17 protein-coding genes are annotated in these 42,044 nt (G+C 70.3%); 8 read left to right on the top strand and 9 right to left on the bottom strand.

Annotated features, from left to right (window positions below):
• The 3 genes from HR086_RS11530 to HR086_RS11520 form a co-directional block, all read right to left on the bottom strand.
• On the bottom strand, positions 1-8,904 hold an 8,904-nt coding region (locus HR086_RS11530), incomplete at its 3' end, for a non-ribosomal peptide synthetase (protein WP_174465622.1).
• Positions 8,901-20,300 carry a non-ribosomal peptide synthetase/type I polyketide synthase gene (locus HR086_RS11525; protein ID WP_174465621.1) on the bottom strand — a complete coding sequence of 3,800 codons (11,400 nt, stop codon included), beginning with the start codon at positions 20,298-20,300 and terminating at the stop codon, positions 8,901-8,903. The genes HR086_RS11530 and HR086_RS11525, both read right to left, overlap by 4 nt.
• 4 nt (positions 20,301-20,304) lie before the next feature.
• Positions 20,305-25,638: a non-ribosomal peptide synthetase gene (locus HR086_RS11520; protein ID WP_174465620.1), complete on the bottom strand. Its 5,334-nt coding sequence runs from the start codon at positions 25,636-25,638 to the stop codon at positions 20,305-20,307.
• Positions 25,639-25,893: 255 nt separating this feature from the next.
• Here HR086_RS11520 and HR086_RS11515 point away from each other — a divergent pair, with 255 nt between their 5' ends.
• Positions 25,894-26,874: an aldo/keto reductase gene (locus HR086_RS11515; protein WP_141646072.1), complete on the top strand. Its 981-nt coding sequence runs from the start codon at positions 25,894-25,896 to the stop codon at positions 26,872-26,874.
• A 30-nt stretch (positions 26,875-26,904) separates the two neighbouring features.
• Here the strand turns inward: HR086_RS11515 and HR086_RS11510 are convergent, their stop codons facing one another.
• The 5 genes from HR086_RS11510 to HR086_RS11490 all read right to left on the bottom strand — a co-directional run bounded on the left by HR086_RS11510 (position 26,905) and on the right by HR086_RS11490 (position 32,312).
• Positions 26,905-27,711 carry a hypothetical protein gene (locus HR086_RS11510; RefSeq protein WP_174456591.1) on the bottom strand — a complete coding sequence of 269 codons (807 nt, stop codon included), beginning with the start codon at positions 27,709-27,711 and terminating at the stop codon, positions 26,905-26,907.
• A gap of 125 nt (positions 27,712-27,836) precedes the next feature.
• Positions 27,837-29,039: a DUF4130 domain-containing protein gene (locus tag HR086_RS11505; RefSeq protein ID WP_217441762.1), complete on the bottom strand. Its 1,203-nt coding sequence runs from the start codon at positions 29,037-29,039 to the stop codon at positions 27,837-27,839.
• 36 nt (positions 29,040-29,075) lie between these two features.
• Positions 29,076-30,041, bottom strand: coding sequence for an FHA domain-containing protein (locus HR086_RS11500; RefSeq protein ID WP_141646070.1), 966 nt, complete (start codon positions 30,039-30,041; stop codon positions 29,076-29,078).
• Entirely contained in the window at positions 30,029-31,369 is a 1,341-nt protein-coding gene (locus HR086_RS11495) for a S1C family serine protease (RefSeq protein ID WP_174456592.1), read from the bottom strand. Before HR086_RS11495 ends, HR086_RS11500 begins: the two co-directional genes overlap by 13 nt.
• A 226-nt stretch (positions 31,370-31,595) precedes the next feature.
• Positions 31,596-32,312, bottom strand: coding sequence for a hypothetical protein (locus HR086_RS11490; RefSeq protein WP_254626288.1), 717 nt, complete (start codon positions 32,310-32,312; stop codon positions 31,596-31,598).
• A gap of 115 nt (positions 32,313-32,427) precedes the next feature.
• Here HR086_RS11490 and HR086_RS11485 point away from each other — a divergent pair, with 115 nt between their 5' ends.
• From HR086_RS11485 to HR086_RS11455, 7 genes are all read left to right on the top strand, one after another.
• The gene (locus HR086_RS11485) at positions 32,428-32,910 is read left to right on the top strand and encodes a hypothetical protein (protein WP_141646068.1); all 483 of its coding nucleotides are present in this window, start codon (positions 32,428-32,430) and stop codon (positions 32,908-32,910) included.
• Positions 32,911-33,051: 141 nt separating this feature from the next.
• Positions 33,052-34,149, top strand: a complete 1,098-nt coding sequence (locus HR086_RS11480) for a 6-phosphofructokinase (RefSeq protein ID WP_174465619.1) — start codon at positions 33,052-33,054, stop codon at positions 34,147-34,149.
• 29 nt (positions 34,150-34,178) lie between these two features.
• On the top strand, positions 34,179-36,254 hold the full coding sequence (locus tag HR086_RS11475) for a serine/threonine-protein kinase (protein ID WP_174465618.1): 2,076 nt from the start codon (positions 34,179-34,181) through the stop codon (positions 36,252-36,254).
• A complete protein-coding gene (locus HR086_RS11470; RefSeq protein ID WP_174456595.1) occupies positions 36,251-37,270 on the top strand; it encodes a hypothetical protein in 1,020 nt (339 codons plus the stop codon). The genes HR086_RS11475 and HR086_RS11470 overlap by 4 nt, the downstream gene beginning before the upstream one ends.
• A 28-nt stretch (positions 37,271-37,298) precedes the next feature.
• Positions 37,299-39,191 (top strand): sigma 54-interacting transcriptional regulator, encoded by a 1,893-nt coding sequence (locus HR086_RS11465; protein WP_174463650.1) that lies wholly within the window; start codon positions 37,299-37,301, stop codon positions 39,189-39,191.
• Between the two features lie 19 nt (positions 39,192-39,210).
• Complete coding sequence (locus tag HR086_RS11460; protein WP_141647954.1) at positions 39,211-39,801, top strand: hypothetical protein; 591 nt, start codon at positions 39,211-39,213, stop codon at positions 39,799-39,801.
• Positions 39,798-41,426: a carboxypeptidase-like regulatory domain-containing protein gene (locus tag HR086_RS11455; RefSeq protein ID WP_174465617.1), complete on the top strand. Its 1,629-nt coding sequence runs from the start codon at positions 39,798-39,800 to the stop codon at positions 41,424-41,426. The genes HR086_RS11460 and HR086_RS11455 overlap by 4 nt, the downstream gene beginning before the upstream one ends.
• 1 nt (position 41,427) lies before the next feature.
• Here the strand turns inward: HR086_RS11455 and HR086_RS11450 are convergent, their stop codons facing one another.
• Positions 41,428-41,943, bottom strand: a complete 516-nt coding sequence (locus HR086_RS11450) for a hypothetical protein (protein WP_174456598.1) — start codon at positions 41,941-41,943, stop codon at positions 41,428-41,430.
• Positions 41,944-42,044 lie beyond the last annotated feature (101 nt).

The raw sequence follows: 42,044 nt of genomic DNA, 5'->3' as shown, positions 1-42,044 counted from the left end.
CTTCAGCACCAACCCCTCCCCCAGCTTCACCTCCACCCCAGGCGTGTTCTGCAACGTCAACGACACCTGGAAGAGCGGACTGCGGCTCATGTCCCTCCGCGGCACCAACTCCTCCACCAACTTCTCGAACGGCACGTCCTGGTGCGCGTACGCACCCAACGTCACCTCCCTCGCCCTCCCCACCAATTCCCGGAAGCTCTCCTCCTCGCGGACTCGCCCCCTCAGCACCAACGTGTTCGCGAAGTACCCAATCAGCCCTTCCGTCTCCGCGTGCGTACGTCCCGCTATCGGAAACCCCACCACCACTTCTTCCTGCCCCGCGTACCTCGCCAGCACCACCTGGTACGCCGCCAGCAACACCATGAAGGGCGTCGCTCCCTCCCTCCGGCTCGCCTCCTCCACCTTCCTCCACAGCTCCTTCGGCCACCGCCTCTCCAACATGGCCCCTCGGAAGCTCTGCACCGCCGGCCTCGGCTTGTCCGTCACCAACTCCAACGCCTTCGGCGCTCCCTCCAATTGCCTCCGCCAGTACTCCACCTGCTGCTCCAGCACCTCTCCCTGCAACCACCCTCGCTGCCACTCCGCGTAGTCCGCGTACTGCACCGGCAACTCGCCCAGCGGTGACGGCTTGCCTGCCGCGTACGCCTCGTAGAGCGCCGCCACCTCCCTCACCAACACCTCCGTCGACCACCCGTCCGACACGATGTGGTGCAGCACCACCACCAACACATGTGCTTCCGCTGACAGCCTCACCAGCGTCACTCGCAACAGCGGCCCCACCGTCAGGTCGAACGGAAGCAACACGGCCTGCTCCACGTGACGACGTGCTTCGGCCTCGCGGCGCTCCTCGGGAAGCCCTTCCAGATCGACGTCGTGCAACACCACCGGTGACTCCGGCGCGACGATCTGCACGGCGACGCCGTTCACACTTCGAAATGTGGTGCGCAGCGCTTCGTGACGCCGAACGAGTTCCTGGAACGTTCGAGCCAGCGCATCCCGGTTCAACGGCCCCGTCATCCGCACCGCGCCAGGCACGTTGTACGAAGCGCTCAACGGCTCGAGCTGGTCCAGGAACCACAGGCGCTGCTGCGCGAAGGACAGCCTCGGCGGCCGACTCTTGCCTTCCCTTGGCACCAACGGCGGCGACACCTGTGCAGCCCCCGTTCGAATCAGTCGATCCACCCGACTCGCGAGCTCCGCCACGGTCGGAGCCTCGAACAGCTCGCGCAGCGGCAGCTCGATACCAAACGCACTCCGCACCCGGGAGATGGCCCTCGTGGCCAGCAGCGAGTGGCCTCCCAGCTCGAAAAAGTGGCCGTACAGCCCCACCCTGTCGAGCCCGAGCACCTCCGCGAAGAGCCCCGCCAGCAAGTCCTCCGTCGCGGTGCGCGGCGCCACATAGGCACTCACGCCCTCGCGCCCCGCATCCACCACGGGCAGCGCCTTGCGGTTCACCTTGCCACTCGGCGTCAGCGGCAGCGCGTCCAGCGTCACGAACGTGGACGGCACCATGTACTCGGGCAGATGTGCCCCGACATGCGCGCGCAGAGCCTCCCGCTTCGCCCCCTCCGGCTCCGAGAGGACGACGTACCCCACCAACCTCCGGTCCCCAGGAACATCCTCACGCACCACCACGGCCGCATCGCGAACACCCGGCGCGGCACGGAGCGCTGCTTCCACCTCGCCCAGCTCGATGCGGAAGCCTCGCAGCTTCACCTGACCATCCAGGCGGCCCACGAACTCCACCGTCCCCTCCGCCGTCCATCGGGCCAGGTCTCCCGTGCGGTACAACCGGGCTCCAGCCACCTCGCTGAACGGATGCGGAACGAACTTCTCCGCCGTCAGCTCCGGCCGACCCACATACCCGTGCGCCAGATGCGCGCCACCGATGAAAAGCTCGCCCGAAATCCCCACGGGACAGGGCTGTCCCCATGCATCCAACACATAGAGCTGACAGTGCGGCAGCGGCGCGCCGATGGACGGAAGACGCGGCCACGATGAAGGCGCCCCCCGCAACCGGTGCGCGGAGACGACATGCGTCTCCGATGGCCCGTATTGATTCTCCAGCACGCACCCGGGGAGACGCTCGAAGAACGCGACCAGCGAGGGCGTCACCTGGAGCTGCTCACCCGCGGTCACCACTTCGCGCAGCGCTCTGGGCACCGTCGGGCTCTGGACCGCGACTTCCGCCAGGGCTTGAAGCGCCACGAAGGGCAGGAAGAGGCGCTCCACCGCGTGCCGGTCCAGGAACGTCAGAAGTGCTGACAAATCCTGACGCACGTCCTCCGAGGGCAGCACCAACGTGCCACCGGCCCACCAGGTGGAGAACATCTCCTGGAAGGACACATCGAAGCTGAGCGCCGCGAACTGCAGCGTCGTCGCCGTGGGATTCACGGACCGCTCGAGCTGCCACGTCAGCAGATGTGACAGCGCACGATGCGACAGCGCCACGCCCTTGGGCCGCCCCGTGCTGCCCGACGTGTAGATGACGTAACACGCCAACTCCGGAGGAGCCTCTCGAGCAGGAGCCCGGGTCGGCTGACGCGCCAGCGCCTCGGACTCCAGGTCCATGAACACGCGACGCGCGCGCGAGTCCACCGGCAACACCGTGCCCAGCCGGGAGTGACTCAGCACCACGACGGCGCCCGAGTCCTCCAGCATGAACGCCAGTCGCTCCACCGGATAGCGCGGATCCAACGGCACATAGGTGGCCCCCGCCTTGAGCGTGCCCAGCACGGCGACGGCCAGGTCCAGGCTCTTGTCCAGACACAGGCCCACCTTGCTCCCGACGGAAACTCCCAATTCCGCCAAGTGATGCGCGAGCTGATTCGCCCGAGCCTCCAGCTCCGCATAGGTCAGCGCCCGCGTCCCATCGGTGACGGCGATGGCCTCGGGAACCCGAGCCACCTGGGCTTCCACCGGACGGAACACCGCCACGGGCACATGTGCATCACGCGCCAGGGGATTCCACTCGGTGAGGACCTGTCGTCGCTCCTCCACGTCGAGCAACGCCAACTCCGACAACGGCCGCTCCACCTTCTCACGCAGCTCGCGCAACACGTGACGCAGGTGCGCCAGCATCCGCCGCACCCCCGTCGCGCCGAAGCGCCTTGCGTCATAGGTCAGCCGAAGCACCAGCTCGTGTCCCGGCAGCGCCATCAACGTCAGCGGGTGGTGGTCCACCTCCATCGACGTGGGGTTGCGCACCACCAGCTCATCCGACGGCGTGGAGAGCCCCGCCTCCATCGGATAGTTCTCGTAGATGACGAGGCTCTCGAACAGCGGCTCGCTCGAAGGCACCTCGCTCCAGCGGCGCACCTCCACCAGCGGAGAGGACTCGTACTGACGCGCCTCCTGCAACCACGACTGCAGTTCCTTCAGCCACGGCCCCACGGGCCGTGAGGCGGGCATCCGCACGCGCACGGGGATGGCATTGATGAACATGCCCACCATGCTCTCGATGCCAGCAAGCTCGGGCGGCCGTCCGGAGACCGTCAGACCGAAGACCACGTCATCGCCGCCGCTGTAGCGCCCCAGCAGCACCGCCCAGGCGCCCTGCAGCAACGTGCCCGGTGTGAGCCCCTGCTGCCGGGCGAAGGCGACGAACGCCGACGTCTCCTCCGCTCCCAGCCGCACCTCCTCGTCCCCCCGCTCCCCCTGTCTCCGAGGCACACCTCCCACATTCAACCGCGTGGGCTCCGCGAAGCCCACGAGCGCCTTGCGCCAGAAGTCCCTCGCGGCGCCCTGGTCCTGCCCCTCCAGCCACGCGATGAAGTCCCGGTAGGGCCGCACATCCCCCCGCGGCGGCGTCACTCCACGCCGAAGCGCCTCGTACCGGGTGAACACGTCCCGCGTCACCAACTGCGTGGACCAGCCATCCAGCAACAGGTGCGTGACGCTGAACACCACGCGCCAGACGCGCTCGTCCGTGCGAAACAGCGCCAGCCGGAACAGCGGCGCGACGGAGAGTTCAAACCCGCGCCGACGGTCCGCCACGAAGAAGGCCGACACCCGGGCCTCCAGTTCCTCCCGAGGCACCGTGCGCCAGTCCTCCACGGAGACGGTGGGCTCCACGTCGCGCATCACCGCCTGCAGCGGCGCGTCCAATCCCTCCCAGAAGAACGCCGTGCGCAGGATGGTGAAGCGCTGTGCCGCCTGCCGCCACGCCTCCGTCAGCGCCGTCACATCGAGGACGCCATCCAGCTCGAAGGCGATCTGGTTGAAGTAGGGCTGGGTCTCGTCCTCCTGGAGGTGGTGGAACAAGATGCCCTGCTGCAACGGCGACAAGGGATACAGGTCCTCCACGTCGCGAAGCCGCTGTCCCTGGGAGGCCAGCCGGTCCGCGAGCCCCTCCAGCGCACCCTGCCCCAGCTTCGCCAGGGGGAAGTCCAGAGGTGACAGTCCACGCGGGTCCTCGGACGTCCCATGCGCGATGAGTTCCCGCAGGGCCGCTCGCAGCGCGTGAGCCAGCCTCTCCACGGTTTCGGTCCGATGAATCCCCGAGCCATGGGTGAACATCAGCCGCATCCGGCCGCCGCTGACGGCGCAGTCCACGTCGAGCAGGTGCGCGCGCAGCCCTTCTGGCGCGTGCGTGGGCCCCGCCGAGCCCTCCGACAAGCGCAGCGGCGCCGTGGCGGGCAGCACATTGTCGAACTGCCCCAGATAGTTGAACCCCACCTCCGGCACGGGCAAGGCGCTCAGTCGCTCGCGCAGCGCCCGGTCCGGCGACAGGTAGCGCAGCACACCGAACCCCACGCCCTTCGACGGAGTGCGCCGCACGGCCTCCTTCGCCGCTCGCACCCACGCCCCGGGCCCATCCCCCATCGACTCCACCAGCACCGGGTACAGGCTGGTGAACCAGCCCACCGTGCGCGAGAGGTCCACCTCTCCGAAGAGGTTCTCGCGCCCGTGCCCCTCCATCTCCACCCGCACGCACGATGCCCCCGTCCAGCGACGCAGCACGTGCGCGAGCGCGGCCAGCAACAGCTCATCCGGCTTCGCGCGGAACGCCTTCGCCACGTCCTGGAGCAACACCTGCGTCTCCCCGGGCTCCAGCGTCACCTCCACCAGACGCGAAGCACCCTCCGTGTTGGCGACACCTCCCTCCACCTCACGGGGAAGCGAGCCCACCCGCTCCCAGGGGAGCCCGAGCCAGAAGGTCGCCTCCTCCCGCGCGGACGGCGTGCGCGCATGCTCCACCAGGCGCGAGGCCCAGGACTGGTAGGACAGCGTCTTGGCGGGAAGTCGCACGGGCTCGTCCGCGCGAAGCCGCTGGTAGGCCGACAGTAGATCCTCCAGCAGCACCCGCCACGAGACGGCATCCACGGCCAGGTGGTGGATGACGAGCAACAACTCCTGCGGCACCTCCGGCCCCAGGTCGAAGAGCACCGCTCGCGCGACGTCTCCCGTGGAGGGCTTCAAGCGCTCCTGGACCCGCGCCGAGTACGCCTCCACCTCTGCACTCCGAGCCCCCGGCGCGCACCGCGAGAGGTCCACCGTCTCCAGCGGCAGGGTTCCTTCCAGCCCCATCAGCTCTTGATGCCAGCCGCCCTGCCCGTCCCTCGTGAAGCGCAGGCGCAGGGCGTCGTGGTGCTCGCGCACGAGTTGGAGGGCTCGGTCCAGATGCGCGGCCACCATCCGCTCGCGCAGCGTGAAGCGCAGGGCTTGATTGAAGTGGTGCGCCCCCGACAGCTCGCGCGCGAGGAACCAGCGCTGGATGGGCGTCAACTCCACCGGACCCGTCACGGGCCCCTGGGCGATGACTTCCCTGGGTGCCTCGGACACCACCGCGGCCAGCCGCGCCACCGTCGGATGGTCGAAGAGCTGCTTCGCGCTCAGGTGCAACCCCGCCTGCGCGGCGCGAGAGATGACCTGGATGCCGAGGATGGAGTCACCCCCCAGCTCGAAGAAGTCCTCGTGCACGCTGACCTGGGGACGCCCCAGCACCTGGGCCCAGATGCTCGCGAGGGCTTCCTCCTTCGCGTCACGTGGTGCGATCTCGGCGGTCCGCTCCACCACCGTGAGCTCCGGTGCCGGCAGGGCTCGCCGCTCCACCTTCCCGTTGTCCGACAGCGGGAACGCCTCCAGCACGACGAAGGCCGCGGGCACCATGTACTCGGGCAGCCGCTCCTCCAGGAACTCGCGCAGCGCGGAGGACTCCGGTCGCTGTGCGCCGGAGGGCACCACATACGCCACGAGCCTCGCGCCGGAGGGCACGTCCTCGCGCACCACCGCCACCGCGTCGCCCACCGAGGGGTGTGTCCGCAGCACGGACTCGACCTCGCCCAGCTCGATGCGATAGCCGCGCACCTTCACCTGGAAGTCCGCGCGGCCCAGGTACTCCAGGCGTCCATCCGCGCGCCAGCGCACGCGGTCTCCCGTGCGATACAGCCGCGCCCCCGGCTCCGTACCGAAGGCATCCGGAATGAAGCGCTCCGCCGTCAACTCCGGCCGCCGCCAGTAGCCTCTCGCCACGCCGGCGCCACCGATGAACAGCTCTCCCACCACGCCCACCGGCACCGGGCCCAGGCTCGCATCCAGGACATAAAGGCGCGTGTTCGCGATGGGCCGACCGATGGCCACCGGACCACTCACCGGGTCCGCCGCGCTCACCGTGTACACGCAGCAGCCCACCACCGTCTCCGTGGGGCCGTACTCGTTGATGAGGCGCGTGTCGGGCGCGTGCTCGCGCCAGAAGGCGATGCCCTCGGCCGTCAGCGCCTCACCGCCAATGACGAAGGCCCGCGTGCGTCCCGCGGCTTCCTCGGGACGAAGCTGCGCGGCCAGCATGCGCAGATGGGTGGGCGTCAGCTTCACCAGACTGAAGTGGTTGCCCGCGCGCAGGGCTTCACCCAGTCCCTCGATGCCCACGTCTTCCGGCACCAGCACCACCGGCCGCCCCGCGACCAGCGGCGCCACCAGGCTCGTCACCGTCAAATCAAACGACAGCGGCGAGTGCACCGGCGAGCCGCTGCCCTCCGCGAGCCCATAGGCCCGCTGCGCCCAGGTCAGGTAGTTCACCACGCCCCGGTGCTCGACCATCACCCCCTTGGGTCGCCCCGTGCTTCCAGACGTGTAGATGAGGTACGCGAGGTCTCCGGCTCCGGCCAGTGGCTCTGGCGGCGTCACGGGCTCGCGACCCGCGGTGCGCGCCCAGTCCGTGTCCAGGCAGAGGAGGAACTGCGAGGTCGCCGGCAGCGCGTCCGCGAGCACCTCCTCGGTGAGCACCACCGGCACACCGGTGTCTTCCAGGAGGAAGGACACCCGTGTCGACGGCCAGGCCGGGTCGATGGGCACATACGCGCCCCCGGCCTTCAGGACGGCCCACAGCGCCACGACCATGTCTGGAGAGCGACGGAAGCACAGGCCCACCAGCGTTCCTCGCCGGACGCCCAGGCCGCGCAGGTGGTGCGCGAGCTGATTCGCCCGCGCGTCCAGCTCGCGGTAGCTCCAGCGCACATCTCCCATCGACACGGCCAGCGCGTCCGGGGTGCGCGACACCGCCTCCTCGAAGAGGCCATGCACGGTGGCCTGCTCCGGGAAGTCCGCGCGGGTGTCGTTCCAGGTCACCAGGAGTTGGTGCCGCTCCGCGCCGGACAACAGGGACAGCTCCCCCAGTCGCCCCTCCGGCCGCGCCGCGATGGCCTCCAGCACGAGGACCATCCGCTCCAGTCGCGCATCCGCGAACGCCTGCGTGAAGCGGGTCTGGTCGTAGCGAAGGAGCAGCGGAAGTTTCGCGCCCGAGGTGGAGATCAACGTGAGGCCGAAGTGGTCCGCCTCCCTGGCCCGTACGTCGCGCACCTCCAGCGCCCGAGCGGAGGACGTGAGCGCGGCATCCAGCGGGTAGTTCTCGAAGACGACCAGCGTGTCGAAGAGCGAGGTGCCCGCGGGGACGTTGCTCCAGCGCTGCACCTTCACCAGGGGCGCATGCTCGTGCTGGCGCGCCTCCACCTGCGTGTCCTGGATGCGACGCAGCCACGTCGACCAGGTCAGGTCCTGGGACCAGCGCACTCGCACGGGCTGGGTGTTGATGAACAACCCGACCATGTCCTCCACGCCCGCGAGGTCCGGAGGACGACCGGAGACCGTGGTGCCGAAGATAACGTCCTCGGCGCCCGAGAGCTGTCCCAGCACCAGCGCCCACGCGCCCTGCACCAGGGTGCTCAGCGTAAGCCCGTGTCGACGCGCGAAGGTGTTGAGCGCCGCGGTGGTGGACTCCGACAGATGGCGGGTGCGCGTGATTCGCCCCGTGCCCTCCCCCGCCCCCTCGCCCGTCGGCGTGGGTTCATCGACCCCGGCCAGTTCGCGGCGCCAGAAGTCCTCCGAGTCCTTCAGGTCGTGCTCGGCCAGCCACCCCAGGTAGTCGCTGAACGGACGAGGCGAGACGAGCCTCGGAGACCGCCCCGCGAGCGAGCCTTCGTACAGCGTGAAGAAGTCCCGCACCACCAGCGGCACGGACCAGCCATCCAGCACCAAGTGAGAGTGACTGAAGACGAAGCGGTACGCATCGGCGGCGCTTCGCAGCAGCGTCAGTCGAATCAACGGCGCGCGCGACAGGTCGAACCCCTCACGCCGGTCCTGCTCCAGGAAGGTCGACAGTCGGGCCTCGAAGGCGTCCGCCGACAGGTCGCGCCAGTCCTCGACGCGCACGGGCAACTCCACCTCTCGCAGCACCACCTGCACCGGCTCGTCCACGTCGTCCCAGACGAGCGCCGTGCGCAGCGCGGGATGCGCCGCCACCGCGCCCCGCCAGGCCTGGATGAAGGCGTCCACGTCCAGCTGTCCCCGCAATTCACAGACGAGCTGGTTGAAGTAGAGCCCCTCTCCTGGCTCCGCGATGGCGTGGAAGAGCATGCCGCCCTGCAGAGGCGACAGCGGGTACAGGTCCTCGATGTTGTCGCTCATCGCGTCTTCTTTCCGAACCGCGCCGCCAGTTTGTCGAGCTGCGACTGCTTCACCTTCGCGAGCGGGAAGTCCGACGGAGAATGTCCCCCCGCGTCGGGCGCTCGCGAGGCGGCCACCAGCGCCAACAGTCTCGCCACGAAGTCCTCCGCCACACCCACCACCGTCTCTCGCCGGTGCACCGCCTCGCTGAAGGTCCACGTCACCTCCAGCCGGCCCTCGCGCACCACGCTCGTCACATCCAGCAGGTACGGCCGCCGCGAGCTGTCCGCGCGCTGCCTCAGCCCGTCGCTCTCCGGGGCCAGTCCGAAGGGGCCTCCCGTACCGACGATGCCATCCACCTGTCCCAGATGGTTGAAGCCAAGCTCCGCGACAGGGAGCGCCGCCAACGAAGCGTCCTTCGCCACGTAGCGCAGCAGCCCCCAGCCCATGCCTTGCGACGGGACCGCGCGCAGCGACTCCTTCACGACGCGCAAGGCCTCGCCGGGCCCCTGCACGTCGCGGAGGTCCAGGAGCGCCGGGAAGACACGCGTGAACCACCCCACCGTGCGGGAGACATCCGCGCCCGGCAGCACCTCTTCACGGCCGTGCCCTTCCACGTCCACCAGCGCGACGCTCCGTCCCGTCCAGGCCGTCAGGGCCTGCGCCAACGCGGTGAGCAAGGGGTCCTGCGGCTGCGTGTGCCAGGCCTTCGGCACGTCGTGCAGCAGCGCCTTCGTCTGCTCCGCATCCAGCGACACCTGTACCCGGCGAGCCGTGGCCTCGGTGTTGATGCCCGCAGGGAAATCCCTCGGCAGCCGCGCGGCTTCGGACCAGGGCCGCTCCAGCCACCACGCGCGCTCCGCGAGCAGCTTCTCCGAACGTGCCAGTGCCTCCAGGCCCCGAGCCCACACCTGGAAGGAGGTCGTCTTCGGTGGCAGTCGCACCGCGCCGCCCTCGGCGAGCTCCGCGTAGGCCGTCGCCAGGTCTTCCAGGAGGATTCGCCAGGACACCGCGTCCACCGCCAGGTGGTGGACCGCCAGCATCAGCAGCGCCGGACGTCCGGGACCTCGCTCCAGCAACACACCCCGGACGAGCGACGCCTCCAGGCGCAGGGACTGTTGAAGCTCCAGGGCGCACCGCTCCAGCGCGAGCCCCATCGCCTCCGGCGGCACGGTCGACAGGTCCACGCGCGCCACCTCCACCGACACGCCCGGCGCCACGGACGTCTGATGCCAGCCGTCCTCCTTCCTGGCGAAACGCAACCGCAGGGCGTCATGGTGCTCGACGACCCGCGCCAGCGCGCGCTCCAGCAGCGGCGCGTCGAGCGCGGCCCGCGCCTCGAACATCAGCGACATGTTCCAGTGGTGCGGCTCCTCCAGCCCCAGCTCGAAGAACCAGTGCTGGATGGGCGTGAGCGCCACCGGGCCCACCACGGGTCCCTGCTCGGCCTGCACCGCGAGCCGTGTTCCCGCCACCGTCGCGAGCCTCGCCACGGTGGGGTTCTGGAAGAGCTGCTTCGGAGACAGCTCCAGACCCGCCGCCCGCGCACGGGTGACAATCTGCAAGCCGAGGATGGAGTCGCCGCCCAGCTCGAAGAAGTCGTCGTGGATGCCCACACGCTCCACGTTGAGGACCTGCCGCCACAGCTCCGCGAGGCGCGCCTCCACCTCCGTACGGGGCACCGCGTCCTCCGCGCTCGAGGCCTTCGACGGCTGGGCCTCCGGTGTCGGCAACGCGCGCGCGTCCACCTTGCCGTGACGCGTACGAGGCAGCGCGGCAAGCGTGACGAAGGCGGACGGCACCATGTAGGGCGGCAGGCGGGAGAGCAGCCACGACTTCAGCGCGCCCGAGGTCAGCGCCTCGACCTCTCCGGGACTCCGCGCCACGACATAGGCGACGAGCCGACGGGGCCCACTCCCCTCCGCCCTCGCCACCACCGTCGCCTCCCGCACCTCGGGATTCGCGAGCAGCGCGGCCTCCACTTCACCCGGCTCGATGCGGAAGCCTCGCACCTTCACCTGCGCATCCGCGCGGCCCAGGAACTCCAAGCTCCCATCGCGGCGCCAGCGGGCCATGTCTCCCGTCCGGTACATGCGCGCGCCCGGTCGCGTGTCGAAGGGGTCCAACACGAAGCGCTCGGCGGTGAGCCCGGGCTGGCCCAGGTACCCTCGCGCCACGCCGGAGCCACCCACGTGGAGCTCGCCCGGTGCGCCAGGCAGCGCCAGCCCACCTCGGGCATCCAGCAGGTACACCTGGGCACCCGGCACGGCCCGACCAATGGGCACATGTCCCTGCTCGTCCCGCCGGACACGATGCACCGTGCTCCAGATGGTCGCCTCCGTCGGACCGTACTCGTTGAACAACGGCACCGACGGCAGGGCCTCGTGATGCGCGCGCGCCAGTTCGAGCGTGCAGGCCTCTCCGCCCACGCTCACCGCGCGCAGGCCCACCAATCCTCCCGCTGGCGCCGCCGCGAGCACCTCCGCGTAGAGAGCCGGCACGGAGATAAGGTGCGTCACGCGATCCCTGGCCACCAGCTCCGCCAGCTTCCTCGGGTCCTCGCGGTCCTCCACGTCCGGGTAGCGCAGCGTGCCACCCTCGAAGAGCGACCAGAGCAACCCCGCCAGCGAGGCATCGAAGGTGAACGGCGCCAGGGACAACACGACTCCGGGGGCGCCATAAACCTGCTGTCGTGCCCGCGTCGCCGAGACGAGCTGGCGGTGCTCCAGCACCACCCCCCTCGGCTTCCCGGTGGAGCCCGAGGTGTAGACGATGCACGCGGCCTGGTGCGGCTGGGGCTCCGAGGGCAGCGGGCTTGCACCCGTCGGGAGGGACTCCAGGGTCACCACCGCCATGCCCTCTCGCGAAGGCACACGCGCCAGCCACGCTCCGGACGTCACCACCGCATGCGCCTGGGTATCCTCGATGATTCCGGACAGCCGCTCGGAGGGATGCTCCAGGTCGAGCACCACCACGGCCGCGCCCGCACGCAGGATGCCGAGGAGGCCCGCAACCACGTCGGCCGGTTGCGCGAGCGCGAGCGCGACGATGTTCCCCGAGCCCGCGCCCACCGCCTTCAGCGCACCAGCGAGGCGCGCGGACAGCGCATCGAGTTCGCGGTAGGTGAGTCGGCGGGTGCCGTCGTCCACCGCCACGACGTCGGGGTCGGAGGAGGCGCGCGCCGCAAAGCACGCGGTCACCGTCTCGCCCGCCGTCGACTCGCGCGAGGGCGCAGTGGCCCATTCGGTCAGGAGCTGGTGACGCTCATCCTCGGACAGCACGGAGAGCTGGGACAGGCGTCGCTCCGGATGCGCGGCCAGTTGCTCCAGCAGTCGCAGCAGGTGCCCCGAGAGTCGGTGGATGGTGTCCGCGTCGAAGAGGTCGGTGTTGTAGTCGATGCCTCCGGACAGCCCCTCCTTCGACTCCACCAACTCCAGCATGAGGTCCAGCTTCGTGGCCCCCGTGTGGACGGCCTGGCTGCTCAAGCGCAGACCGGCCATGGTCAGCTCGATGGGCGGCGTGTTGTGCAGCACGAGCATCGTCTGGAAGATGGGCGTGTGACTCAGGTCGCGAGCCACATGGAGCGCGTCCACCAGCTTCTCGAACGGCACTTCCTGGTGGGCGAAGGCCCCCAGCGAGGCGCGGCGCACGCGGCCCAGCAGCTCCGTGAAGGTGGGGTCTCCGGACAGGTCCGCGCGCAGCACGATGGAGTTGATGAAGCAGCCGATGAGCGGCTCGATTTCGGGTCGGTTGCGTCCAGCGACGGGAGTGCCCACCGCGAAGTCATGCTGCCCGGTGTACGCGTGGAGGAGCGTCTGCCACGCGGTCATCAACACCATGAACGGCGTGGCGCCTTCTCGCCGACCCAGTGACACCAGCGCGTCCGTGAGAGACCGGGAGAGGGAGAGGGGCAGTCTTGCGCCCGGATAGGTCTGCACCGGAGGCCGGGGACGGTCCGTGGGCAACCGGAGCACGGGGACGTCCGCCAGCACGTCGCTCCACCAGGCCTGCTCGGCCGCCAGCTCCGGGCCTCGCATCCATTCGAGCTGCCAGGCCGCGTAGTCCGCGTACTGCACCGTGATGGGTGGGAGTGGAGACGGCTGGCCCGCGAGGAAGGCGGCATAGAGGCTCGCCAGCTCAGGGAACATCACGCCCAGGGACCAGCCATCCGAGACGATGTGGTGCATGACGATCAGCAGCACATCCTCGTTCTCGCGGACGCGCAGGAGTGAAGCCCGCAGCAGCGGCCCCGTCTCCAGGTCGAAGGGCTTGCGCGCCTCGTCCCGCGCCCAGCCGTCCACTCCCCGGGCGTCCCCTGCATCCATCGTGAAGACCCGCAGGGGCACTTCGAGCGCCGCGGAGATGTGCTGCACTCCGCCCGCGTCGGACATCGAGAACGTCGTCCGGAGGACCTCGTGGCGACGCACCACCTCGTTGATCGCGCGCTCCAGCGCGGCCACGTCGAGCGTGCCGGTCAGCGCGAGCATCACCGCGTTGTTGTTGGCCACATTCCCCGGCTCCAACCGGTCCATGTACCAGAGCCGTTGCTGCGAGAACGAGAGCGGCAGCGGGCGCTCGCGGGAGACGTGTGGAATGGGCGGAGGGCCCTCGCGCCGAGCGGCGCCGTTCGACTGCGCCACGACGCGGGGCGGGGTCGGACGACGTGACGACACGGGCAGCGGAGGCAGCAACTCCAACGAGCCATCCAGGTGGCGGCGCGCCCTGCGCCCCATCGCGAGGCGAGGCCCCGCGCCGCCGTCCGGAAGCAGCCGGAGCGCGGCGGACGCCGGAGCATTCCAGAGGCCGCGTGGCGCCTGATCGCCCAGCACCGCCAGCTCGCCCACCACACCCGTGGGCACGGAGCGGCCTCGCGCATCCACCACGTCCCAGGACAGGGGCTCCTTCGACGAAGGTGAAGCAGACCCGGACCGCGTCCACGCCCCCAGGCCGAGCAGCGGGTCCCGGCGCGACACCTCGACCGGCAGCGCACGCGACAGCGCGTCCGCGACCTCTCCCTTCGCCTCCTCCAGCAAGACGCGCCGCACGGGACGCAGGACCTCGGCGGCGGAGGGCAGCTCCGACAGGGCCTTGGCGAGCGTCGCCGTGAGGTGCAGGTGCGTGGCGCCCGTCTGGCGCACCAGGGACAACAACGCCTCGGCGGCGCTCGGCCCTTCGTGGAGCGTCACGGTGGGCACGGGCGACGCGGACAGCGGCGCATGTCGCCGCCGCAGCACATCCAACTGCTGGAGCGAGTCGAGCGTCGCCTCCACCTCCACGCCGAAGTCCACGAGGCAGGCCACTTCATCCACATCCAGGCGCTTCACGCGCTCCACCACCGGCCCGCACGTGTCCGGGGTTCCGAAGAGGCCCCCATCCTCCACGTAGCGCGTCAGCCCGTGCTCCAGCAGGGCATCCATGTCCCCCGGAGTCAGCGAGCGGAAGTCTCCCTTGAGGCCCAGGCTGGCCACGAAGGCCTGAAGGATGTCCACGGAGCTGCGGAAGTATTCGAGCAGCGGCTTGCGCACGCGGCGGCGGACCTCGGCCTCGTCCTCGCCCAGGAATGCGTGGAGCATGAGGCTCACGTGTCCCCGCCCTGGATGACCGTGTTGCCGCCAGGCCTCGCGATAGAGGGCCACCTTCGACGACAGGTCCTCCAGGTTCTGCCCCATCAAGTTCGTGAGGACGTACGCCCCCATTTCACCCGCCATGCGGAACGTGTCCGGGCTCCCCGCCGCCGTGAGCCAGAACGGAAGCTCCTTCTGGACGGGACGCGGACGGAGGAACACCTCCACCTCGTCACCCGCGCCGTTGCGCCGGAGCACCGAGCCGCCACGCCACAGCGTGCGCACCTCCTCGATGCCCTTGAACATGACCTCCTTGCGCCGCGCGTACCGGTCCGGCGCGAAGACGAAGTCATTCGCATGCCAGCCCGATGCGAACGACACACCCACGCGGCCGTTGGACAGGTTGTCCAGCACCGACCACTCCTCCGCGACGAGGATGGGGTCATGCAGCGGGAGCACCACGCTGCCCGCGCGAATCCCCAGCCGCTCCGTCACCGTGGCCACGCCCGCGCCGACGACAGCGGGGCGGGGGTAGAGCCCTCCGAAGGAATGAAAGTGCCGCTCGGGGGTCCACACCGCCGAGAAGCCCTGCGCGTCGGCGTACTTCGCCGCCTCCATCAGCAAGCGGTACTTGCGTCCCCCCAGCGAGTCCTCGTCGTTGGCGAAGAACGACAGGCTGAAGTCGGGCCCAGGCCGTGTGCCCGCTCCGCTCGAAGTGGCCAGCACGAGGCGGGCACGCTCCGACGGCAGCACCACGCGCAGGCCTCGCGTCAGCGCCCACAGCAACTCCAGTCCCGTCCCCGGCGCCCCCGCCTCTTCCGCCGACAGCCAGGTCCCCTCCTTCACCTCGGCATTCGAGTCGAGGCGCCGGAACAGCGCATCCACCGTGCGCACCGTGTGCATGGCACGCAGTCGCGCTCCCGTCGGTCCAACCAGCGACTCCAGGCAGACCAGGGTCTCAGCCGAGGACTCCATTGAGCCTCGCGAGGCGGAGGCATCCAACGTAAGGCCTCCCTCCACCGCCAGCGTGGAGAGCGCGCGGACGGAGATGACCCGAGCCGGGTCCAACGGCACGCTCGTGTGCAACCGCTCGTGCGTCAGCAACAAGGGCGGTGGGCCACCAGCAGGCGCGAGGGCCGCGAGTTCCCTGAGCTGGGGGGTGGAGAGGAGCACGTAGCCGCCGCCCGCCTCCAGGACCGCCCAGAGCGCCACCACGCGCTCCACGGACGGTTCAAGACAGAGCGCGACCAGCACCTCGGGGCCCACGCCCTTCGCACGCAGCTCGGACGCAAGCCGGCGCGACTCCGCGCGCAGTGCGCGCCACGTGAAGTCACCTTGGCCCTCCGTCGACACAGCCACCGCATCCGGAGCCCGCGTGGCACGAGACTCCAGCAACGCGGAGACCGTGCTCGGCGGCGCCGACAAGTCAGCGGCAGAGACGCGCGCGAGCGCCTCCTGGCCCTCGGCCTCCAGACGCAGTCCGGACAGCGGTTGCCCCGGGTCCGCGAGCGCGGAGGTGAGCAATACCGTCCAGTGCGACAGCAGCCGGTCGATGGTCTCGGGCGCGAACCGCTCCACCGCGTAGTCGAGCGTGCCCGCGAAACCGCCAGCATCCTCACCCATCGACACGGACAACGGCGACAGCACCGCGCCGAACCGCGGCGGCCCCTCCTCGACTTCCACCAACTGCATCCGCAGATCCGGAGCATCCAGGACCGCATCGAACCGGGGATGCAGGACGAAGAGCGCATCGAACACGCGCTCGCGGCCCGGGTTCCGCGTGGGCTCCACCTCCCGGATGAGATGCTCGTAGGGGACGTCCGGCTGCGCGTACGCGTCCAGCGTGACATCGCGCACGCGCCCGAGCAGCTCGCGGAACGTCGGGTCACCCGACAGGTCCGTGCGCAGGGGCACCGCATGCGCGACGTAGCCAATCAACGGCTCGAGCTCCGGACGATTCCGATTGCCAATGGGCGTGCCCACGATGATGTCGTCGCGGCCCGCCCATCGCGCCAGCAGCGCCTGCCAGGACGCGAGCAACACCATGAAGGCCGTGACGCCCTCTCGCCGCGCCAGGGCGTGGATGCCGCTCGTCAACGACGCCGAGAAGCCGACGCCGCGTCGGACTCCGCTGAGCGCGGGCCCCACGCCAGGCGGCAGGTCCACGGGCAGGTCCAGCGGCCCGGGCATGCCCGCCAACCGCTCACGCCACGTCGCCGCCTGCGCGGTGGAGGCCCCCGACTCCAGGAACTTCCGCTGCCAGGCCGCATAGTCGATGTACTGAATCGCCAGCTCCGGAAGCGGCGACGACTCCCCCCGCTTGAAGGCGCCGTACAGCGCGCCCAGCTCCGAGCTGAACACCACCAGGGACCACGTGTCGCAAACCACGTGATGGACCGAGATGACGAGCAGGTGCTCCCGCGCCGAGAGCTTCAACAGTCGCGCGCGAACCACCGGCCCGTGGGCGACGTCGAACGGCTGGGACATCTCCGCGAAGACCCGCCGTCGCCACTCCGCTTCGCGCGCCTCCTCCGCCATCTCATCGAGGGAGTCGATGACCAGGGGAACGCGCGCCTCCGAAGAGACTCGCTGCACCATCCGACCGTCCACGAGCGGATACGACGTGCGCAGGGCTTCGTGACGCCGGACCACCTCCTCCAGGCTTCGCCGCAGCACCGACACGTCGAGCACGCCCGTCAGGCGCAGGGCCACGGACATGTTCAGCGCGGGATTGCCTGGGAGCGCCTGCTCCAGCGCGCAGACCCGCTCCTGCACCACCGACAAAGGCAGCACCCCATCCCGAGGAACCCGCACGAGCGGCGGCAGGACACCGTCCTTCGCGGACAGTCCCTCGGTCCCCAGTCGCGTCTGGATTCGCGCGGCCAGGCCCGCCACGGTGGGCGCCTCGAACAAATCACTGAGCGGAAGCTGGACGGGGAAGGCTTCACGCAGCCGCGTGAGCATCTGTGCCGCCATCAGCGAGTTTCCACCCAGCTCCAGGAAGTCGTCGTGGATGCCAAAGTCCGAGCGCCCCAACCGCTCGCGCCAGATGCCGAGCACGCCCCGCTCCACATCTGTTCGCGGTCCCGCCTTGTCCGCGGGGACGTCCATCACCTCGGGTGACTCCGCGCCGCTGGTGTCGAGTGCGGGCGCAACGGTGGCGGCAGTCGTCGTCGCGAGCACCTTGGGCGCATCCAGCGCGAAGCGCCGACGCTGGAACGGATACGTGGGCAGCGACACCCTGTGGCGTTGCTCGTTCGCGTAGACCCGCTTCCAGTCGGGCTCGAGCCCGGACTCCCACAGCGCGCCCAGGGCCGCCATGAGCACGCCGTACTCCCCCACCTTCGAGTCGGCCCGAGGCAGCGAGGCCACCACTCGCCCTCCGTGTCCGCGCAGTCCCAGTCGCGCCAGCGCCGTGAGCGCCTGGTCCGGTCCCACCTCCAGGAAGAGCGTGAAGCCGCCCTCCTTCAGCGTCTCCAGTCCCTCCCCGAAGCGCACCGGGGCCCGCATCTGACGCGCCCAGTACGCGGGGTCCGTCGCCTCCTCCGGACGAATCCACGTGCCCGTGACGCTGGAGACATACGGCACCCGGGGCGCGGAGAGCCGCAGGCCCGCCACCACGCGCGACAGCTCCTCTCGCAGCGGCTCCACGGCCTCCGAATGGAAGGCGTGCCCGGCGGCCAGGCGCAGCACGCCGACGCCTCGAGCCACCAACTCCCGCTCCAGGGCCTCGACCTCCGCCGTCGGTCCCGATACCACACACCGCTCGGGCCCGTTCACCGCCGCCAGGGCGAGGGCTCCCGTCAGCAACGGACGCACCACCTCTTCGGCGCAGCCCACCGCCGTCATACTTCCCGGGGGCAGCTTCGACATCAGCCGACCGCGCGCCGCAACCAGAGTCAGCGCGTCCTCCAACGGCAGGACGCCCGCGAGGCAGGCCGCCGTGTACTCGCCGAAGCTGTGTCCCAGCAGCGCTCCCGGCTGGATGCCCCACGACTCCCAGAGCTTCGCCAGCGCGTACTCCACGCAGAACAGCGCGGGCAGCGCATGGCGCGGGTCTCCCAGCGCCTCGCGTGCCGCGGCCTCCGCGCCCGGGCCCGGAAGCAGCACGTCTCGCAGCACCTGCTCCAGCGAGGGCCCCAGCACTCGCAGACAGGTGTCCACCGTTTCGCGGAAGAGCGGCTCCGCGCCGTACAGCTCGCGCCCCATCCCCAGCGACTGCGCGCCCTGCCCCGGAAACAGGAAGGCCACGCGCCGCTCGCGCGCCGCCGCCACATCCTCCAGCACGCGCCCGTTGCTGGGAGTCCGCAGTCGCGCGAGCAGCTCCGCCCGGTCCCCAGCCACCACCGCGAGCCGATGCTCGAAGCCACCGCGCCCCACGTTGCGCGTGAAGGCCACGTCCGCGAGCGACATGTTCCCAGGGGCCGTCTCCAGCCACTCCGCCAGCTCACGCACCGACGCGGAGAGCGCCTGTGCGGTGCGCGCGGACAGGGTGATGAGCTGCGCGGGCCGAGCGCTCGGGCCCGAGGCTTCCTTCTTCGGCGCCTCCTCCAGCACCGCATGCGCGTTGGTGCCGCCAATGCCGAACGAACTCACGCCCGCGCGCCGGGGCACGTCTCCGCGCGGCCAGGCGCGCTTCTCCGCGACGACGGAGAACGGGCTGCTCGCGAAGTCGATGGCCGGGTTGGGCGACGTGAAGTGGAGCGTGGGAGGCATCACCTCCTCGGAGAGCACCAGGGCCGTCTTGATGAGCCCCACGAGTCCGGCCGCCGTATCGAGGTGGCCGATGTTCGTCTTCACGGAGCCCAGCGCGCAGAAGCCCTTGCGGTCCGTGTCCCGCCGGAAGGCGCGGGTCAGCGCCGCGACCTCGATGGGGTCTCCCAGCGCGGTGCCAGTGCCGTGCGCCTCGACGTAGCCGATGTCGTCCGCCGTCAGTCCCGCATAGGCGAGCGCCTCACCGATGACATCCGCCTGCCCTTCCACGCTGGGCGCCGTGTAACCCACCTTCAGGCCACCATCGTTGTTCAGCGCGGAGCCTCGGATGACCGCATGGATGTGGTCTCCATCCCGCAGCGCATCCGCCAGCGGCTTGAGCACCACCGCCGCGACGCCATTGCCCGGCACCGTGCCGGCCGCGCGCGCGTCGAAGGCACGACAGTGTCCGTCGGGGGAGAGAATCATCCCCTCCTGGAAGAGATACCCCGTGCGCTGCGGCAAGGAGATACGCACCGCGCCCGCCAGCGCGATGTCGGACTGGCGCAGCAGCAGGCTTTGACAGGCCATGTGGACCGCGACCAGGCCCGTGGAACATGCCGTGTAGACGGCGAGGCTCTCGCCACGCAGCTTCAGCTTGAAGGAGGCCTTGGTGGCCAGGTTCTCGCCGGACGTGCCCATCACCTCGTACAGCGAGGCCGGGTCCAGTTGCCCCTGTCCCAACATGCCCAACGTGTGCAGCGACGGGGCCGCGCCCGCGTACAGGGAGATCTTCCCCGAGTAGCGAGTCGGGTCATAGGCCGCATCCTCGAGCGCGGCCCAGGCGCACTCCAGGAACACCCGCTGCTGCGGGTCCATCCACAACGCCTCGCGTGGGGGCACGTCGAAGAAGTCGGCGTCGAAGGTGTCCGCCCCCTCCATCACTCCGGCCACGGGCACGAAGTCCGGGTGTCTCCGCAGCGCTTCGGGCACCAGCGGCGAAGTCTCCAGCGCCTCCGGCGACAGGCGGGAGACCGACTCCACGCCGTCGAGCAGATTGCGCCAGAAGTCCCTCACATTCGCCGCGCCGGGGAACCGCCCGGACATGCCGATGATCGCGATGTCGTTGCCACTTCCGCCCGTCAGGTCCTGGTCCGCCATGTTCTCAGGTATTCCTTCCGCCGCGACGCTGGAGGGCCTGACGACGGGCCTCCGCACGCTCCTGATGCTTTACCGTCTGCGTCCCAGGCTCCGACTCGGAGGACAGCCTCCGCGCCAGCGCATGGACGGTGGGATGCTCGAAGAAATGGGTGACGGGAACATCCCGCCCGAGCACCTCGCGCAGCCGCGCGCACGCGCGCACCGCCGACAGCGAGCTGCCGCCCAGGTCATCGAAGAAGTGGGCGTGGACGCTCACCGTCGGATACCCAAGCGTCTCAGCCCATGCCTGGACCAACGTCTGCTCCAAGGGTGTGCGCGGAGCACCTTCCGAGGGCGCCGCTCGCGTCGGAGCCGGCAGGGCCCGCGTGTCCACCTTGCCGCTGGACAACAACGGCAGTGCCTCCAGGGTGACGAGGTCCGCGGGAATCAGGTGTTCGGGCAGGCGCGCGCGAAGGCTCGCTCGAACCTCTCCCGGCGTCGGCATCCCGCCTTCCGGGGGCACCACGTATGCGACCAGCCGAGGCTCTCCTCCCGCCGGCGGGCGCCACACACGGACATGGGCCTGCCGCATTCCCGCCAGCTCGCGCAGGGCCACCTCCACCTCGCCCGGCTCGATGCGGAACCCGCGCAGCTTCACCTGTGCATCCACCCGGCCCAGCAAGTCGATGTGGCCAGAGGGACGCCAGCGCGCCAGGTCCCCGGTGCGATACAGGCGCGCCCCGGGCCGTGGACCATACGGGTCCGGGACGAAGCGCTCCGCCGTCAGGTCCGGGCGCCCTTCGTAGCCGCGTGCGACGGCCGGTCCTCCCAGGAACAGCTCCCCCGTCACCCCAGGAGGAACGGGCCGCAGGGCCTCGTCGAGCACGTAGGCATCGACATGCGGCAAGGGCGGGCCGATGTCCGGCGCCCCGGTTCCGACCACGCACGTGGACCACGCCGAGCAGACAGTGACTTCGGTAGGCCCATAGGCGTTCAGCATCACCCGCCCCGGAGCGAAGCGGGTCACCAGGTCTTCCGGACAGTGCTCGCCCGCGGAGACGAGCGTCTTCAGGTCGGGAAGCGGTGTCTCCGGCAGCAACGTGCAGGCGGAGGGAGGGAGCGTCACGAGGGTGATGCGTTCTTCTCGCAGCACCCGGTGCAACGCCTCACCCGCGAGCACTTCGCCAGGAGGAGGCAGGACCAGCGTCGCACCCGTCATCAGGCCCTGGATGTATTCCCAGACGGAGACGTCGAAGGCCGGTGAGGCGAACTGGAGTACTCGTGCTCCGGGGGCCAACGCGAAGCCCTGTCGAATCGTCTCGACCAACTGCAGGGCGCTCCAGTGAGAGATCATCACGCCCTTCGGACGGCCGGTGCTTCCGGAGGTGTAGATGATGTACGCCGTGCAGTCCGACGAGGGCAGCGGTCGTGCTTCGAACGGCGACTCCCCGTCACGTGTGTCCCGGGCTCCGTGCTCCTCCCAGAGCAGCGTCATCACGGCTTCGGGCAGGGTCAGCCGCCGTGCGAGCCGCTCGTGGACGAGCAACCAGCGCGCCCCGGCGTCGCTCAACATCCACGCGACTCGCTCCGACGGGTAGCCCGCGTCGAACGGCACCACCGTTCCACCGGCCTTCAACACCGCGAGGAACGCGATGAGCGCCTCGGGGCCCCCGCGCTCCATCTGAACACCGACACGGCACTCCGGACCGACGCCCTGACAGCGCAGCCTCGCGGCGACACGGTCCGACCAGTCATTCACCTCGCGATAGGTCCACCGCGACGTGCCCGCGACCAGGGCCACGGCCTCCGGTGTCTTCGCCACCCAGGACTCGAAGGCCTCATGCAGTCCAATCACCGGAGTGGTTTCGGACATCGCGCGCCTTCGGCCGGTGGCCAGCGCCGCGCCCCGCTCCTCCTCATCCAGCACCGGCAGGTCGAGCACCGGCACGTCGGGAGTCCGCGACGCCGCGTCCAACAGCGCGCCCAGATGACGGGCCATGCGCTCCACGACTTCGGCATCGAAGAGGTCCGTGCAGTACTCCAGGCTGGCCGCGAAGCCACCTCGCGACTCCGCCATCGACAACGTCAGGTCGAAGGCCGAGGCCTGATTGCGCAGCGGTACGGACTCCAGCTCCAGCGCACCCAACCGGACCCGCGCCCCCTCGCCTCCGAGCGCGAAGGGCGCGAGGGCTTCACGGCCCGGACGCCCGGAGTGCAGCACGAACATCGTCTGGAAGACGGGCGCGCGCGACGCATCCCTCCGAGGCTGGAGCCGCTCGACAAGCCGTGCGAAGGGCAGCTCCTGCCGCTCCAGCGCGGACAGCACCGTGCCGCGCACCTCCGCCAGCAGCGCGGAGAACGACAGCCCTTTCGTCACGGTGGCGCGCAGGGCCACGGGGTTGACGAAGTAGCCCACCTGTCGAGCCAGATCCGCGCGTGCCCGGCCGGCCGTCGGCGTCCCCACCAGGAGGTCTTCATGTCCCGTGTAGCGGCGCAGGAAGGCGAGGTAGCCGGACAGGAGCACCATGAAGGGCGTGGCACCGCGCGCGCTCGCCAGCGACACCAGGCGAGAGGCGGTCTCCGCCTCCACTCGGAAAGTCACAGCCGCGCCTCGGAAGGACTGGAGCCGAGGCCGTGGACGCGAAGTGGGCAACTCCAACACCGGCAGCTCTCCGCTCAGTTGCTCACGCCACCACGCCTGGAGCCCGTCGCCTCGTGAACCGGAATACAGCGCCTCCTGCGCGCGGAGGATGGGCGCGACGCGAGCCGGAGGTGGCGGCAGCGTCGGAGCCACGCCTTGGAGACCGGACGTGTAGAGGAGGCCCAGTTCCTCGGCCATCACCTCCAACGACCAGAAGTCGGTGATGAGGTGGTGGAACACGAGCAGCAGCACCGGTCCACCCGCGACGTCGGTGAAGACGCGCATGCGCATCATGGGCCCGCGCTCCAGGTCGAAGGGACGGTGGGTCTCCACCTCCAACCGCTCGCGCAAGGCCCCCTCCGTCCACCCTCCGGCTGACTCGCGCTCCAGCACGGGCGCGGCGGCGGGACGCAGCACGGGCTCGCCGCGCTCCTCGGGGAAGGCGCACGCGAGGGCAGGATGGCGGGAGATGAGCACCGAGAACGCGCGCTCCAGAACCCCGAGGTCCACGTCCGGAGCGAGGCGCATCGCGCGCGCGATGTGGTACGCGGTGCTTCCTGGCGCCATGCGCTGGAGGAACCAGAGCGCGCGCTGACCGTCCGAGACATGCGGCGTCGCGTCCTCCGACACGGCGGGAGTGGACGACTCCGCCACCGAGTTCCTCGAGCGCTCTACCCACGCCGTCACGTCACGCAGACTCGGCCCTTGCAGCAACAACGTCGGGGGCAGCGACACGCGCCACGTCTGTTGCACCGCGTGCGTCACATCCAGCCCGCGCAGCGAGTCCAGGCCGTACTGCGTGAGCGGCGCATCGGCATCCAGCGAGCTCGCGGCGACACCCAGCCGGTGCGCCACCTCGCTCGCGAGCCACGAGAACACGTCTCCCGAAGTCAGCGCCTCGGACGCGCTCGCCACCTCGTCCCGCGCGAGCACGTCCGCGCGGCTCTCCCGCCACTCCTTCACGACCTCCAGGCCGTCGGTGAGGAACGCCTGCTTCGTCACGCGCCGCTGCACCTTGCCGCTGGACGTCTTGGGCAGGCTGCCCGACGTGATGAGCACCACCGCGTGCGCGGCCACGCCGTGCTCCTCGACGAGCGTGGCGCGGATGCGCGCGAGCGCCTCGTCGATGATGCCCCCTTCGGCCGCCTTCCCGGAGACCTCCTGGACGATGACGAGCCGCTCCTCCCCTTCCGCCTCCACCGAGAACGCGACGCCACATCCCGGGCGCAGGGCCGGGTGGCCGCGCTCCACCGTCAGCTCCAGGTCCTGCGGGTAGAGGTTGCGCCCGCGCAGGATGAGCACGTCCTTCAAGCGGCCCGTGACGAAGACCTCGCCGCCCTCGACGATGCCCAGGTCTCCCGTGCGCAGGAAGGGCCCCTCGCCCGTCCCCGCGAGGCGGCCTCGGAAGTCACGCTCCGTCTCCTCGGGGCGCTGCCAGTAACCCTCCGCGATGCTGGGCCCGCGCACCCACAGCTCGCCCACCTGGCCCGGGGCCTTCGGCTCGCGCGTCTGGGGGTCCACCACGCGCAGCTCCTGCGCGCCCAGCACCTCGCCGCTGCCGACGAGGACTGCTCCGGCGTCGGAGTGCTCCGGTGCTCGCGCCTCGCCCCGCTCCAGGCCCTCGCGCGAGAAGCTCTTCACCACCAACTCCATCGGACGCTCCGCGACGCGCTGGCGGCCCGTGACGATGAGCGTCCCCTCCGCCAGGCCGTAACAGGGATAGAGCGCATGGCGGCGAAAGCCCGCGGGCGCGAAGGCCTCCGCGAAACGGTCCATCGTCTCCGCGCGCACCGGCTCCGCGCCACAGAACGCCACCTCCCAGCGACTGAGGTCCAGCGCGGCCCGCTCCTCCGGCGTGCTCTTGCGCACGCACAAGTCGAACGCGAAGTTGGGCCCTCCACTCACCGTGCCGCCGTGGCGCGAGATGATCTCCAGCCACCGCATGGGCCGCTGGAGGAAGAACAAGGGCGCCATCAGCGACGCATGCATGTCCCGGAACAGCGGATGGACGATGCCGCCAATCAGCCCCATGTCGTGGTACGGCGGGAGCCACGAGACGAACCTCGGATCCGGCTTCGCGTCGAACCCTCGGGAGATGAGCTCGCAGTTGTGCATCAACTGGCGGTGCGCCAGCACCACGCCGCGTGGCGAGCCGGTGGAGCCCGACGTGTACTGGAGGAACGCCACCGTGTCTTCGCGCACGCCCACATCGCGCCACGACGCGGCCTCACCGAGAGGCACCGTGTCCGTCGACAACCAGCGCAGTGCCCGCAGGTCATCCAGTCCTTCGGTGAGCGGCCCCACCAGCTCCGAGATTCCGGACGTGGTGAGCGCCACACGCGCGCCGCAGTCCGCCACCAGCGCCTGGAGCCGGGGCAGCGTGCGACCCAGTCGCATCACATCCGGCGGATATGCGGGCACCGCCACCACGCCCGCATACAGACACGCGAGGAAGCCCACCACGTACTCGCGCCCTGGCGAGTACATGAGCAGCGCCCGGTCTCCTGGCGCCATCTCCTGCTGGAGCCGCGCCGCCACCGCGCGCACCTGCGCATCCAGTTCAGCATAGGTGACGGTGTGCTCCCCCTCTTCGTCGACAAACGTGAAGATGGAGTCGGTGGGCTGAGACACCGCCCGGGCACGGCACACGTCGACGAGGGTAGCGTTCTCGGGACGAACGAACGCGGAGGCGGGGGCAGCGCGAGTCGGCAAGTGCATGTCGAGTGTCCCGGGGGGATTTTCAGGAGGACGGAAGCCGTTTCAGCCCGGCACACACGCGTCCCGTGAACCCGGGGGCGTTGACCTTGCTGCACCGACCGACGCCCCCTGGATTCCCCCTACTTTTAATGGATTCTCGGCATCCAGAAAAGTCGTGTCATCACGAATGACCCAGCACATCGGTGTTGACCGGTTGCATATTCACGAACGTTCGTGGCGATGTGCCGCGTCGACACCCGACGAGAGGAGCTCCCCATGAAGTACACGCAACTGGGCCGCACCGGCCTGCGCGTCTCACGCCTGTGCCTGGGCTGCATGAGCTACGGCACCCCCTCATGGCGCCCGTGGGTCCTCAACGAGGAAGCCTCGCAGCCGTTCTTCCGCCGCGCGGTGGAGATGGGCATCAACTTCTTCGACACCGCGGACATGTACTCACTGGGTGTCAGCGAAGAAGTGACGGGCCGTGCGCTGCGACGCTACGCGCGCATGGAGGAGGTGGTGGTCGCCACCAAGGTGTACTTCCCCATGGGCGATGGCCCCAACATGCGCGGCCTGTCCCGCAAGCACATCGTTCAGGCGTGCGAGGCCAGCCTGAAGCGGCTGGGCATGGAGACCATCGACCTCTACCAGATCCACCGGATGGACCCGCACACGCCGGTGGAGGAGACGCTGTCCGCGTTGGATCAGCTCGTCCGCCAGGGCAAGGTGCGCTACCTGGGCGCGTCGTCCACGTATGCGTGGCAGTTCGCGCGGGCCCTGGGCGTGGCGGACGTGAACAGTTGGTCCCGCTTCGTGTCCATGCAGGACCACTACAACCTCGTCTATCGCGAGGAGGAGCGGGAGATGCTGCCGCTGTGCGAGGCGGAGGGCATTGGCGTGCTCCCCTGGTCTCCGCTCGCGCGCGGGTTGCTCGCGGGGACGCGCAAGTCGCTGGGAGACCGGGACGCCACGCCGCGCGCGAAGACGGATGCGTACGCGCCGGTGCTGTATGACCAGGCGGGAGACTGGGACGTGGTGGAGGCCACGCGGCGGGTGGCCGAGGCGCGCAACGTGCCTCCGGCCCAGGTGGCCATGGCGTGGCTGCTGTCGCGTCCCGTGGTGACGGCGCCCATCATCGGCGCCACGAAGCTGGAGCACCTGGAGGACGCCATGCGCTCGGTGGACCTCAAGCTCCAGCCCGAGGAGCTCCAGGCCCTGGAGGCGCCCTACCAGCCCCACGCGCTGCGCGGCATGTGAGCCGCGCGGCGGTACGGTACCGGGTCGACGTCAGAGGTCGACCTGGGTGGGAGCGGGCTTCGGCGCACGCGCGGGCGCGACCGGAGGGACATCCAGGAAGGCGGCTCGCGGGCCAGAGCCGCCATAGGCCAGCGCTTCGATGCGGTTGGTGCGGGGAGCCAGCGGGTCTCTCGGCAGACACTCGGCCTCGGTCTCCAGGAGCTTCAGCTCCGGGCGGGACTCCATGAGCCGCTCGATGCGCGGGGGCACGTAGTCGACGGCGTCCTCGAACGCATACCGGGAGAGGATGCGCGTCGCCGTCACGGGCTCGCAGCGAATCTCGGGACGCGACGTCAGGGAGGTCGTGGTCATCAACACGGCCGCGCCCCGAGCGGAGCTGGGACCGGACCGGGTGGCCTCCGTCACCGTGGTGGACACCCAATGCTCCCGGCACTGCGTCATCGTGTACGGGATGGGGCGGCGGATGACCCGCAGCGGCGCGTATTCCCCCGCGGCCATGGCGGTGCGGACCAGGGCCTTCCATGGCGGCACGGGGCCCTCGGGCATCAGGTGCGTGCGGCACTCCAGCTCCGTGCCCCCGTCGTCCGCCATGAACACCACCTGGACGTTGCTGACGTAACGCGCGCCCGACGTCTCCGCGCGCTCCAGGAACCGAAGCACCAGCGTGCTGCCGTCCTGCGCGTGTCCGAAGGGCATGGAGATGGCCCAGGGCGCGAAGCCAGACTGCTGCGCGAGCGCCGGCGTGGCGACGATGACGGGGGGGCCCTGGCGGACCAGGGGCGAGCGGGCGCACGCGGCGGAAAGGAGCAGCAACAGGGTCAGTGAGGAGCGGCGCATCGAAGGTCCCCTTGTCGTGGGCTTTGCGTCCTCCGAGATTACGCCCCTCGCGGCGACCCGCCCCAGCCGGCAAACCACGGAGCAACCATCCCCGTGGGGAACGATATGGCGGCCGCGTCCAGACGTTACCCGCGCCGACCGGCGTGGCGCAGCCACTGCGCCGCCGAGCGAAGGTCCGCCTCGAAGTGGATGCGCAGCTCCGCGCGCTCGCGAGGGTCCGCCCGGCGCAACACGTCCGCGGGCGCGAAGGTGGCCATGGCGCCGCGTGCCCAGGGCGTCTGGACGAATTGTCCCCGGTTGAGGTTGAGGCGAAACCCCGGCCCCAGCACCGCCTGGCCCGCCGTGCTGCCCAGCGCGAGCATCAACAACGGGCGCACCGAGGCCACCTCCGACGCCAGCGCTTCCCGGAAGGCCTGCGCCTCCCGCCAGCCCGCGGCCTCCGCGTCCCCATCCGGCGGAGGTCCCCGCGAGACATGGAGGTCCGTGGGCTTCAGCCCCGCCCGGGAGAGCACCACCTCCAACAACCGCCCCGCCGGCCCCACGAAGCACGGCACGTCACCGTCCTCCCGCGTGTCGGGCACGTCCCCCACCATCATCACCGGAGTCCCCTCTGACGGTGTCCGCGACCTGCGCGCGGCCGTGCTCCGCGCCGGGGCTTGCGGCGGCGCTTCCCACGCCAGTCCCGCGCCGTAGCTCAGGCGCGCCAGGTCCCAGTGGGCGCTGGCGTCCGGGGTGAAGAGGCTCCAGCGCAGCGTGGGAAAGCGCCCCACGAGAAAGGGCGCCGCCAGCCTGACGACGAGGTGCTCCGGCCGGTACCATGCGACATACCGCTCCGCGCCGTCGGACGCTCCCCGCCGGAAGCGGACGCGAATCACGAGGTTGCGCACGTCCCGCCGCACCGCGCGCTCCATCCGCCGCAGCCGCTGGACGTCCCGGTCCACCTCCCGCTCCAGCAGCCACCGCTCCCCGTGGGTCAGCCGCCAGAGCACGCGGTACAGCAGCGCCCAGCGCTCCGGCTCCCGGTGACACACCACCTTCTCCGCCAGCCCCAGGAAGTCCCGGGGCACCACCGGCAGCGCGCCGGTGCCCATGCCGCTCAAGAGCGCATCCACCCGTCCATTCCACGGGCCCGGCGCTTCCTCGAAAGACACCCGCTCCGGGGGCAGACACCGCGCCAACAGCCCCCGCGCCACTTCCCGAAACGATGCCAGCTCCGGCGCCACGCTCACCCGCACCTGGACCTCCTGGTCGCTCAGCGACACACGCCGCGAGCCACCCGTGGAGGGTGCTCGCGCGCGAGGAAGGCTTCTACCTTCCAGGTCTGACATCACCATCCCACCCGTGACGTCGTCGGGCCCTCGCGGCTATTCCTCCTTCGCGAGCGCGTCCACCTGCTGCTGGAGCCCCTCCATCTCCTCGAAGAAGGACTCCACGGGCTGGGCGCGGGTCATGCGGAAGGCCGGCGGCAGCAGCGTGCGCGGGAAGTCCAGCGACGTGCTGAAGGGCTCGTTGCCCAGAAGGTCGTTCGCGCGGGACAGGGCGCCGAAGGAGAGCGTCACCACGACGAGCACTCGAACCAATCTCGCGGGCTCCCACCGTGCCACGTAGCGCAGGTGCCAGAAGAGGCCCCAGCCCATGAGCGAGAGGAACGTCGCGTGGTGCAGCCAGGACAGGCCCGAACCCAGCCCCAGGCTGAAGCCCAGCGCCGACACGAGCGGTGGCAGCGCCACGGCCCCCAGCAGCACCAGGCTGCCGATGGTGGCATGCGTGCGGTAGTGGAACCGGCGGCGGGAGATGCGACTGGCGACGGCCCATCCCCCCGCCCACAGCAACGTCAGCGTGAGCGGCGTCACCACGGCCACCGTCAGCTCGCCCCAATCCGTGCGGCCGTAGTTGCCCAGGTGCGTCTCGAGCGAGCTGACGAAGATCAGGGCCAGCATCGCGATGGGGAACGCGCGGGCGTGCTCGAACACGCGCTCCCGGGGGGCGACGGCCGAGGTGATGACGGTGCCGGGCACGGCGTGGTCCCTGCGCCGGAAGCGCAGCACCGTGTCACCCACGGCCACGCGCGTATCGGGCGCCAGCTCCAGTTCGGCGAGCGGTGCCCAGGGCTCCACGCGCCAGGTGCCGTTGTGGCTGCCCACATCCCGCACCACGAGCGCGCCGTCCTCGCGCCGCTCGATGCGCAGGTGTTCGGGGGAGACCTTGGGGTCATCGAGGATGACGTCGTTCGAGTACGCCCGGCCAATCGTCGCGGGGAAGCGCTCCAGGCGGTGGCGCTCGTGGACGGAATCCCCTTCCAGCACCTCCAGGAAGATCATTTCGTCCACGACAGCCCCTCCAGGTAGCGGCGCGCCAGCTTGCGCGCGTTGTCCGCCGTGAAGCCGCCCAGCGTGAGGCTGGTGTCGACGCCGCTGGTGCTGGCGTTGAGCGCGGCGGCGCGCAGCACCAGGTCATAGAGGCCCGGGAAGCGCTTGTAGGCGCGCAGGCACAGCGCGGCGCGGACGGGCAGGCCCTCCACGTCCACGAACTCCGTGGTGCAGCGGAAGTTGGTGACGTCCTCGCGCGAGGCCTCCACCGTGTCCGGGTCCTGCGCGTACAGCGCGCTGTAGAGCGAGGAGAAGCGCAGCGCGCCCAGCTTCTGGCTGGAGGCCTGCTGGTGCAGGAAGGCCACCACGCCCGTGCGGTGATGCGAGGACAGGTAGATGTCCTCCTCCGAGGAGCACTGGTAGTTCGTCACCGTGTAGGGCACCTCCGGGTCATGTGGCGTGTCGCCCCAGCACTTGAGGAAGGGAATCCACCGGCCGGGGACCTGGTAGCTGCCCAGCTTCTGCTTCGGCACCGGGGCCGCCATCAGCTGCTCGGTGAGGCGCTGCTGGTTGTCGACGAGCTGCGCGCGCACCGTGTCCACGAGCGTGCGGGCCTCGTCCGGCTTCGCCTCCAGCGCGCGCGCAAGCAGCGCGCTCGCGTGCTTCACCGGCACCAGGAAGCCGAGCTGGTTTCCCATGGTGGCGACGTTGACGCCCACCACGCGCCCCTGTCCGGTGAGCGTGGGCCCGCCGCTCATGCCCGGATTGATGGCGCCGCTGAAGTGGATGCGCTCATAGAGCGAGTCCTGGATGAAGCCGTTGTAGGTGCCCTCGACGATGGTGGTTCCCAGGTCATGGGGATTGCCCATGGCGAACAGGCGCGTGCCCTGCTGCGGCTCGCGGTCCTCCAGCGCGAAGAAGTCCTTCACGACGTCATCCATCCGGATGACGGCCAGGTCATGGACGACGTCCACGTCCACCAGGCGCGCCGGCACGGGCTCGCCGCCGCTGCGCAGGACGAGCTCCGCGGTGTAGTCCTCCGGGTGGAGCACCACGTCGGAGACCACGTGATAGTTGGTGATGGCGTGCCCGCTGGCGGAGACGAAGAAGGCCGAGCCGATGGACGAGCGCGTGCCCGAGCGCCGCTCGATGATGCGCACCTGGGCGACGCGGTTCTGGATGCGCTGGAACAGCTCGTGGGTGGCCGGAGGCAGCACGGCCGGAGGGGACTCGGGCGCGGGAGCAGGCGCGGAGTCGGGTTCGCTTCGAGCGGGGGCCTGCACGCCCGGTTCCGAGGGAGCGACCGACGGCGCCTGCCCAAGCACGGCGACGAGAAGGAGGACGAACATGGATGCCGCGCACGCTATCCCAGCACCGAGCGCCTGGGCACCGAGTCGCGCACGGCCCGGAGCGTGAGGCCCGCGTGCGCTCGCCGACCCACCTGCCCTGTTGGCGGCGTGGCTGCCAGCGGATAGGTTCCGCCCCGCCGAAGGTGGCTCGCGGGGGTCCGCGAGGTTTAGGGAATCCGGTGCCCGTCCCCGATTGCCGACCTCGCGACAGGCGCTCGGGGCGTCGTCACGCCTCGGAAGTACCCTGCCCCGCCCGCATCCGGCGCCACGCCGCGTACGACGCCACCAGCGCCCCGGCCAGTGCTCCCGCGAGCGCCCCCAGCACCCGGCGCGGCACCACGCCCGGCGCGGTCGTCGCCTCCAACCGGAACGTATCCAGCGACGCGCGCACCCCCGGCGCCAGCGACTCCCAGCGCACCGCCGGCGCGCTCACCACCACCACCGCGTGCCGGCCCTCGGACGCGAGCCCCGCCACCAGCACCGTGCGAACCTGTCCCGCCTCGCGCAGCGTGCCCAGCACCTCCACTCGCGGAACGATTCCACCCACCCGGTCCACGCGCTCCGGAGACAGCGTCACCCCCAGCTCCCGCTGGAAGTGCTGCATCACCGCCGACGCGAAGTCATCCCGCTCCGAAGGAGTGGCGGAGAAACTCCGCTCCACCACCGAGACCAGCATCGTCGCCGCCTCGGGCCCCTCCCCATCCGCCAGCGCCGCCGACAGGCTCCGCGTCGCCTCCGCGTCGAGCGACACCGCTCCCGCCACCGAGCCCACGTAAGGCTCCCACCGCACCATGTGGAAGCGCTCCGGCGGCCGCAGCACGTAGCCGTCTCGACGCAGCTCGGAGCCGAGCGCGCCCGACAGCAGCAACCAGCCTCCAGCCGCCCACGCGAGATTCACGCCGCGAGCATAGGCCCCCCGCGTCACATCCGCAGGCCAGGTCATGGGCCCCGAGAAACGACGAACCCACGGATACCCCGTGCCCCCGGGCGCGGCGAAGTCACCGCTCACATGCCTTCGTTGTGACATCCCCGGGCGGCGCGGGTAACCTCGCGCCCAGATGACTCCTGCAGCCCGGGTGGAGATGGAGGCACGCGCCGACCGAGCCCTGCGCCGTGGCGAGCTCGTCGAGGCGGTCGACCTCTACGAGACGCTCACCCATGCCTTCCCGGATGACGCCTCGCTCGCCGACAAGCTCGCCAACGTGCGCGAGTCCCTGCTCCCCCTGGAACTCCAGAAGCTGGAGGCCGCCCGCCCGCCCGAGGAGCCGGAGCTGCCGGTCGGTCCCTCCTCACCCGCGCAAGAGGGTGAGCGCCTGTTCGCCCTCGGGGACTACGTGGGGGCCGCCGCCGCCTATCGCCGCGCCCTCCAGGAGCGTCCGGACAACGAACTCTTCAAGGAACGGCTGCTCGAGGTCTTCCAGATGGCCCGGGAGATGCCCCTACAGTCACCGACAGACAAGGCCCTTCCCAAGGCCCCTCAGCCCCGTCTTCAAGCCCTCCTCGACAGGGTCGCTTCTCGTCGCCGCCTCAAGCGGGACTGATGGAAGCTCGCGTTTCCACTCGGAAATCCGACCTGCCGAATGATTCGCGCGTTGCACCCCGGCTCCGGGGCCTCCTATCATCAGGTCCGACGTCGCTGTCATGGTGGGCCACCCTCCCTCTGACACCCGCGTCCGACCCCTATGGCCCGTTCCCTGAGACTCGGAGTCCTCACCGGTGGCGGAGACTGCCCCGGGCTCAACGCGCTCATCCGTGGCCTCGTCAAGCGGGGCACGCATGAGTTCGGCCATGAGTTCGTGGGCATCGAGAACGGTTACATGGGGCTGGTGGAGCCAGACCTCACGCGTCCCCTCACCGAGGAGGACACGCGGGGAATCCTGCCCAAGGGCGGCACCATCCTCGGCACGTCCAACCGCGCGAACCCCTTCCTCTATGCCTTCCGCGAAGGTGGCCACTGGGTGGAGCGCGACGTGTCCGACGCGGTGCTGCGGCGCTGCGAGGCGCTGAAGCTCGACGGAGTCATCGCCGTGGGCGGTGACGGCACGCTGTCGATTGGCCACCGACTGAGCGAGAAGGGCCTCAAGGTGGTCGGCTGTCCGAAGACCATCGACAATGACTTGAGCGGGACGGACCAGACGTTCGGCTTCGACACCGCGCGCCTCATCGTCACGGAGGCGCTGGACCGGCTGCACTCCACCGCCGAGTCCCACGACCGGGTGATGCTGGTGGAGATCATGGGTCGCCACGCGGGCTTCCTCACGCTGGAGAGCGGGCTCGCGGGCGGGGCCGACGTCATCCTCATCCCGGAGATTCCGTACCGGGTGGAGGCCATCGTGGAGAAGCTGCGCCGCCGCGCCACCCGCCGCCGCAGCTTCTCCATCATCGCCATCTCCGAGGGCGCGTTCCCCGTGGGCGGCACGCTGGCCGTGCTGGACCGGGCCGAAGACGTCCCCGGGCGAGGCGTGGTGCGACTGGGCGGCTCCGGCAAGGTGTGCGCGGATCTGCTGGCGCAGCACATCGAGGCGGAGATTCGGGTGAATGTGCTGGGGCATCTCCAGCGAGGAGGAAGTCCGAGCGCGGCGGACCGCGTGCTGGCGACGCGCTATGGTTGTGGGGTGTTGGACCTGGTGCGCGACGGACAGTGGGACCACATGGTGGCCCTGCGCGCCGGGCAGCTCGTCGCTGTACCTCTGAGCGAGTCGCGAAAGGAGCGCCGGGTGGACCCATCCGGCGAACTGGTGCGCTTCGCCAAGAGCATGGGCATCAGCTTCGGGGACTGAGGGAGGGGCAGGCACAACCGCCGCATGTCATGACGCTCGTCGGCCGCCATATCGGTCGTTATCGCATCCTCGAGCAACTCGGCTCGGGGGGCATGAGCGTCGTGTACAAAGGGCTCGACACGGCCCTGGACCGTGAAGTCGCGGTGAAGGTGCTGCACCCGCACCTGGCCGGCAAGGACGAGTCGCGCAGGCGGCTGGCCCGCGAGGCCCGCGCCGTGGCGAAGCTGCACCACCCCAACATCCTGGAGGTGTTCGACTTCTCCGCCGCGGACGCGCAGGACGCGTTCATCGTCACCGAGTACATCCGTGGCCGGACGCTCAAGACGGTCCTGGACGAAGGTCCGCTGGATCCGCCGGAGCTGGCGGCGATGATCATCCACGAGCTGGCGGCGGCGCTCGCGCATGCGCACGAGGCCGGCGTCATCCACCGCGACCTCAAGCCCGAGAACGTCATGGTGCGCGAGGACGGCATCCTCAAGCTCATGGACTTCGGCATCGCCCGGCTGATCGACATCGAGGAGCGGATGACGGTGACGGGCTCGCTCGTGGGCTCGCCCGCGCACATGTCCCCGGAGATCATCGAGGGCCTGGAGGCGGGCCCCGAGGCGGACGTCTTCAGCGTGGGCATCATGTTCTACGCGGCCATGACGGGGCGGCTGCCCTTCTCCGCGCCCAACACCACGGCCACGCTCAAGCGCATCCTCGACGGTGACTACGAGGATCCGCGCCGCCGCCTCCCCGCCCTGTCGGACGAGCTGGCGGACATCTGCGCGCGCTGTCTCCAGAGAGATCCTCAGCAGCGCTATCCGGACGCCAGCAAACTGCGTGACGCGCTGGCGGACTACCTCGCGGGCCTGGGCTTCTCCCGGGTGGGCGAGGAGCTGGTGTCGTTCTTCGCCGATCCACCGTCGTACCGGAAGCTGGCGCGGCAGCGCATTGTCGCCAGGCTGCTGGAGCGAGGGGAGCGGCTGCTCTCGGAGAAGCGCACGTCGAGGGCGCTCGGCAGCCTCAATCACGTGCTGGCGCTGGACGCGCAGAACGCTCGGGCGCTCGGGTTGCTCAAGGGCATCCAGCGCGCGCAGCGCGTGAAGACCTGGCGGCGGCGCGGCATCCGGCTGGCGGTGGGATTGCTCACCGCCACGGCCGTGAGCCTGGGCGCCTACAAGGCGTACCACGCACGCGCGGATGCGGCGGCCCTCCAGCCGGGCACGGACAGTCCTCCCAAGGGCGGCGAGGGCGTCAACCCGGGCTCCGGCGACACCAGTCATGATGGCGCGAACGGCGGGGTCGGAAACTCCAGCCCCGAGGGAACACTCGGCGCGGGAAACCCGGGCACGGACGCGCGCGAGCCCCCCGGCACCGTGGACACGGCTCACCGACCGAACCTTCGTCCCGCCGCGCCGACCGACGGTGCTCGCACGAGGAGCGCCGATCCGTCGCGATTCCCCCCGGGCTACACCCCCGAAGCCACCTCCTCCCGCATGGAGTCCCTCGTCGGCCGTCCCGACACCCGGCAGGCCCCCGCCTCGGGCGGAAGCGCGGCGCGCGCGAGCGCGGTACGTCCCACCGGAGGCGCCCAGGAGGACGCCCGCGCCCTGCCGGGAGGTCCAGGCGAGGACCGTGTCGCCGGCCGGAAATCCGCGTCGAAGAAGATCCTGGTGTCCATCCTCGTGCGGCCCTTCGGGCTCATTCGCGTGGACGATGGCATGCCCAGCGCCCAGGCCCTCCAGAAGCACGACGTGGAGATGGCCCCCGGCCCACACGCCATCACCATCTCCTGCGACTACTGCGAGGACGTGGTGGAGACCATCGACGTGCAGCCCGACGGGGAGAACATCTTCCACCTGCGCGCCCAGCCCAAGTCGGCGCCGCTGTCGCTCGAGTACGAGCCCGCCGAGGCCACCGTGCGAGTGGGCGACCAGGTGCGCACCGCGCGCGACAGCGTCCAGCACCCGTTCGAGATTCGCTCGCCACGCGGGCCCGCGGGCTTCCAGCACACCGTCACGGTGGAGATCTCCCATCCGGGCTTCCAGACGGAGCGACGCGTGGTGCACCTGCGTCCCGGCGAGCCCACCCTTCTGCACGGGAGCCTGCGTCCCGAATGAGTCGAAGGTTCGCGTTCATCTCGCTCTGGATCCTGCTGTGGACCCCGGCCGCCTCGCTCGCGCAGGAGGCCGGAGACCCGGAGGTCGCCGCCCTGCGCGCCAGCTTCGAATACGGCAAGTACGCCGAGGTCCTGGACCGCGCGGGTGCCCGCATCGACCGTGGCGGGCTCAACGAGGACGAGCTGGTGGAGCTGCACAAGCTGGCCGGACTCGCCGCCTTCAACCTGGGACGCACCGAGGAGGCCTCGCGTCACCTGCGCGCCCTGCTCCGACTGGACCCCGATTTCAGCCTGGACCCGTTCGTCGTCCCGCCCCCGGCGGTGACCTTCCTGGAGAGCATCAAGGACGACATGACCAATGAGCTGGAGTTCCTCCGGCAGGAGCGCCGGCTGCGCCAGGAGCGCGAGAAGGCCGAGGCCGAGCGCCGCGAACGTGAGCGCATGGAAGCCGAGGTCCTCCGTCGCCGCGCCGAGGAGCTGGCGAGTCAGGTCAACGTCCGCACGGTGGAGAAGCGCAACTTCCTGGTCAACTTCGTGCCGTTCGGCGCGGGCCAGTTCCAGCAAGGCCGCAACAGCCTGGGCATCGTCTTCGCCGCCACCGAAGGTGTGCTCGCGGTGACGAGCATCATCTCCTACTTCGCCTACGAGTCGCTCTTCGAGGAGCGGCCCCTCGAGCTGGACAACGTGCTCGACGAGGATGGCAAGGCGTCCATCACCATCCGGTACATCCCCACCAACCGCGAGCGTCAGCGGGACACGTGGCAGTTGCTCAAGCTGGCCTCCGCCGCCGGCTTCTACACCATCTATGCGCTGGGCGTGGTGGACGCGCTGTACCACCACGAGGACCAGGTGGTACGCACCTCGGTGGAGACGCGAGATCCGCCCTCTTCCAACGCGCCCCGCTCGGAGTCCTCGGTCTCCCGGCCGCCGCGCGCGACCGCGCCTCGCCCCACCGCACGGCTGGGGCTGTACCCTACTTCCGGCGGACTCGGCGCCGGACTCACCCTCTCCTTCTGAGCCTTTTTCTCCAGGTACGTGAAGCCCTATGGCCAGCCTCACCGTCCGCAGTCCTGATGGCAAGGTCCGCGCGGTCGCCCTGCACAAGCGCATCACCAGCATCGGCCGGAGCCCGGACAACGACATCCCGCTCGAAGACTCCGGCGTTCCCGACAGCGCCCTGCACGTCACGTTCGACGGCAGTCGCTACGAAGTCGGCAGCCTGGGCGCCACCTTCCACGTCAACGGCAAGAAGCGCGACTCACACGCGCTCGCCACCGGCGACGTGGTCCGCGTGGGCGGCACCGAGCTGACGTTCGCCCGCGAGGACGCGCCGCGCGCGCCCCCCCCCTCCGCCCTCACGCCTCACCGCGACGCGGTGGCCAGTCCGGAAACCGCGGACTCGCACACCACGGAGCTGCCCGGCGTGCCCGGCCGAGAGCTGGCCATGCTGCGGCGGCTCACCGCGTTCAGCGAACGGCTGCTGGCCCTCTACGACGTGGAGCGCATCCTCGAGAGCCTGATGGACGAGGCCATCGAGGTGACGCGCGCCGACAAGGGCTTCCTCATCCTCATGGAGAGCGGGGACCCGCGCGTGAAGGTCGCGCGCAACGTGGCCCGGGAGAACATCGAGGACGCGGTGGAGAAGCTGTCCGACTCCATCATCGCCAAGGTGGTCAAGGAGCAGCGGCCCCTCATCGTCGCGGACGCGGTGGACGCGCCCGAGTTCAAGGCCAGCGAGTCCGTCGTCAACCTGCGCGTGCACTCCGTTATGTGCGTGCCGCTGATGCACAAGGGGGACCTGTTCGGCGTCATCTACGTGGGCAATGACCGGCTGGTGAACCGGTTCGAGCCCAAGAGCGCGGACATGCTCACCATCTTCGCGGCCCAGGCGTCGCTCGTCCTGCAGAACGCGATGCTGGTCAACGACCTCAAGCTCGACGTCACGGAGCTGCGCCGGAAGCTGGAGGACCAGCGCTATGGCGACATCGTCGGGGCCTGTCAGGGCATGCGCGACGTGTACAAGCGCATCGACAAGATTGCCCCCACGGACATCTCCGTGCTCATCACCGGCGAGACGGGCACCGGCAAGGAATTGATCGCCCGGGAGATCCACCGCCGCTCGCCCCGCGTGAAGGGCCCCTTCATCACCATCAACTGCGGCGCGATTCCGGAGAACCTGCTGGAGAGCGAGCTGTTCGGCCACGTGAAGGGCGCCTTCACCGGCGCGGTGGCCACCAAGGCGGGCAAGTTCCAGGCGGCCATCAGCGGCACCCTCTTCCTGGACGAGATTGGCGAGATGCCGCTCCAGCTCCAGGTGAAGCTGCTGCGCGCGCTCCAGGAGAAGATCGTCTACAAGGTGGGCGACAACCGCGGCGAGCCGGTGGACATCCGCGTCGTCGCCGCCACCAACAAGGTGCTCGAGGACGAGGTGAAGCGGAACACCTTCCGTGAGGACCTCTACTACCGGCTCAACGTCGTCACCCTGAAGCTGCCGCCCCTGCGCGAGCGCGGCGAGGACGTCGTCGTGCTGGGCAAGTTCTTCCTCCACAAGTACTCGCGCGAATTCAACTCCCGGGCCAAGGGCTTCACCCCGTCCGCCGCCGTGTCCATGAAGAAGTACGGCTGGCCTGGCAACATCCGCGAGTTGGAGAACCGCATCAAGAAGGCGGTGGTGCTGTCCGACAAGCCGCTGCTGGGCCCCGACGACCTGGACCTCAAGCCGGAGAACCTGGAGCCCATCATGCCGCTGCTCCAGGCCAAGGAAGAATTCCAGAAGCGTTACATCAACGAAGTGTTGGCGCGGAACAACGGCAACCGGACGAAGACGGCCAAGGACCTGGGCGTGGACCCTCGCACCATCTTCCGCCACCTGGAGAAGCTGGAAGCGGAGAAGACCGGGCGGCCCCTGCCCCCCGAGGAGGGCGAGGAGCTGCTCTGAAGCGGCCCCAGTCGCACTGGTGATGGACTCGACGACGCGGCGAGAAGTCTGGGACAGGCGCTCCGGCCAGGGCTGGGCGACGTGCGTGCTGGCCGCGAGTCTGGGCCTGCTCGTCGGCTGCCTGTTGCCCCAGGACGACACCCTGCTCGACGAGCCTCCGCGCTTCATGAACCGCTCGCCGCGCATCATCGAGTCGCTGGTGTTGCCGCAGGAGCACATCATCCAGGACTTCGGCGGGAGCCGGTGCGAGCTGACGTTCGAGGTCGCCGTCGAGGACCCGGACGTGGATGACCGCATCAAGGTGCACTGGTTCATCGACTACAGCCCGCAGGACCCGCGCGGGCCGTACCGGGAAATCGCCCTGACGAACAACGGCGAGGCCCGCCGTCCGGACCGGGGCACGCTGCGCATCAACCTGGCCTCGGCGAACGCGGAGCTGAGCACGCCGGGCCAGCACCTGGTGGAGGCGCTGGTGAGCGACGCGGAGCTCACGGACCGCGAGCCCGAATCGCAGGTGGTGAACCTGCCCGACGGAGGCTCCATCATCGACCCGGGGTTCGTCATCAGCTACTCCTGGGTGGTGAACACGGTGCAGGGGGACTGCCGATGAAGGGGGGCCCCGCGCGGCTCCTCCTCGCGCTGACGCTGCTCTGGGGCACCGGCTGTGCCCTGCTTGAAGAGGAGCCGGAGGATTCCCTGCTCGTCTGCCGCTCGGACGCGGACTGCGCCTCCAACGAGGTGTGCTTCGTGGACGGCTGTGGCGACCCGGGCCAGGACATCGTCGTGGAGGTGACGCCCAACCCCGCTCTCGGCCTGTACGCGCAGGACTTCCCGGTGGGTCGCCTGCGGGCCGAGCAGAACCTGGAGCTGTTCGACAAGGCCTCGCTGCGCGGGACGACGCTGCGCTCGACGGTGCCACCCGCGTCGTCGACCACCACCTCCCGTCCCTACTCCGAGCCGCTCGTGGTGCGCGCCGTCGGCACGAGCGCCCTCATCCCCGGGGTGGCCCGCTACCACGAGGCGACGCTGGTGCCGGACAACGGGCAGTGGACCCTGCCGGTGGCCAGCGGCCAGTACGCGGTGACGGTGCTCGCCGAGGACCCCCTGGTGCCTCCCGTGACGAACCTGGGCACCGTGTTCCCGGGCACGGCGCTCGCGATGCAGTGGTTGTTGCCCGCCGCCGACGCCGTGGTGCCTGTGCAAGGGCAGTTGACCGGACACGGGGGCGCGCCGCTGGACGCGGACCTCTCGGTGGAGGCCCTGGACGCCGAGCTGAAGCCAATCTCCCAGCGCGTTCCCGTGAATCGCGGCACGGGCGCCTTCGCGCTGGCGCTGCCGCCGGAGGCCGCGAGTGCCTCCACGGTGCTGCTGCGCGTGACGGCGCGGGACGCGGGCGCGCTCCTGCCCCAGCAGACCTTCACGGTGGACCCGAGCGTCCCCTTGCCTGGCCCGCTGGAGCTGGGTGACTTCGGCGCCGCGGTGCGGGTGTCGGGACGCGTGGTGGCCCTGGACGGCCGACCTGTCGTCGCCGCCACGGTGTCGATCCAGGGGCGCGTGGGAGGCGGCGGGAGCTTCCAGAGCGCCGTGGCGACGACGGACGAGGAAGGCCGCTTCGAGCTGCGCTCCCTGCCCAGCGCCACCGAGTCCCCGCTGGAGCTGGTGGTGGTGCCTCCCGCCGGCTCCACCTCCGGGCTCACCACCGCCGCGGCCGTGGTGCCTCGCGAGGACACGGTGTTGCCGGACGTGGTGTGCGTCAACCGCCGCGTGGCGCGCGGCCGGCTCCTGCAGCCCGACAACGTCTCCCCCGCCGCGGGCGTGCGGCTGGTGGTGGAGCCCGTGGACGTCGTCCCCGGCCGGCTGCTTCCGCCCAACCTCGCCTCGGAGACCCTCACGGACGCCAACGGCGAATACGTGCTGCGGTTGGACCCCGCCCTCTACCGGCTGGATGTCGTGCCGGGTGAGAACCTGCCCCGCGTCAGCCGCTTCGTCTCGGTGCTGCCCGCCAATGACGGCTCCGAGCAGGCCGTGACGGCCTTCGCCCTCCAGCGGGGCCGCACCTTGCGCGGGCGGGTGCTGTCATCGACGCGAGAGCCGGGCGTGCCTCCGGGCCTGCCCTTCACGTCCATCCGCTTCTATCGGGTAGTGAACGTGGAGGGGCGCCCCTCCTCCGTGCTGCTGGCCCAGTCCGTGACGGACACGCTAGGCCGCTACACCGCGCTGCTGCCGGTGCGCTGACTCACGGCCGGGGGGACGTGGCGGCCGGACTGGCGCTGGCGGCCTGGAAGGCGGCGTGGAACGAGTCCACCGTGCCGCCCACCTCGTCCGCGTACTGCACCGCGTGCGTGGTGTAGAGGTCCAGCACCACCTCCAGGCGGCGGTACACGGTGCGCAACGGCGCGCGCTCGCGGGCCTTCAAATCGCACTGGGACTCCCGCTCGCGCATCCGCGCCAGCCACGAGGTCCGGAAGCGCATCCATTCCTGGTCCGTGTCTCGCGCGGGCGACACGCGCACCAGCTTCTCGCGCCCCGCCTCCAGCTCGTCCCACAGGGCCCGGGCACCCGCCAGACACTCCTGGAAGCTGAGCGTCGTGGCCGCGGGTGGCAACTCCTCTGGCGTCATGGCCGCCACCGAGCGGCTCACGTTCCAGATGATCCACAGCGAGAAGAGCGTGGTGAGCGCGATGTAGACCCCATACGCGGCACCACGGTAGCGGCGGAAGCGAGGATCTTTCCGAGGGTCGGGAGCGGACACGGGGTCCAGGTCTTATGACTGTGGACCCCGCGTGGCAACGCTTCCGTGTCACCCCACCCGACAGGCGGGCGGGGTGCGTCCAGGGACTACTGGCCCGCGGG

The organism is Myxococcus sp. CA039A (assembly GCF_013336645.1).
GTDB lineage: Bacteria > Myxococcota > Myxococcia > Myxococcales > Myxococcaceae > Myxococcus > Myxococcus llanfairpwllgwyngyllgogerychwyrndrobwllllantysiliogogogochensis.
Note: the sequence above shows the minus strand (reverse complement) of the source record. Positions and strands in the feature narration are given on the sequence as shown.

Excerpts from the sequence above, each read along its gene's own strand:
- HR086_RS11525 (WP_174465621.1), bottom strand. The coding sequence starts at position 20,300 with ATGGCGGACCAGGACCTGACGGGCGGAAGTGGCAACGACATCGCGATC.
- HR086_RS11520 (WP_174465620.1), bottom strand. The coding sequence starts at position 25,638 with ATGCACTTGCCGACTCGCGCTGCCCCCGCCTCCGCGTTCGTTCGTCCC.
- HR086_RS11515 (WP_141646072.1), top strand. The coding sequence starts at position 25,894 with ATGAAGTACACGCAACTGGGCCGCACCGGCCTGCGCGTCTCACGCCTG.
- HR086_RS11510 (WP_174456591.1), bottom strand. The coding sequence starts at position 27,711 with ATGCGCCGCTCCTCACTGACCCTGTTGCTGCTCCTTTCCGCCGCGTGC.
- HR086_RS11505 (WP_217441762.1), bottom strand. The coding sequence starts at position 29,039 with ATGTCAGACCTGGAAGGTAGAAGCCTTCCTCGCGCGCGAGCACCCTCC.
- HR086_RS11495 (WP_174456592.1), bottom strand. The coding sequence starts at position 31,369 with ATGTTCGTCCTCCTTCTCGTCGCCGTGCTTGGGCAGGCGCCGTCGGTC.
- HR086_RS11490 (WP_254626288.1), bottom strand. The coding sequence starts at position 32,312 with ATGACCTGGCCTGCGGATGTGACGCGGGGGGCCTATGCTCGCGGCGTG.
- HR086_RS11485 (WP_141646068.1), top strand. The coding sequence starts at position 32,428 with ATGACTCCTGCAGCCCGGGTGGAGATGGAGGCACGCGCCGACCGAGCC.
- HR086_RS11480 (WP_174465619.1), top strand. The coding sequence starts at position 33,052 with ATGGCCCGTTCCCTGAGACTCGGAGTCCTCACCGGTGGCGGAGACTGC.
- HR086_RS11475 (WP_174465618.1), top strand. The coding sequence starts at position 34,179 with ATGACGCTCGTCGGCCGCCATATCGGTCGTTATCGCATCCTCGAGCAA.
- HR086_RS11470 (WP_174456595.1), top strand. The coding sequence starts at position 36,251 with ATGAGTCGAAGGTTCGCGTTCATCTCGCTCTGGATCCTGCTGTGGACC.
- HR086_RS11465 (WP_174463650.1), top strand. The coding sequence starts at position 37,299 with ATGGCCAGCCTCACCGTCCGCAGTCCTGATGGCAAGGTCCGCGCGGTC.
- HR086_RS11455 (WP_174465617.1), top strand. The coding sequence starts at position 39,798 with ATGAAGGGGGGCCCCGCGCGGCTCCTCCTCGCGCTGACGCTGCTCTGG.